Below are 55130 nucleotides of genomic sequence, written 5' to 3' on the forward strand. Positions count from 1 at the left end.
GAGCGCCCGCAGCATCCCCTGGTCGAAGAACGCCAACGACGACGGCACGTTCAAGTCCGACGACGAGCTCAAGGCCCTCTACGAGAACGAGCAGGTCGACCTCGCCAAGGACACCATCGCCTACTGCCGCATCGGTGAGCGTTCGGCCCTGACCTGGTTCGTCCTGCACGAGCTGCTCGGCCAGACCAACGTCAAGAACTACGACGGCTCCTGGACCGAGTACGGCTCCCTCGTCGGCGTGCCGATCGAGCTCGGCGCCAACAAGTAACCCCGCCCGACCCTCCTTCCCCTCAGCCCTTCAGGAGTACCCATGTGTGGAGCAAAGGCCGGCGGCCCCGACGCTTCGACGATCAAGCCCGGTGAGACGACGATCCAGGGCCAGGTGACCCGCGACGGCGAGCCCGTCACCGGTTACGTGCGCCTGCTCGACTCGACCGGCGAGTTCACCGCCGAGGTCCCGACCTCGGCCACCGGCCAGTTCCGCTTCTACGCCGCCGAGGGCACGTGGACCCTCCGGGCCCTGATCCCCGGCGGCACGGCGGACCGCACGGTCGTCGCGCAGACGGGCGGCCTGGCGGAGGTCGCGATCGCGGTCTGAATCGCGGTCCGCATCACACAGCGCGGTCCGCACACCGCGTCGAGAACGGCTGCAGGGCCGCACCCCAGGGGGTTGGACGCCACTGGAACGGGGTGCGGCCCTTCGGCTACCCCTGGCGCCTGCGTTTGCCGTCCAGCTCGTCCCACCACTCGTCGGACTTCCGGTCGCCGCTGGGGTCGTCCCACCAGCGGTCGTCGGGGCCCCGGCGGTTCGCCGTCATCGCGGCCAGGGGCGGGATCACCATCGCCACCACGCACATTCCGACGGCCACGGGGATCGACCAGAGCCGGACGACACCCCAGGCCAGGACGAAGAGACCGATGCAGGTCCCCATCATGGCGAAGTACAGGCGGCGCCTTCGCGCGTACATACACCCAGCGTACGACGCGGGGGACCTCACAGAGAGGGACGGGCGCCGCACGACTACAGTGGGACCCGCTCTGACTACCTGCCCCACCGCTCATCGAGGAGCCCCCCGTGCTTGAGGCCTTCTTCTCCGCCCTGCTGGTTCTGGTCTGTGTCGGCGTTCTCGCCTTCATGGGCCTGACCGTGAAGAAGCTGTACCAGGGCCAGCGCTGACCACCGCCACCTCCACAGATCGACTGAGCTTCCCATGATCGAGATTCCGTCCGACCTGAACCCCGACCTCGTCCCCCTCGCCTTCCTCCTCGGCAACTGGGCGGGCGCGGGCGTCACCGACTTCCCCGGCGCCGAGAAGGCGAATTTCGGCCAGGAGGTCTCCTTCACGCATGACGGGCGGGACTTCATCGAGTACCGCTCGTACACCTGGGTGCTCGACGCCGAGGGCAACAAGGTCAAGCCCCTGGAGTCCGAGTCCGGCTTCTGGCGGATCGACAAGGACCGCAAGGTCGAGGTCGTCATGGTCCGCGACGACGGTGTGGTCGAGGTCTGGTACGGCGAGCTGGCCGACAAGAAGCCGCAGATCGACCTGGCCACGGACGCCGTCGCCCGCACCGCCGCCGCAGGCCCCTACACCGGTGGCAAGCGCCTCTACGGCTACGTGAAGGGCGACCTGATGTGGGTCGGCGAGAAGCAGACCCCCGAGGTCCCGCTGCGCCCCTACATGTCGGCGCAGCTGAAGAAGGTCGTCACGCCCGAGGAGGTCGCGGACATGGCACGGAACCTCGGCGATCTCCCCGACGACGGCATCGCCTTCTTCAAGTAGGCCCCGGGGCCTTTCGCATAGTCCCAGGGCCTTTCGCCTGGAGCGGGCACGGGCTCGCTCCAGGCGAAAGGCCCTAGACTTCACGGTGTGGCGAGTACCGATTCCAACTCCGACTCCGGCGACTGGAAGAGCGACCTGCGTCAGCGCGGCTACCGGCTGACGCCGCAGCGTCAGCTCGTCCTCGAAGCCGTCGACGCCCTGGAACACGCCACCCCCGACGACATCCTCTGCCAAGTGCGGAAGACCGCGTCGGGGGTCAACATCTCCACGGTCTACCGCACCCTGGAGCTCCTGGAGGAGCTGGGCCTGGTCAGCCACGCCCACCTCGGGCACGGCGCGCCGACGTACCACCTGGCCGACCGCCACCACCACATCCACCTCGTCTGCCGCGACTGCACGGACGTCATCGAGGCCGACACGTCGATCGCCGCCGAGTTCACCGCCAAACTGCGCGACACCTTCGGCTTCGACACCGATCTGAAGCACTTCGCGATCTTCGGGCAGTGCGAGAAGTGCCGCCAGAAATAAAAGCCGCGGCCCACTGGTCGTACTCTTTGTGAACATGAAGAGCCCCCTGTTGTCCCTGCCCGGCGCCGTCCCCGCCGAGGGCGTGGACGAAGGCGTCGCCGCCCACTACGGAGAACTGTTCCGTGAGCAGCGCGCCCTCGCCGACGGCACCGGCTTCGTCGACCTCTCGCACCGCGGCGTACTCACCGTCACCGGCGACGACCGGCTGAGCTGGCTGCACCTGCTGATCACGCAGCACGTCAGCGAGCTGCCGGCCGGCGAGGCCACCGAGGCGCTGATCCTCTCCGCCAACGGCCACATCGAACACGCCCTGTACCTCGTCGACGACGGCGAGACCACGTGGGCGCACGTCGAGCCCGGCACGCAGGAAGCGCTCCTCGCGTACCTGGAGAGCATGAAGTTCTTCTACCGCGTCGAGGTCGCCGACCGCACGGACGAGTTCGCCGTCGTCCACCTGCCCGCCGGTTCCATCGCCGCGGTCCCGGACGGCGTCGCCGTACGCGAGACCGCGCACGGCCGCGACCTGTTCCTGCCCCGCATGGACCTCGCGTCGTACGCCGCCGAGAACGGCCCCGCGGCCGGTCTCCTCGCGTACGAGGCGCTGCGGGTGGAGTCGCACCGGCCGCGCCTCGGCTTCGAGACCGACCACCGCACCATCCCGCACGAGCTGGGCTGGATCGGCACCGCCGTGCACCTGCAGAAGGGCTGCTACCGCGGCCAGGAGACGGTCGCCCGCGTCCACAACCTGGGCAAGCCGCCGCGCCGCCTCGTCTTCCTGCACCTGGACGGCAGCGAGGTGCACCTGCCGACGGCCGGTACGCCGCTGCACCTCGCGAGCGAGGGCGCCGAGGGGCGCAAGCTCGGGTTCATCACGACGGCCGTACGCCACCACGAGCTCGGGCCGATCGCGCTTGGCCTGGTCAAGCGCAACGTCCCGCTGGACGCGAAGCTGGTCGCCGGTGACACGGCCGCCGCGCAGGAGGTCGTGGTCGAGCCCTGACCCCCGCCCCCTGTCTCAGGCGCTCAGGGAGCGGTCACATCTCCAGGAGCACCGTGAACGGGCCGTCGTTCGTCAGGCCCACCCGCATCTGAGCCCCGAAGCGGCCCGTCGCCACCGTCGCCCCCAGGGCGCGCAGCCGTGCGACGACCTCGTCGACCAGGGGCTCGGCCACATCGCCGGGGGCCGCCGCGTTCCACGTGGGGCGGCGGCCCTTACGGGCGTCCCCGTAGAGCGTGAACTGGCTGATGACCAGCAGCGGCGCGTCGATGTCGCTGCACGACCGCTCGTCGGACAGCATGCGCAACGACCAGAGCTTGCGTGCCAGTTGGGCCGCCTTCTCCTCGGTGTCGTCATGGGTGACGCCCACCAGGACGCACAGCCCCTCGCCGTCGATCTCGCCGACCGTCTCGCCGTCCACGACGACGCTCGCGCCGTCGACCCTCTGCACCACTGCTCGCATACGGCCATCATGCCGTGGCGCGTGGGGCGCCCGGGACAGGGTTCCGCTCCCCCCATCCGGGGCCCATTCCGGGCACTCGCTCACATAGCGGCCACTGGGAGTGGCACGATGCTTCCACGCGGTGCACCCGCGTCGGCCGGTCGAGGGGACGGGTAGAGCCACATGAGCACACCAAGTACGGGGCAGTCGCCCGGCCGCGTCTCTCTGCTGCGTACGCAGGTTCCGCGGCCACCCGCGCAGCGCACGAGCGGCCCGCTCCTGCCCGACGTGCCCGAACACGACCTCACCGCGCTCCGCCTGCCCGAGCTCCGCGAGCTGCGCAGGGCGGCACAGCAGGACGAGGCAGACCTCAGCTATGTGCGGCGGCTGCTGCAGGGGCGTATCGACATCCTGCGGGCCGAACTGGCGCGCCGCGGTGACCAGCGGCAGCAGGCGCCCCGCCCGGCGGGCACGGTCGTGAGCCGGCTCCCCGAGATCCTCACGGACGCCCCGGCCCGCCACCGCTCCTCCGCCCGGCACGTCACGCTCGGCACCCCGCACAGCGAGGAGTACCGCCTCCTGGCCGCCGAGATGCTCGCCGAGGTCCAGCTCTCCGATCTGGCGGCGCGGACGGACGACGAACTCCACACGGCGATGGGCCGCCTCGTCCGCTACGAACAGCAGGTGTCGCGCCGCAGGCAGCTGTTGCAGCGGACGACGGACGACTGCAGCGGGGAGATCGCGCGCCGGTATCGGGTGGGCGAGGCGCAGGTGGACGACCTGCTGGGCTGAGCGGGGCGGAAATCCGGTGCGGCTGAGCCGGGCGGAAATCCGGTGCGCGCCCGGTGGTCCGTTGCCTAGCGTGGCCGTATGAGCGATGTTGATGTGAGAGCGGTCACCGATTCCGAGTTGCCCGAGTGGCTGAGGGCCGTGCACGCCGGGTTCCTGAAACCTTTCGCCACGCTGTCGGACGACACCGTCGCCCATCTGCGGGCGCGCACCGCCCCGGCCCGCACCCTGGGCGCCTACGACGGCGACCGCTGCGTCGGCACTTACCGGTCGTTCCGGCAGGAGGTCACCGCGGTGGGCGGCGCGCCCGTGGTGGCCAACGCGGTCTCGGGGGTGACCGTGGCGCCCACGCACCGCCGCCGGGGCATACTCAGCCGGATGATGGACGGCGATCTCGCGGAGGCGAAGGAGCGCGGCGATGTCCTGGCCACCCTGAACTCCGCCGAGTACCCGATCTACGGCCGGTTCGGCTTCGGCCCCGCGACCTGGGTCACCGAGTGGACCGTCGACGTGCCGCGCTCCGGCCTCGATCCGCGCTGGTCGGGACCGGACGAGCCCGGCGCCCGCATCGACCTGGTCGGCGGCGACGACATACGCAAGCACGGTCCGGAGCTGTACGAGCGGTTCCGCGCCCTGCGGCACGGCGCGGTCAACCGCGACGAGGAGTGGTGGCTGCGCAACACCGGCCTCCAGGCCAGCCCCGAATTTCCCTGGCAGGAGCCGTTCTACGCCCTCTACCGCGCCCCCTCGGGCCGGGTCGACGGACTGATCGCGTACCGCACGACGACCAACCAGTGGGGGGAGTCCCGGCTGCCGCGGAACACGGCGACGGTGCTCGGCATGACTGCCGTCACGCCCGCCGCCGAGCGCGCCCTGTGGCACTTCGTCTGCGCCATCGACAAGGTCACCGAGGTCGAGACGGGCTGGCTGGCCCCCGACGACCTGCTTCCGCAGCTGCTGCCCAATCCCCGCGCGGCCAGGGTGACCGCTCACGCGGACTGGCTCTGGGTGCGGATCCTGGATGTCGTACGGGCCCTGGAGGCGCGCACGTATGACGTGCCGGGTTCGTTCGTCGTGGAGGTCGTCGACGCGGCCGGGTTCGCCGGTGGGCGCTACCGCCTGGAGGCGGCGCCGGGGGACGGGGCGGGGGTGGGCGGCGCGGCGGTCTGCTCGCCGACCACGGAGGAGCCTGATCTCACGCTCGGCGTGGGGGAGTTGGCCCAGCTCTGGCTCGGGGACGCGTCCGTCATGCGGCTCGTGGCGCTCGGGCAGGTGGTGGAGGAACGGGCGGGCGCGGCCGCGGTGGCCGACGCCGTCTTCCGTACGTCGAGGCGGCCGTGGTGCCCGGACATCTTCTGAGGGCCTGCCGTTTCGGGGCGGCTGCCCTTTCGTGACGGCTGCCGTTTCGGGACGGGGCGAGCCCCGGCTCCCCCGTAGCCGGGAGCCGGGGCTCTGTCTCGCTACGACTGACCGGACTCCCGGCTCCCCTCCGGATGGGAGCCCGGCCAGCCGGGTACGTGGAGCCGGGCGGTTCAGCCCGACTGGGCGAGGAGCAGGACGAGGAGGCCTGCGCCCACGCCGCTGAGCTTGACGTTCTGGGCCTTGATGCCAATGGTCAGCAGGATGAAGGCGACGATGCCGAGCGGGCCGTATTTCCACTGGATGAGCTGCTCGAATCCGATGGCGAGGGCGGCGACGGCGATGGCGATGAGTGGCATGGCGTTCCCTCCTTCGGGATCGGGGCGGCGGACCCCGTTCAGCTGATGACCAACTGGCTGCCACCGCATGCTGCTCCGTGGTGACGGCCGACGGCTGGTGGCCAACCCCGGGAGGGTCTGACCATGTCGCCGAAGTTGGCTACCAACTTCAACTGACTTATCTCCGCTGGGAGACGACTCATAACCACCTTTCCTACAACTCCCCTAAGATGGCGCGAAGTTGTACTGTTTGGTTGTGAGCACCGAACACGCCGCCGTCAACGGGCGCAAGCAGACGCAGCGCTCCCACCGGGAGGTGGCCGACGCGCTGCGCGACCGGATCAGGTCCGGCTCGCTCCGGCCCGGGCAGCGCATGCCCACGCAGGCCGAGCTCGCCGACGAGTTCGCCGTGGAGCGTGGGACGGTGCGTGAGGCGCTGCGCATCCTGCAGCGTGAGCATCTGCTGTCCAATGTGTCCAAGGGCAGCCCCGCCACGGTCGCGGACGCCGCCGAGCGCGGTCCCTCCGGTCCGGGCGAGGTGCGCCCGCAGCCGACGATGGTCGGCCTCGCCCCGCGTATCGCAGCCGCCTTCGAGGCCCCGCACGTGGAGATAGACGCCCTGTGTCTGACGTCCATCTCCCTCACCATGGCCATCGGCGAACCACTGCGGCAGATCCACGCCGGGCGGTTGAAACCGGCCAAGGTCGACGTCCGGGTGCTGCTGCCGAGCCGCGACATCGACCTCGCCTTCCCCGCGCCGGTCGACAGCGGGGTGGCCGAGGGCGGCCAGGTGCACCGGCGCTGGCTGGACCAGCGCAACGCGCAGGGACAGGTGCTGCGGCACAATCTGCTCGCGCTGCGCTCCTCGCACGGCATCGACGTGTCCGTGCAGTTCCGCGCGCTGCCGTTCACGCCGCCGGTGAAGTTGTACCTGATCAACGGCGTGGAGGCGCTCTTCGCCTACTACACGCTCATCAAGCGGGACGAGGAGATCGGCGAGGAGTCCCTGGAGATGTACGACGCGCAGGGCACGCAGTCGATGCTCTTCCCGTTCCATCAGGGGGACGGGCTGCGGGACACGACGTTCGTCGAGCAGTCCCACCTGTGGTTCAACGCGCTCTGGAACACGATCAGCCGGGACCTGGAGCTGGCGGCGGCCTGAGGCGACCGCCGCCGGTGGGTCCGGCCGGCTGCCGTTACGGTCCGGTCAGCCGGCCGGACCCGTCACCATCAGGGCGAGGACGACGGCGCCGATGGAGCTGCAGGTGGGGTTCTTCGCCTTCACTCCCACGGTCAGCAGGAGGAGGCCCACGATGCCCATCGGACCGTACTTCCACTGCACGAGCTGTTCGAGGGTGACGGCGACCACGGCTGCGAGGAGGGCTATGGCGGGCATGGTGGTTCCTCCTTCTGCCATCTTGAGTCAGTTGGCAACCAACTCTGTTGTGGTTGTCCCCACTTGGTCGGAGTAGATAAACAACTTCTCTTCAACTGCCCGAAGATGGCGGTCAGTTGTATCGTCTGGTTGTGACCCAGGAGAACGTGGCAGTGAACGGCAGCAGGAAACTCTCACCCCAGGACATCGCCGACACCCTCCGCGACCGCATCCGGGCGGGCGAGCTCAGAGCGGGAGAGCGCCTGCCGACCCAGGCCGAGCTGGCCGAGGAGTTCGGCGTCGAGCGCGGAGCCGTACGGCAGGCGATGAAGAAGCTCCAGAGCGAAGGGCTCCTGTCCAACGTCAGCAAGGGCAGCCCGCCCCGGGTCGCCGAGGCGGGGCCCGCCCCCGTGAGCAAGGTCCCCCAGCCCTCCATGGTCGCCCTGGCCCCCCGCCTCGCGGCGGCGTTCGCGGTGCCGCAGGTGCGGATCGACGTGGTCTCGTACACCGCGGAGACCCTGATGATCGCGCTCGGCGAGCCGGTGCGGCTGATCCACGAGGGGCGGATCCGGCCGGATTCGATCAAGGTACGCATCCTGCTGCCGAGCAGCGACATCCGCCTTGCGTTCCCGGTGCCGATGGAGGGCGGCGAGTCGGAGAGGGCCCGACTGCACGACCGGTGGCTCACCCAGCGCAACGCGCAGGGCCAGGTGCTGCGGCACAACCTGCGCGCCCTGCGCTCGTCGCACGGCATCGACGTCGACGTCACATTCCGCGCGCTGCCGTTCACCACGCCGGTCAAGCTGTACCTCCTGAACGGGCGTGAGGCGCTGCTCGCGTACTACACGCTGACCGAGAACTCCGTGGAGGTGAGCGAGAACGGCAGCGACCCCGAGGTCATGGACATCTGGGACGCCGGGGGCATCAAGGCGCCGCTCTTCTCCTTCGGGAAGAGCGAGCCCACCGCGCGGGACTCCATGTTCGTCGACGAGTCGCAGAACTGGTTCGACGCCCTCTGGGAAACCATTACGTCTGACCTGACACTCTCTTAAATGACCCCTGACTCGACGCATTCCGACACCGCGAGTGCCAAGCAAGCGGCGAATCTGACCGATTACGTGCGCGAGACGATCGAAGGTGCACGATTCGCGCTGCTCGACTTCGACGGTCCCATCTGCCGTCTCTTCGCGGGACACTCGGCCGCGAAGATCGCGGACGAGCAGATCCGCTGGCTCGCGGACCAGGGCCTGCACGGTCTGCTCACCGACGGCGTACGGGAGGAGACGGACCCGTTCGCCGTGCTGCGCGCCGTCGCGGACCGCCACCCCCACAGCGACCTGGTCGCGGAGCTGGAGGAACGGCTCACGCGGCAGGAGCTCGCCGCGGTCCCGAGCGCGTGGCCCACCCCGTACGCCGACGCGGTCATCCGCACCTGGACGGCCGTCGGAGTACGGCTCGCCATCACCACCAACAACTCGGCCCGCACCGCCGCCCGCTACCTCACCACCCGCGGCCTGACGGCCTGCTTCGCCCCCCACATCTACGGCCGCACCCAGGCCCTCCACCTCCTGAAGCCGGACCCGCACTGTGTGACCAGGGCACTCAGCGCGATGGGCGCGGCCCCGTCCGACGCGGTCATGATCGGCGACACCCCCTCCGACTTCCACGCGGCGCGGGCGGCGAAGGTGGACTTCATCGGCTTCGCGCGGAATGAACGCAAGGCGAGGCTGTTGCGGGAGGCGGGGGCGGCGGATGAGTTTCTGGTGCCGTCGTGGGAGCAGGTCCTACGGCTCCTGCGGGGCGACGTGACGCCCGCGAAAACGTAACTTCGTCCACTCCGTGGCATCCGCGCGGAGGAAGGTCGCTCATCGGATACCCTCTGCGCTCATGCCGTCACCTCCGCCTCGCAACCCCCACGAGGCGCCGAAGAGCGGTCGCCGCGAGACGTGGATCAGACACCTCGCCGACACGCACCGGAAGCACCCGGACCGCCAGGTCGTGGCCGGGCACCACAACATCAACTACGTCGTGCCGCTCGGCTGGTCCCTCGCCCTGCTGCTGCGCACGATGCCCTTCCGGGCCCGGGTGAAGTGCCGGATGCCGCGCGACGTGGTCGAGGTGGTGCCCCGCATCTGGCCGAGCGAGACCGAACTGCTCGCGGTGGTGAGCCGGCACCTCAAGGAGGTCCCGCGCTGCTTCCGGGACTTCGGTGACTGGTCGCTGCACTCCTACCGGGCCGGCCAGGCGCTCTCCGAGGTCAAGCCCCACGGGCCCGTCGGCGAGCCGATGATGCGCTCGTTCGCGGAGTTCTTCGCCAGGGCCGCGGGCGTACCGGAAGCGGAGCTGCCGCCCAGGCCCGCCGGCTGGCCGGAGTCCGGGCGGAGCCAGGAATTCCTGCACTGGCTGATCGACTACACCGAGGACCGCGTACACGGCCCCAACCGCTGGCGGTTCGACGATCTCTTCGCGGCCGTGGGGATCCGCCCCGACGCCATAAGCTCATTCCGGGACGCCCCCGACCGACCGCCCCTGACACCGCGGCCCTTCTGCCTCCTCCACACCGACGTGCACCGCGCCAACGTGATCGTCGGCCGCAGGAAGCTGGCCGTGATCGACTGGGAGTCGGCCATGTACGGCGACCCCCTGCACGACCTCGCCACCCATGTCGTACGCATGGATTACGAGAAGGAGGAGCAGGTCCGGATGGAGCGGCTGTGGGCCGAGGCGATGCGGCGCACGGGCCACGCCGACATGACGGCGGGGATGGCCGCCGACCTGCGCGTCTACCTGGACTTCGAGTACGCCCAGTCCGTCTTCCCCGACATCATGCGCGCGGCGCTCGGCCTGACGGAACTGCCGGGTGAGCCGGACGCCGCCGACTACGCGGGCGCTGCCGTGCGGGTCTGCCGGGCCTTGCGACGCGCGGCCGAACCCTTGAGGCTGGCCGAGGTACCGGACGAGGGCCGGGCCGAACGCGCCCTGCGGGACTGGTATCGCGGGCCGTTCGGCCGGGCGCAGGAGGAGGGGGTGGGGGACGGGATGACCGCCGGAACCGGAACCGGAATGGACACCCGAACCGGAGGCGGTGGCGGGATCGCGGCCAGTACCGGCGCGGGGAGGGGAGTCGTCGCCCGCGAGCTGCGCGCGGCGTTGGATGCGCGGCCGGCGGCACCGGCCGAGATCTGCTTCCTCTTCGACTTCGACGGCCCCGTCTGCCGGCTTTTCCCGGACGGCTCGTCCAAGAAGGTCGCCGACGCCCTCAGGGAGCACCTGCGGCGCCGCGGTGTCGACGGTGACGTCCTCACGCCGGAGGAGCAGCGGTCCATCGACCCTCATGACGTGCTGCGCGCCATGGACCGCGCGTTCCCGGGCAGTGAGCTGATCGCCGAGATCGAGGAGCTGCTGACCGCGGGCGAGGTGACGGCGACGCACACGGCCCCGGCCACCCCGGGCGCCCACGAGCTCATCCGTGGCCTGCGGGCGCGGGGCGTACGGCTGGCCGTCGTCACCAACAACTCGCCGCGCGCCGTCGCCGCCTACCTCCACCGCCACCGCCTGACCGACGCCTTCGGCCCGCACATCTACGGCCGTACGGACCGTCCGAGTCTGCTCAAGCCGCACCCCGACAGCCTGGAACGGGCCCTGCGCGCCCTGGGTGCCGAACCCGCCGACGCGCTCATGATCGGCGACACGGCGACCGACCTGGCGGCAGCGCGCGACGCGAAGGTCCTCTTCGTCGGCTACGCCCCCGACGCGGCGGCGGCAGGGCCGCTGCGTGAGGCGGGCGCCGAGCTGATCATCCCGACCCTGCGCCCGCTCCTCGGCCTCCTCGACCGCCACGAACTCCGCGACCCTTGCGAACTCCGTGAGTCCCCGGGGCGCCCTCCTTCCTGAGCCGTCGGGCCGCTCGGCCTGTCCGGGCTCTTCCTGCCGGTCGGCGTGCGGGGGACCATGTCCTTCCTGTCGACGCATCCGCTCAACAGGGCGGGAACCAGGGGGCTTTGGTGACGCGGAGGAACGGTCGTACGGCACGGCAGCGGGCCGCGGAGCGCTGGGCGGACGCGGAGAGCGCTGTGACCAAGGCGCTGCTGCTCGGCGTGTTCGGGCTGGGCCTTGTCGCGCAGTTCGTGCGGCCGGTCGGTGACGCCCTGGAGGGCAAGACCTATCTGGGCGGCGCCATCCTCAGCCTCGTCGGTTTCGTGCTCTACACCGAGGTGCGGAGGCTGAACGACGCCCTGCGGCCCGAGGTCAAGGCCGAGGTGCAGACCGCCGAGCTGGGGCAGTACTTCGACCGGGCGCTGGAGGCGAAGAAGAGCAGGACCATACGCATCGACGCCATCGGCTTCACCGGCGAGACCGTGCTGTATCCGATCAGCCGCAGCCTGGAGGCCCTCGACGACGGCGCCAGGCGCCAGGTGACCCTGCGCATCCTCGTACCGGACTTCACCGCGCCGATGGCGATACCCGGCATGCTGGACGATCGCGGCCGGGCCGTCGACGACCCGGACTTCCGTGCGGATCTGCTGCGCAAGGTGCAGGACTACGGGTACGACATGAGGGCCCTCACCCGGCGGCTGCGGCAGGGCGAACGGGCCGAGCTCGACGCGCGGTTCCGGGTGCTGCGCATCACGCCGCTGCTGAAGTTCTGCCTGATCAACGGCGAGGAGCTGTTCGACGGGATCTACGACAAGGTAGAGCAGCGTCCGGCCAGGACGCCGCCGGAGCGGCAGGTGCTCGACCTCATGGGCTACCACGCGGTCCTTACCCGCTGGCGTGCCGAATCGGGCGCCGCGGCCGGTGCCAAGGTCGCCCAGCGCCAGGACCTCTTCGACACGCTGTGGCGTGTGGCGTCACCGCTCGACGGCGAGCCCTCAGGAGGCGCCGACTAGCCCGCACGCCTCCCGACTAGCCCGCACGTCTCCCGGCCAGCACCCGAACAGCGCCCCCGAGAGCGCCACCGACACCCCATGGAGCGCTGCCCACCGGCTGGTTCAGGACGCTGGGCCAGGGCGGTGTGGGCGTCGCGCGCGTGGTGCGGCGTGCGCGGCTCTCACGCGTAGCGCCGCAACCCCCTGCTCAGCTGGGCGAATGCCGCGTCCGCGGCCGTGATCGCCTCCGGGGTGACTTCCTCCGCGCGCTCGCCCGCCGCGATGCGGCGCCAGTTCTCCTCGGCGAGGATGCGCTGGACGGCCACGATCTGGCCGGCCGCCAGGCGGGCTTCGAGGGGGGTGCCGCCGTGTGCCGGGGTCAGGGCGGCGGCCAGGGCCTGTTCGGAGCGGTCCTGGTAGCCGTACAGGCGGGCGACCAGTGACGGGGTGCCGTAGAGGAGGCGGTGGAAGGCGAGGACGGCGGGGGCGTCGCAGAGGCCCGTCACGGGGTCCTGGCGCGCCAGCCCGTCGAGGAAGTGGCGGTGCAGGGCGTCGAGCGCGGCGGCGCCGGGCGGGCGCGCGGCGACCACCCGGGCCGCCTCGTCCTCGTGGTCGGCGAAACGGTGGAGGACCAGGTCCTCCTTCGACGCGAAGTAGCGGAACAGGGTCGGCTTGGAGACCTCCGCCGCCTCCGCCACCTCCGCGACGGAGACCTTCTCGAAGCCCCTCTCCAGGAAGAGGGCGATCGCGGTCTCGGAGATCTCCTCGTATCTGCGCAGCCTCTTGCGTTCGCGCAGCCCACCGGGTTCGGGTGCGGACCGGGGTGCGGCCTCGGAGTGCGGAGAGTGCGGGTGGGCGTGGGTGTCCGGGCCGGCGCTGCTCATGACGGCGAGTCTAGCCGAGGCGCGATACTCGGTTACGTACATAACCTGGTTACGTACATGACTCGGTTACGAACTTAACTCGGTTACATTATCGTGGTCGCATGACGACGACTCCCTCCACCTCCACGGCCTCCGACGCCCTCGCCCAGGAACGCAGCTACCACGACGCCTGCCGCGCCGCCCTCGCCGCCATGGTCGAAGGAGCCGAGGATCTGGTCGTCGGAGGAGCGGACGTGTCCGCGTCGGGAGCCGACGCCGAAGTCCTTGGCTACCAGTTCCGCAGCCACGCCAAAGCCATGCGCGAACTCCCCGCCGCCCCCCTCTTCTTCGGCCGCCTCGACTTCGCCGACGACGGCACCGAGGGCGACCGGGCCGGTGATCACCGCGGGCAGCGCTACCACATCGGACGCCTGCGCATCACCGAGCACCCCTCGGCCCCGCCCCTCGTCGTCGACTGGCGCGCCCCCGTCTCCCGCGCCTTCTACCAGGCAGGACCGCGGGACCCGCAGGGCGTCGCCGTCCGCCGCAGGTTCGGCTGGGCGCCCGGCAGCAAGGGCGACTCCACCGACCTCACCGGCATGGAGGACGAACCCCTGGGCGCACAGAACCTACGGGCGGAGGGGCAGGGCGCGCCGGACGGCCAAGGCGCACCGGCCGCACCCGTGAGCCGGATCCTCGCCGGCGAGATCGAGCGCCCCCGCGTCGGCCCGATGCGCGACATCGCCGCCACCATCCAGCCCGAGCAGGACGACCTCGTACGCGCCGACCTCACCGCCTCCGTCTGTGTGCAGGGCGCCCCCGGCACCGGCAAGACCGCCGTCGGCCTGCACCGCGCCGCGTACCTCCTCTACACGCACCCCCAGCGGATGCGGCGCTCCGGCCTCCTCATCCTCGGGCCCAACCGCGTCTTCCTGCGCTACATCGCCGAGGTGCTGCCCTCCCTCGGCGAGACCGGGGTGCGGCAGTCCACCGTCCAGGACGAGATCGCGCGGCATGCCGTGCGCGCCGTCGACGACGAGGCCGCCGCCGTCGTCAAGCACGACGTCCGGATGGCGGCGGTGCTGCGCCGGGCGCTGTACGCGCGGATCGCGCCGCCCGCCGACGCCCTCGCGGTGCCGGACGGTTCGTACCACTGGCGGGTCCCGATCGGGGAACTGGAACGGATCGTCGAGGACGTGCGGGGCGAGGAGCCGCCGTACGCCGTCGGGCGCGAGCGGGTGCGCAGCCGGGCCGTCCGGGCGGTCCAGGAACGGGCCGAGCGCAGGGCCGGGCCGCAGAACAACACCTGGCTGCAGAAGATCGCGCGGTCCCGGCCCGTCGGCGCCTTCACCGACGCCACCTGGCCCAGGGTCCGGTCCGACGAGGTGCTCGCCGCCCTCCTCGCCGACGCGGACGCGCTCGCCGCCGCTGCCGACGGTGTCCTCGACGGCGCCGAGCAGCGGGCCATCCTGTGGGCCAGGCCGCCCCGCTCCTACAAGTCCGCGAAGTGGAGCGCCGCCGATCTCGTCCTGCTCGACGAGGTGGAGGGGCTTCTGGAGCGTCCCGCCGGGTACGGCCACATCGTCGTCGACGAGGCGCAGGACCTCTCGCCCATGGAGTGCAGGGCCATCGCCCGCCGCGCCGATTTCGGCTCCCTGACCGTCCTGGGCGACCTCGCGCAGGCCACCACCCCGTGGGCGGCCCGCAGTTGGCCGGAGCTTCTGGTCCACCTGGGCAAGCCGGACGCCCTGATGGCCCCGCTGACCACCGGTTTCCGGGTGCCGCGGGCCGTCGTCGGGCTGGCCAACCGGCTGCTCGGGCGGCTCGACGTGGACGTACCGCCCGCGCGGTCGCTGCGCGCCGACGGGGAGTTGCGGGTGCGGAGGGTCGCGGAGGCGGGTGACATGGGCGCTGCCGTCGTCGGCGCGGTACGGGACGGGCTCGGGCGGGAGGGCTCCATCGGTGTCATCGCGGCCGACCGTGACGTCGAGCGGCTGCGCGCCGCCCTGGCGGCCGCCGGCATCGAGGCCGCGGGCCCCGAACGGCTGGGCGCCCGGGTGACCCTGCTGCCCGCGTCGGTCGCCAAGGGACTGGAGTACGACCATGTCGTCGCCGTCGAGCCGGCGGCCGTCGCGGAGGCGGAGCGGCGCGGGCTGCACCGCCTGTACGTCGTCCTGACGCGCGCCGTCACCCGCCTCGACGTACTGCACAGCAGACCGCTGCCGTGGGAGGACGCGTAACCCTCACGGCCCTCACGGCCCTCACGGCCCTCACGGCCCTCGCAGTCCTTACGGCACTCACCGCTCCAGGACCGCCTCCATGACCGCCTTCGCGATCGGCGCCCCCAGCTTGCCGCCCGCGATCTCCGAGCGCGCGATGTTCATGTTGGAGGGGTCGACGAAGACGGCCACCGCGACCGGCGACTCGCCCTTGTCGTTCTTGGCGTAGGAGACGAACCAGGCGTACGGACGCTCGTCGTTGACGTTCGCGCCGTGCTGGGCCGTGCCGGTCTTGCCGCCGACCGTGACGCCGTCGATCCTCGCCTTGTTCGCCGTGCCGTTCTCGACGGTGTTCTCCATCATCTCCTGCACCGTCTTCGCGGTCTTCTCGGAGACGGCCCGGTCGAGCTCGTGCGGCCCGCCCTTCTCGATCGTCGAGAGGTCGGGGCCGCGCAACTCCTCGACCAGGTACGGCTTCATGACCCGGCCGTCGTTGGCGAGGCCCGCGGTGACCATCGCCATCTGCAACGGGGTGCTGGTCAGGCTGCCCTGGCCCATGCCGGTCAGCGCGGTCTGCGGCTTGTCGAGCTTCTCCGGATAGGTGCTGGCGACCGCGCGTACGGGAATGAACTGCTCGTCGTTGAAGCCGAACTTCTCCGCCGTCTCCCGCATCCTGTCCTTGCCGACCTTGAGCGCGATGTCGAGGAAGACGTTGTTGCAGGACCACTGCATGCCGGTCTTCATCGACACCTTGTCGCAGTTCGCCGCGGGCACGTCGTTGCCGATGCGGGTGGAGCTGAGGGGGAGTTTGTACGGGGTCTCGGCGCCGGTCGGCTTGTTGATGTCCGTCACGACGCCGTGCTCCAGGGCGGCGGCAGCGGTGACGATCTTGAACGTGGAGCCCGGCGGGTAGATCTCGCGCAGCGCGCGGTTGCTGAGCGGCTTGTCCTTGCGCTTGGCGAGCCGCTCGAAGATCCGCCCCTCCTCCTGCGAGATGCCCGCGAACGTCGAGGGGTCGTACGAGGGGGTGCTGGCCAGCGCGAGCACCTTGCCCGAGCGGGGGTCGAGGGCCACCACGGCGCCCTTGGCATCAAGGTCGACCAGGCCCTGGTAGGCGGCCTTCTGCGCCTTGGGGTCGATGGTCGTGACGACGTCGCCGCCCTGCTGCTTCTTGCCGGTCAGCATGTCCAGGGTGCGCTTGATGAAGAGCCGGTCGTCGTTGCCGCTGAGCACGCCGTTGTGGACGCCCTCCAGGAAGGTCGCGCCCTGGGCCTGCGAGAAGTAGCCCGTCACCGGCGCGTACATCGGGCCCTCCTTGAAGGTCCGCTTGAACTGGAAGTCGGAGTCCGGGGTCTCCTTCGAGCCGGTGATGGACTTGCCGCCGACGATGATGTCGCCGCGGGGGTGGGAGAAGGCCTCGATCTGCACGCGGCGGTTGTGCTTGTCGTTCGCCAGCTCGTCGTTCTCCGCGAACTGCACCCAGGTCGCCCGCAGGAGGAGGGCGAGCGTGAGGATCCCGCAGAAGACGGCTATGTGCCGCAGCGGACGGTTCATGGAGGCTCCCCCCGGTACCGACGGACGGACGAACGTTCCTCTTCCATCCTGACCGCTCACGCGCCCGACCGGGGCGGAATGCCGGGGACCGGTGTCTATGGGTGGACCGGTGTGGCAGGAGAGGTACGGCCGGGACGTACCGTCAGCGGACCATCAGGACTCCCGAAGCGCCCCGGCGCACAGTCGTCCCTGTCAGCAACGCCACGGCAGCGCACGGCAAAGCCACCGCGCAACTACCACGCAGCCGCCGGACACGAGCAGAACCGCCAGGGAGCAGACCATGACCGCCGCCACCGCCACCGCCACCGCCACGATCACGACCGCCGCCGCCACCGCCACGATCACGACCGCCGCCGCTACCGCCACGATCACGACCGCCGCTGCCGCCGATGCCGCCGTGACCCTCGGCACCCCCGGAGCGCCCGGTGCCCCCGAAACCCCCTCCCCCCCTTCCTGAGCCCCGCCCGCCTCGGCCCCCTCACCCTCCCCAACCGCCTCGTCATGGCGCCCATGACGCGGAACCGCGCCTCCGCCGACGGCGTCCCGCAGCCGGTCATGGCCACGTACTACGCCCAGCGCGCCACCGCAGGACTGATCGTCGCCGAGGCGGCCACGCCCAACGCCGTCGGGCAGACCTACGCCAACATCACCGCCATTCACAACGACGCCCACGTGGCGGGCTGGCGGCGGGTGACCGACGCGGTGCGTGACGCGGGCGGCCGGATGTTCCTGCAGTTGCAGCACGGCGGCCGGATCGGGCACCCGGACAACAGCGGTCTGACGCCGGTCGCGCCCTCCCCCGTACCGTTCCCGGACACCATCCACACGCCAAGCGGCCACCAACCGGCGGTCACACCCCGGGAGATGACCGTCGAGGACATCGACGCCACGGTCGCCGACTTCGCGGCCGCCGCCCGCCGCGCGATCGACGCGGGGTTCGCGGGCGTCGAGGTGCACGCGGCCAACGGCTACCTGCTCCAGCAGTTCCTGGCCCGCAACACCAACCGCCGCACCGACGCCTACGGCGGCCCGGTCGCGCACCGCATCCGCTTCGTGGTCGAGGTGGCCCGCGCCGTCGCCGACGCGATCGGCGCCGAGCGGGTCGGCGTGCGCATCGCACCCGGCATCACCGTCAACGGCATCGAGGAGGGCGACACCGACGCCATCTACCCGGCGCTGACCGACGCGCTCAAGGGCGTCGGAGACCTCGCCTACCTCCACGTCGTCTTCGCCGACCCCGACAACGCCCTCTTCCGGCGGATCCGCCGCGACTGGCCCGGCACGCTGATCGCCAACCCGGTCCTGGGCTGGGGCCGTCCGCTCCCCGCCGACGGCGGCAGGCACGCCGGTGAGCGGCTGCTCGCCGCCGGGGCCGACCTGGTCTCCCTGGGCCGCGCGTTCCTGGCCAACCCGGACCTGGTCGAGCGGATGCGCGTCGGGGCACCGCTCAACCCCCTTCAGGACAAGGGCCTGATGTACGTCGGAGGGGCGGCCGGCTACACCGACTACCCGACCCTCCGTGACGCGCGGGGATGAGGAAGGGGGCGAGCGGGGGTGTCGGCGCTGAGGTTCACGACGGTCCTGCCCTTGAGGGCCCGGGTGACGGCCGGATCGCGCAGGATCGCGTCGTAGTTCGGCCTCGGGGAACATCGGTACAGCCGTTGGCGCTGAGAACGATCATGGTTGGTTAGCGGGCCGGAGGGCCACGTTGATCATGGTCCGCAACGAGGGAACCCCATCCCTTGTGCGCGTGTAGAAATCCCAGGGGAGCGGAACCCGTCGCATGTGACTGATGGGCAGGCGCTACGGCCACAGCAGCTGGTTCTGATACTCCGTGCGGGTGTCTCCGGCGCTCAACGGCTCAGCTATGTGACCTGCGGGGGTAGGGCATCAGGGCCCGACTGTGCCACCTCCTCGCAGGGGGGCACGTGCCAAAATGATGAAAGGAACACTTGTGACCGAAAATTTCGGAGGCGCTGGCTCCGGCTCTGTCGGAAGCTTCAGCGACGCCGCTACCAGCACGGCCAACACCTTGGGTGGCGTGACCGACTCCGTGGGCAGCCTTGTCGGCAGCATTATCAAGGTCGGCCCGGGCGGGACGATCACGCAAGACATGGTTGACCACGCGAACAAGATCAAGCCCGCCGTGGACAAGGCCAACGGCTGACCTTACAGCCCCCGTGTCCGGCCTAGGGAAACATCGGTATAGCGGTTACCGGTGAGAACGATCATGGTCCGGTCGGCGCGAGGGTGCTGACCCGGTTCTCGTACTCGCGGCGGGCCTTGCGCTGAGCCGGGAATGCCGGGGCGCCCTCGCCGCCGTCGAGCGGTTGGCAGCGGTCGAGAAGTCGGTGGTGCACGGCCGGGACGGCGGTGACGCGCAGGGTGTAGCCCTGGCCGCGCCGTACGGTCACTCCCTGGTCGAGCGCCGACCGCTCGGCGGGCTCCAGCTCGGCGGTGTGGAGGAAGTCAGCGACCTTGCCGGGCATGTCGAGCGTGACCGGCAGCTCTGGGGCGGGCGCGTCCTCCCCGAAGGGGATGTGGTTGGGCAGGAGGTCGGCAACGGCGGTGCGGATGGCGCCGCGGCTGACGCCGTGGTCGCGGGCGAGGGCGGCGATGGAGCGGCCTTCCAGGTAAGCGGTGCGCACAGCCTCGGTTTTCGCGGCCGCCACGGCGGGGCGGCGCCCGCCCTTGTTGCCCTTGGCCTCGGCGGCGCGCAGTCCGTCGTAGGTCAGCTCGCGTTGGAGGTCGCGCTGGAGTTCGCCGGCGGCGGCGAGGGTCTGCACCATGAACTTCACGGTGGACAGCAGTTCTCCTGTGCGCGGGTGGCGGGCGGTGAGGTCCATCGCGGAGAACGCGCCGTCGTGGATACGTAGCGCCACCTGCTCGCGATGCAGGACGTCGAGCACGTCAAGGATGTGCCCGGTGCCGCGCACGAGACGGAACATCTCGGAGATGTGCACGGTGTCGCCCGGCCGTGCGTACGTCAGCAGCTCGCGGAACTTCGGGCGCTGGAGGGGGTGGAGGCGGCTGGAGGTTCCCGGGTCCTCCTCGAAGACGACCGGGTCGTCGATCCCGGCCTCGGCCAGGACGAGGTTCTGCCGGGCGGTGGACTGCTGGTCGGTGGAGACCCGCTTGTAGACCAGGTTCGCCACTGAAGGGTCCCTTCCGTACGGAGGATCGGACCCTACCTGTCGTCAAACCCTGTCAGCAATCACCATCGGATCTGATTGGATTCGCGCCGCCGTGAACCCCCGGATTGCACGGGTTCATTGGACGCTCCGGCCGCCTGTCGTCAAACGATCGTTTGACGACAGGTTGGGACGGCGGTGAACCCAGACGTCGATGTCCGGCCGGCCGGGCTGTGCCGTTCCAGGCACGGCCCGGCCTCCGTGCAGGTCTTAGTAGCTGTTTCCGGGATCGGAAACAGCTACTTACAGGAGGACCACTACGAGGCCGAGGCCCAGAACCGCCGTCGCCAGGCCGCCGACCTGAGCACATCACCACGGACTACGCGTTGGTACCGCCTGACGGCTCGCCTCACTCGATGTCGGTGTCGGTGTCGTCGTCCAGCTCGGGCGCGTCCGGGTCGCGCAGTGGGCGCAGGGCGCCGGCGGCCGGGGTGGATGAGGTGAAGCTGTAGCGGCCGAGCAGGTTCAGGTTGCGGTGCTTGAGAGGGGAGAGCCGGGCGATGTCCTCGTCCCGCAGTTCGTGTCCCTCGGCGCGGAGCTGGGCGACGGCGGCGTCGATGTACTTCGTGGTCCACAGCACGATGGCGTTGAGGACCAGGCCGAGCGCGCCGAGCTGGTCCTCCATGCCGTCGCGGTACGCCTGGTGGATGGTGCCGCGCTTGCCGTGGCACACGTCCCTCGCGAGCTTGTGGCGGGACTCCTGCACGGTGAGCTGCCGGTTCATCTGCCGACGATAGGTGTCGTCCACCGGGTCGACCACCCGCAGCAGATGCTCGGTCTTCGCGATCCGCCCGTACTCCGCGAACGCCGCCCCCAGCGGGGTCGGGCGGCCGTCGCGGCCGAACATGCGCAGCAGGTCGTAGGCACGGACCTGGTTGGTGACCAGGGACCCGGCGACCTTCAGCATGTCGGGCCAGTGCGTGATCACCTTGTTCAGGTTGACCCGGTTTCGGGCCAGGTCCTCCACCGCGCCGTACGTGCCGGTCTCGACGCCGGGCATCGTGGCCCGCCAGAACCGCTGGTCGTCCAGGTCGCGGAAGCGGGGGCTGAAGTTGTAGCCGAGGATCTTGAACAGGCCGAACACCATGTCCGAGTACGAGGCGTTGTCGGTCGCCACCATCTCCGGCTTCACCCCGCCGTCCAGGTTCAGCAGCGCGTCCAGGATGTGCAGGGAGTCGCGCGGCGTGCCGGGCACGACCATCTGCCCGATGCCCGCGACCTGGTCGTTGACGGCGTTGAGCCAGGTGATGCCCCGCTTGAACCCGAAGTACTTCGGCGACGGGGCGGCGTTGATGGTGCGCACCGGCACCTGGAAGCGCAGCCCGTCCACGGAGGCGAGCAGCCCGTCGCCCCAGAACTGGACGATCGGGATGTCAGCCTGGGCGGCGATGAGTGCGGCGTTCGCCGCGGCGATGGTGTCGGCGCGCAGGTAGTACTGGTCGACGTGCACGAGCCGGGCCCGGGTCAGGGCTTCGTGGGCGGGGTTGACCACCGGGGTCAGGCCGATGTTGCACGCCTCGGAGACCAGCAGCGCGACCATGGAGGTGGGCAGGTCCTTCATCCGGGTCGTGCCGTCGCCCAGGTGCACGAAGGCGTCGAGGAAACCGGTCCAGGCGTTCACCTCGAACAGCAGGTCCGGCAGGTCGATCTTCGGGAGCATCTTCTCGACCCGCCGGCGCAGCCACGCCAGGGACTTCGGCTCGCCGAGTGCGCCGAGCTTGTCGACGTTCAGCTTCACCCGCCCGTCGTCCTGCACCTCGATGGACACCTTCGCCTCCGGCCCGGCTTCTTCCAGGCGGGCCGCGAGCTGCTTCCATCCGGCGTCCAGGCCGCGCACCAGCTCCGCCAGGTGCTTGGTGACGGGCATGTCCAGGCTCAGGGCCGCCAGCACGTCCTACTCGACGGCGTCCCAGTCCGGGCCGTCCAGGAGGCGGGCGCGCGGGTTGCACCAGCGGTGCGAGGGCGAGGCGAAGACATCGCGGTTGTTCAGCGCCCGGTGCAGCTGCTCCAGCACGCACACCACGTACGCGTCCCGGTCCACCGATCCCTGCGGCAGCTCCGGGTTGGCGTACACCGCCTTGCGCCACACCGGCGGCACCAGCTTGTCATCCACCTCACGCGGCAGCAGCGGCTTCACCCCCACCTTGCGCCGGGCCAGCGCCGGAAGACCCCGCACCCCGGCCAGGACCCGCTTGCCCGCGCTCGCCGCGTCCAGCGCCTTCGACTCGCCCAGCAGCGCGAGGAACGGGCGGACCGTGGCGTACCGGGTCGCCAGCGCGGCCCGCATCGCGACGTCGGCGGTGTTCTCGTCCTCGGGCACCAGCGTCACCACCGTCGCCGCGGCCGTGGTCACTGCCGCCCGCGGACCGACTTCCTCCAACGCCGCCCACAACGCGCCCACGTCCAGGTCCGCGCCGTGCTCCTCGATCAGCTCCAGCTCCTCGACCAGCACCGCCCACGCACGGGCGACGAGCCGGGACGCCTTCTCCAACTGCGGCAGCGTCGACAGTCGCTCCTTCTCCGTCTTGCGCTTCGCGGTGTTCAGCAGTCGGGCGGCCATCAGGACCTGGAACAGGTCCAGGGCCTCGTCGATCGCCTTCGCCTCCAGGTGCCGCATCACCGCGGTCAGCATCGCCGTGCGCTTCGGCTCCGAGACCCGCTCCAGCAGCGGCGCCTTCGACCCCAGCGCGTACCGGGCCAGCGCGGCCATCCGGTTCGGCGGGATCTGCGACAACCGCAACCGGCCCAGCCGGTACGCGCTGATCTCGTCCACCCGCTCCAGCGCGCGGGCGAACGCCGTGCCCGTCGTCCGCGTCGGCGGCCGACGCAGCCGCTCCAGCTCCGAGAACCGCGCCCCCTCCGGCCCTCCGGCATCTTCAACGTCGCCACCAACTCGCCCGGCAGCGCCGGATCGGCGCGACGGGCGGCGCCCGCGACCGTGGCGTGCAGCCGCTTCTCCGCGACCTTCCGGGCCTCCGACACCTGCCGCGCCAGCACACTCACCCCGGGCAGCAGCACCCGGCGCCGGCGCAGCCAGCCCACCGCCTGGTTGAACAGCGCCACCGGCCCCTCGGCGTGCGTCCACGCCCGCCCGTGCAGGAACGTGCGGAACCGCCGCGACCACTCCGCATCCTCGTACTCGCGGTACTCGTAGGCGTCCCGGATCTCCCACGCGTGCTCGTACGCCGTCTTGGGCCGCTCGGTGTACCGCTTCACCACCGAAGCGTCCTCGATGCCGAGCTGCGCGGCCAGATGCTCGACCACCGGCCACGGCGCATCGAGCGGATCGTCCGGGAGGAACCGGCCGATGTACCGCACCGTGCACATCTGAAGGGCGAAGCCGAGCTGGTGGTGCATCGAGCGGCGCCGCGCGATCAGATCGCGGTCGACGTCGTCCAGGAAGAAGAACCGCTCCAGTTCGGGGCGGGTCGGCTCCTCGGCGAACTTCCCGTACGCCTCGGCCTGCTCATCAGTCAGAAACTCCACCGACACGAGCGGACCGTAGCCAGCACCGATGCCCGTCCGGCGGCCTTTCCGGGAAGCCCAGCGGTGTCCCCGACCGGTGTGCTAGCCGACCATGATCGTTCTCAGCGCCAACCGCTGTACCGATGTTCCCCGAGGCCGTAGAGGCCCGCGGGTTCACGGGAACTGAAGGACTTTTCGCGGGAACCCGAGGATGGAGGGTCGTGTTCTGGTGGATTCGTGCCCCGGGTTCAGGCGAACACGCGGGGTGGGTGCCGAGGGGCCCGCCCCTGGGTGCCTTCCCTGGGAACGGTGCTGGCACCGTAGGAGTCATGAGAGCAGAAGGAACGACACCGGAACCGGAAACCTCTGTGCAGAGTGGGCTCACATCTCTGGGTGAGGTGGCGTGTCGTTATCAGGCGGATGAGATACGTCCGGAGGATCTGCCGATGATCGCTGCTGAGGCGCTCGCAGCCGGACTGGACACCCCGACATTGTGCGAGCTCGCCGGTTGGCCGCGCAACGCGGATGCCCGCGATATTCGCGACGCGTTCGAGCAAGCACTCGCCGAGTCCGGGATCGGGTTGCCGGATCGCGGCCTGGCACGGCGCCACGCTCTGCGCCGGATGGCGGCGAGGCTCATCGATGGAGAGATAACTCCCGCTGAGCTGGCGACGGACGACTGGTGGGAGACGGAGGTCGAGACCGAGGCGGAGCAATCGTTCGTGGCGCTGATCCCGCAATGCGATTGCTGCATCGAGTACACCTTGGGGCTTGACCAGCAGACGTGGGCGGCCCAGCTGCGGAACGCTGCCCTCGCCCTGACGTCGTCTCCGCCGATCGGCCCCGGATGCTGACTCTGCCTCGCGTGCTCATCCTCAGCTAAGGCGTGGACCGGTCAAGCAGACTCACTGAAGTGGCTGTTCAGCGGCCTGGTGCAGCAGCGCCCGTGCGGAGTCCGCGTAGCGCATCGCGGTCTTCTCGTCGAGCCCGAACACCTCGGCGAGGTGGAGCGGGTCGGGCCCGTGGGTCAGGGCCTCTTCGAGTTGGCGGTCGACGCGGAGCCGTTCCAGCGTCGCGTCCTGCCCACGCATCGAAGCGCTGATCCAGTGGTTGCTGGCGCGGCTGGACTTGGTGGCGGTCTGGTTGTTGATCAGCAGGTGGAGGTTCGCGGTGTTCGGCCACCGGTTTCGCCGGTGCTCCAGCCAGTCCAGCAGCAGCTTCAGGGTGAGGTCGTCGAGCGGGCGGACACGTCCGGCGATGGTCAGCCGCCGGTTGCCGAGGTCGAGGTCGTCGAGCATGAGGTTGGCGATCTGGGCGACCCGGGCGGCGTGGACCGCTGCGAGGGCGAGGATGAGCCGCGTCGCCGGGGTGGTGGCCGCCGCGACGGAGCCGTCGACCTGCTCGGGGACGAGCGGTTGCAGCACGGCGTACTCGTATTGCCCGACCTTGATCCGGCTGGTGGGGTTGCGGAAGATCAGCCCGCTCCGCTTGGCCCATGTGAACAGCGAGCGCAGGGCGACGAGCTGGTCATGACGCTGGTGGCCGTGCAGTGTCTTGATGTAGGTGAGAACGTCGTCGCGTGTCACTTCGCGCATGTGGTCGTAGGGGTTCGACCATTCCAGCAGGGCCGGGCGGACTCTGTTGAGGTAGAGCCAGACCGTGCCTTCCCGTCGCGGGAGGCTGCGGGGGCCGCCGTCGCGCAGGACATGGGTCCAGCGCTCGGCCTCCGAGCGGATGCCGGGTGCGAGACCCTCCAGCCTCTCGGCGAGCCAGCGTTCGAAGGAGGGGTCGCTGTCGTCCTCGAAGATCCCCATCTCGTCCAGGACCGTGATGGTGTGGCCGACCGGCAGGTCGAGGGCCCGCAGCGGGGCGAAGATCTCCGTGTGCCGGATGACGTCGCCCTCGACGTAGCCGGTGAGGACGAGGGCCAGGCCGCGGTTGACGGCGAAGCGGATGTTGCGTCCCCAGCCGCGGGTCTCGGCGAGCCGGTGGGCGAGGTACTTTGCCCAGGCCAGCCAAGGGCTGGCCAGGTCGGCGTCGGCCAGAGCGAGCCGGCTGCAGTCACGGGGGATCTGTGCGAACAGCGGTAGCTGTCGCCAGCCGGGATCCGGGCGACAGGCCGGTGCAGGAGGCGGTTTGCGCGGGGCTCCCCGCCGTCCTCCGCGCGTCCGAACCGCGGGGGTCGGTCTCCTGCGGTACTGCATCCCGACGAAGAACAGTTGGTGATGCCGGACGGCGGCGAGCCGGTCCCGCACATCCGTCTCGTCCGTGGGCTTGCCGACGACGTCCTTCGCGCTGAGGCGGGCCTGGCACCAGCACAGGCGGCAGTAGTTCCACTTCAGCGGCTGGACGCGGCTGCAGCCGGTGCATGCGGCCGCGTCGTGACCGCGGCCGAACATGTAGCAGGTGGGGCAGAGGCGGCCGCTGAAGTGTCCCCAGGCCAGGCAGCTGTCGCAGGAGTCGGTGGGCTTGACGTAGCCCTTCGGGAACCGTGCCATCGGCTCACTCCGGCGGCAGCGACCGGCCGTCCCGGCGCTTGGGGATCACCTTCGGTGCGGCGGATTCCGCACCGACCGCGGCCCGTTCCGTCCCCTCTGCCTGGCCAGGGCGGCGGACCTTCTCCGGTTCGGGGATCAGCAAGTCTCCGATCTCGCAGCCGAGGACCACGCAGATGACGTCCAGGTCCTCCAGCTTGAGCGAGACCGGCTGGCCGGACCATAGCCCGGACATCTTGCCGGCCGAGATCACCAGGCCGTGCTCGGCCAGGCTCCGCTGGAGCTCGGACGCCTTCCAGATGCCCTTGTTCGCGGCGGTCAGCCGCAGGTTCCACCTCATCGGGCCAGTCCTTCCAGCCGCTTCGCGGCCCGTTCCATCCCGGCGACCCAGGCGTCCTCGACCCGGGTCTGCTGCACGTGGATATACCGCATGGTGGTAGCGACCCAGGAATGTCCGAGAACTTCCTGGATGGCGAGCAAGCCCAGCCCGTTTCCGTAGAGTTGGGACGCGCAGAAATGCCTCAGGACGTGCGGTGTCAAGCTGCCCGTCCAGCTAGGCAGATGAGCCTGGACCGCGTTGTCGAGCCCGTTGCGCAGGGCGTCGTCGCCGACCCGGCGGGCGGAGCCGTCGGTGTTCTTGCGCTCGGAGGGAAACAGCGGGGCACCGGGGCGAGTGTGATCGTCGTCGAACTGGCCCCACACGTCTTCGATGAACCACCGCAGTGTCCGGTCGGCACCGTTGATCAGCGGAACCATCCGCTCGCGCGGTCCTGAGCCGCGGGCCCCCTTGCCGTGGCGGACGTGGAGTTTGCCGAAGCGGCCCAGGTCCCACTTGATGTCGTCCAGGTCGACTCCACACGCCTCGCTCACCCGCAGGCCGACCTGGGACATCAGCTTCGAGGCGGTGTAGTTTCGGGCGGTGGGGGCGAACTTCCGGCAGGTGGCCAGCTCGCCGCCCCAGTCGGTGAACAACGTCCCGATTTCCGGCTCACTCGGCGGAATTCGTAGCTGGGCGTCCTTGGCTCCGCGCGGCCGGTTCATCTCGTCGATCGGGCACTCGACCACCCGGCCGGTCATCCGGTGGATCTCGACCTTGTGCCGCAGCTCCAGGAACATGAAATACGTGCTCAACGCCTGCGACCGGCCCAACCGGGTGCCACTGGGCGAGTGCCGCAAAACCTTCCCAAAGTACATGTCCGCGTCAGCGGGCTCCATGTCCCACAGGGGCCGGCCGAACCAGGTCCTGATCTGATCCAGGTGACCGACGTCCCCGCGGATGGTGTCGTCCGCCAGCCCTGCTGAGGCCCGTGCGAGGACGAACCCGGACAGCACATCGGTCTCGAACCGCTCCAGCTCCTCAGCCGACGCGGGCGCCCAGTGCTCACGCAGGTCCCGTACGACTGCCAGCGCCGCCAACCCAAGCCTCCTCACCTTCGACCCGACTGCGAAACAGTCGGACGAGATGAGAACGCTTCAAGAATCCCGAAGTTTCGTCACAAGTCGGCAGAGCACACGAAGGAGGAAGAACGCCCTGGTCATGGGCCCAGGGAATCAGCGGGGCTCAGGGGAACTCGCAGGATGTCGCACAGTTGACGACGCAGACCACGGTCAACGGGCTCGCGCCGACCGGCTCCTCCGCCGTGGCGGCGCTCACCGCACCCTGCCGGACCGGCTCGTCCTCCCTCCCCGGCGTCCGGTTCCACACGGTGGTCCGCACTCCGGCGGCGGCTCTGTACGTGCGGGCCGCCGTCTTCGCCGGGGCCGCCGCTGCCCCATCAGCCTCGCGGCTGGGCCGCGGGCCGCCAAGTACCCACTTAAAAGTGGCTGTCCCCGGGCCCGTCCACGGCTCAGGCCTGCTGCTCCAGTACGTCGGCGACGACGCAACTGATGTTGTCGGGGCCGCCCATGCCGTTGGCCAGCGCGACGAGTTCGCGTACGGCCGTCTCGGGGTCGTCGACCGTGTCGAGCACGCGCCGCACGTCCTCGGGCGGGACGACCGTGGACAGGCCGTCGGAGCAGAGGAGGTAGCGGTCCCCGGGGCGGACGTCGTGCAGGCGTACGTCGGGGGTGGCGTCGCCGCCCTGCGTGAAGGCCCGCAGCAGCATCGACCGCTGGGGGTGGAAGAACGCCTCCTCCGGCGTGATGCGGCCCTCGTCGAGCATGGACTGCACCAGCGTGTGGTCGTGCGTGATCGGGAAGAACTCCCCGTCGCGCAGGAGGCAGGCGCGGGAGTCGCCGATGTGTACGAGGGCGAGCTGCGAGCCGGTCCAGAGCATCGCGGTGAGCGTGGTGCCGGTCTCGTCGGACGGGGCGGACAGGGCGGACGGGGCAGACGCGTCCGAGGTGTCCGGTGCGGGCACGGTCGTCGTCGCGCCGCGCACGGCCCGCCCGACCTCCGCGACCGCTTCTTCGAGGACGTTGAGGAGACTGCCCGCAGGAAGCCCCTCGGTCGCGGCCCTGGTCTCGACGCGCTTGAGCGTGTCGACGGCCGCGGCGCTCGCGGGAGCGCCCGCACGGCCGAAGCCGTCGGCGACGGCGAGCAGCCCGGCACCGGCGTACGCGGTGTCCTGATTGCTCTCGCGGACGAGTCCGGCGTCGGACAGCGCGGCGTACCGGATGGTCAGGGGCATGGTGTTCGAAGACAAGGCGGGGTCCTTCCACGACAGGTGGTCGATGAGGAAGGTGGCCAGGTCCCGCCGGGCGGCGGTGTCGGCCTCGACCTGCGCCCAGTAGGCCCGTACCTCCTGGGCCGCCGCGCCCGTATCCGCGTCGTCCAGCGCGCAGACCTGCCGGATGCGGGCGAGCGGCATGCCGAGACGGCGGAGCCAGGCGACGAGCCGGGCCCGGTCGAGCTGGTCCGGGGCGTACAGGCGGTAGCCGGTCACCGGGTCGACGCGGGCCGGGGGCAGCAGACCGAGTTCGTCGTAGAGGCGCAGTGCCTTCGGCGACAGCCGGGACGCCTTCGCGAACGCCCCGATGGTCAGCATCCCCATGACCCGTCCCTCCCTCATACCGGGCGCGTCGCCCGGCACCACCGATGCTGCGGCTTCCCCCAAGGTGAAGGTCAACAGCCGCTTCACCAGCCCGCTTGCTGCTTCTCGCTACTCTCCGCGCGGCTGGACGAAGCGCAGCATGTTCCCCGCCGGGTCACGGAACGCGCAGTCTCGCACGCCGTACGGCTGGTCCACCGGCTCCTGCAGCACCTCACCGCCCGCGGCGCGGATCCGCTCGAACGTGGCGTCGCAGTCACCGGTCCGGAAGTTGACGCCGCGGAGCATGCCCTTGGCCATCAATTCGGCCGCCGCCTGCCGGTCGGCGGCCGGGGCGTTCGGGTCCGCGAGCGGCGGTTCGAGGACGATCTCCACGCCGGTCTTGGCGGGCAGCCCGACGGTCACCCAGCGCATGCCCTCGAAACCCACGTCGTTGCGCACCTCGAAGCCGAGTACGTCCCGGTAGAAGGCGAGGGCCTTGTCGTGGTCGTCGACGGCGATGAAGCACTGCGCGATCTCGATGTCGGTGCCGGTGCCGGTGCCGGTGCCGGTGCCGGTGCCCGTGCCCGTGCTGGTGTCTGTGCCTGTGTTCATGTCCATGTGCACCACGCTAGGCACCCGGGTCGGTCTTCGCTTCTCCGTTCCTGACCGGTCGGGTGCGGAGCTTGGCGACGCAGGCGGGGACGGCGGCCCCGTCGGCGTGGTCGCGGGCCCGGTAGGCGCTCGGGCTCTCGCCGACGAGCTCGGTGAAGCGGGAGCTGAACGAGCCCAGCGACGTACATCCCACCTCGAAGCAGACCTCGGTGACGCTGAGGTCGCCGCGGCGCAGCAGCGCCTTCGCGCGCTCGATCCTGCGGGTCATGAGGTAGCTGTACGGGGTCTCGCCGTAGGCGGCGCGGAAACTGCGCGAGAAGTGGCCCGCGGACATGAGGGCGCCCCGGGCCAGCGCGGGGACGTCGAGTGGCTCCGCGTAGTCGCGGTCCATCCGGTCGCGCGCCTGGCGCAGCCGGACGAGGTCGGGGAGAGACACACGGGGCACGTGTGACACGTTACAGAGGGGGCGGCGGAACGTCCTGGCGGCGACCGGGGGGCCGGGGGGAGGGTCCGGGGGGACCGACCGGCACGACGGCCCCCCCCCGGACGACCGCATCAAGCTCCGACGTACTGCGCGAGATGCTCCCCCGTCAGCGTGGAGCGCGCCGCGACGAGCTCGGCCGGTGTGCCCTCGAAGACGATCTTCCCGCCGTCGTGCCCCGCGCCGGGCCCGAGGTCGATGATCCAGTCGGCGTGCGCCATGACCGCCTGGTGGTGCTCGACGACGATGACCGACTTGCCGGAGTCGACGAGCCGGTCGAGGAGGCCGAGCAGTTGCTCGACGTCGGCGAGGTGGAGGCCGGTGGTCGGCTCGTCGAGGACGTACACGCCGCCCTTGTCCGCCATGTGGGTCGCCAGCTTCAACCGCTGCCGCTCGCCGCCGGAGAGCGTGGTGAGCGGCTGGCCGAGGCTGAGGTAGCCGAGCCCGACGTCCGAGAGGCGCCGTAGGATCCGGTGGGCCGCCGGGGTCTGCGCCTCGCCCGCGCCGAAGAACTCCTCGGCCTCGTCCACCGGCATCGCGAGGACCTCGCTGATGTCGCGGCCACCGAGGCGGTACTCCAGGACCGACGCCTGGTACCGCCTGCCCTCGCACTCCTCGCACGGGGTGGCCACGCCGGCCATCACCGCCAGGTCGGTGTAGATGACGCCGGCGCCGTTGCAGGTCGGGCAGGCGCCCTCGGAGTTGGCGCTGAACAGGGCCGGTTTCACCCCGTTGGCCTTCGCGAACGCCTTGCGGATGGGGTCGAGCAGGCCGGTGTACGTCGCCGGGTTGCTGCGCCGGGAGCCGCGGATCGGCGTCTGGTCGACGCTCACCACGTCCGCGTCCACGGGCATCGACTTGTGCACGAGCGAGCTCTTGCCGGAACCGGCGACGCCGGTGACGACGGTGAGCACCCCGAGCGGGATGTCGACGTCGACGCCGCGCAGGTTGTGCGCGCTCGCACCGCGGATCTCCAGCGCCCCGGTGGGCTCGCGCACCGTGTCCTTCAGCGCGGCACGGTCGTCGAAGTGGCGTCCCGTGACGGTGCCGGAGGCGCGCAGGCCGTCGACGGTCCCTTCGAAGCAGACCGTGCCGCCCGCCGTACCGGCGCCGGGGCCGAGGTCGACGACGTGGTCGGCGATCACGATGGTCTCCGGCTTGTGCTCCACGACGAGCACGGTGTTGCCCTTGTCGCGCAGCCGCAGGAGCAGGCCGTTCATCCGCTGGATGTCGTGAGGGTGCAGGCCGACGGTGGGCTCGTCGAAGACGTACGTGACGTCGGTGAGGGAGGAGCCGAGGTGGCGGATCATCTTGACGCGCTGGGCCTCGCCGCCCGACAGCGTGCCGGCGGGCCGGTCGAGCGCGAGGTAGCCGAGGCCGATCTCCACGAACGAGTCGAGGGTCTGCCGCACCGCGGTGAGCAGGGGCGCGACCTTCTCGTACGCGTCGTACGCGTCGTCGGGCGAGCCTGACTGCCCCGACGAGCCCGACGAGCCCGACGAGCCCGACGTGCCCGACGAGGCGTCGCTCAGCCCTCGGACCCACTCGGCGAGGTCCCTGATCTCCATCGCGCAGAGGTCCGCGATGCTCTTGCCCTTGATCTTCGATGAGCGGGCCCCCTCACTGAGCCGGGTGCCGTCGCACTCGGGGCAGGTGGTGAAGGTGACGGCCCGCTCCACGAAGGCCCGGATGTGCGGTTGCAGCGACTCCTTGTCCTTGGCGAGGAACGACTTCTGGATCTTGGGGATGAGCCCTTCGTAGGTGAGGTTCACGCCGTTGACCTTCACCTTGACCGGCTCGCCGTAGAGGAAGGCCTGCAGTTCCTTCTTGGTGTACGCGCGGATCGGCTTGTCCGGGTCGACGAAGCCCGACTGGGCGTACACCTGCACGGTCCACTGGCTGTCCGACTTCCAGCCCGGAATGGTGAACGCGCCCTCGGAGAGCGACTTGGAGTCGTCGTAGAGCTGGCTCAGGTCGATGTCGGAGACCGTGCCGCGGCCCTCGCAGCGCGTGCACATGCCGCCGGTGCGGTGGAAGGTCGCTTTCTGCGCCTTGGTCTTGGCGCCGCGTTCGACGGTGATCGCGCCGCTGGCCCGTACGGAGGCGGTGTTGAAGGAGTACGCGCTGGGCGGACCGATGTGCGGCTCGCCGAGCCGGCTGAAGAGGATGCGGAGCATCGCGTTGGCGTCGGTGGCGGTGCCGACCGTGGAGCGCGGGTCGCCGCCCATCCGCTGCTGTCCGACGGTGATCGCGGTGGTCAGCCCGTCGAGGACGTCGACCTCGGGCCGTGCCTGCGTCGGCATGAAGCCCTGCACGAACGCGCTGTACGTCTCGTTGATCAGCCGCTGCGACTCCGCCGCGATCGTGTCGAACACCAGCGAGCTCTTGCCGGACCCCGAGACGCCGGTGAACACCGTCAGACGGCGTTTCGGGATCTCGATGCTGACGTCCTTGAGGTTGTTCTCGCGGGCGCCGTGCACACGGATCAGGTCGTGCAGGTCGGCGGCGTGTGCGGAAGCGTCCGACGCGGGGGTCTTTCCGGCTGCCTTGCTCATGGTGATCTCCGTGTCTCCGTAGCTCGGGCCTCGGACGGCTGTGCGTCACGCTAGCGGCGGTGGGGAGCGGGCGCTTCTCGATTCCTGATCGTGCTCCGTGCGCCGTGCTCAGTGCCCCGTGCTCCGGGCGCCGTGCGCCGTGCGCCGTGCTCCGGGCCGGGAGAGCGCCATAGGAATCCCCTATACCGCGTACTGCAATTCAGTCTTTGCCTACCGCTGTTTTCCGTACGTACGGTAATGGCATCTGGTTAGGGCGAATTGCCCGCACAATGATGCGACGTAGAGGATGGGATGACATGACCGCAACGGAAATCCTTACCGGAACCGGAACCGGAACCGAAACCGGAAGCGTTTCGAAAAGGGAATTGGAAGGAAAGCGGGCACTCGTGACAGGTGGTTCCCGCGGAATCGGAGCGGCTGTCGTACGCAGGCTCCTGGACGCCGGCGCCGACGTGGTCACGACCGCCAGGTCGGCGACGAGCACGGTGCCAGAAGGGGCCACCTTCGTGGAGGCCGACGTACGGACACGGGCCGGCGCGGAGGCGCTCGCCGCGACCGTGCGGGAGGTGCTCGGCGGGGTGGACATCCTGGTCCACAACGCGGGCGGGGCGCGACCGCACCCGGGCGCTTCGGCCATCCCCGACGAGGAGTGGCAGGACGCGCTGGACCTGAACTACCTGGCGTCGGTACGGCTCGACTCGCTGCTGGTACCGGCGATGCGGGAACGGCGGTCGGGGGCGATCGTGCACATCTCCTCGGCGGCGGTGGGCACGCCGTTGGGCCCGTTCCTGCACTACACCACGGCGAAGGCGGCCCTGGAGAACTACAGCCGCGGAATGGCGGCGGAACTCGCCCCGTTCGGAATCCGGGTCAACACCGTGAGCCCCGGCAGGGTCGCCACTCCCGGCGGCGAGGCGACGCGGGAGGAGTGGGCGCGCCTGGCCGCGGCACCGGCCCAGACCAACGCCGACGACACCACCCCACTGGGCCGCGACGGCCACCCCGACGACATCGCCCACGCGGTGCTGTTCCTCGTCTCGGACCGGGCGGAGTGGGTGACCGGAAGCAACCTCTTCGTGGACGGCGGCGAATTCTCCAGGGGCTGACGGGACTATTGCGGAATCGGCGCGGCCGACGGCGGCGTAACGGAAAAGGAAACGGACTCGGAAACGGACCCATAAACGGACTCGGAATGGGGCTCGGAAACGATCGCGGAAACGGGTTGGGCGTCGGAAATCGGCTGGGTCCAGATCTCCTTGCGCAGGAGTTCGAGCAGTACCGTCTCCGCCGGGCCCGCGCCGCTCCGGAGCACGGCGATGACGGGCTGGGAAACAGCCGGGGACACCGGGCGGACGAGGTGCCCGTAGCCGTGGGGCACCGCGGAGGCGGGGACGAGCGTCACGCCGAGGCCGTGGGCGGCCCAGCGCACGGCTGTCGCCGTCTGGGAGACGCGGGCGGCCGTGGTCAGGGAAAGGCCGTTCTCCCGCGCCACGTTCAGGAGTACGCCGTCGAGCGCGCTGTCACGGTCGAACCGCACCCACGGCTCACCCTCCAGGGCGCGCAACTCAACGCACTCGGCGGCCAGTTGCCGGTGCCCGGCGCCCAGCACCACGACGAACTCCTCGTCGCCGAGGTGGTGCGCGTCGGCGGGACTCCGCTCGCACGCCGCCATCAGGGCGAGGTTCACCACGCCCCGGCGGCACAACCGCTCCAGCTCGGCGGAGCTGGGCTCCTCGAAGACGGTGACCTCAAGGCGGGGGTAGCGGCGCCGCAACGCGCTCAGCGCGCCCGGCAACTGCCGCGTACCGAAGCCCATTTGGACCGAGACGACCAGCTCGCCCACCAGATCGTCCGCACCGGCCCGTGCCGTAGCCCTCGCCCGCCGTGACGCGCTCACCGCGACCTCCGCCTCCCGCAGGAACGCGCGGCCGACCGCGGTGGGCACGAGTCCGGTGGGCGTGCGGTCGAACAGCTCGACGCCGAGTTCCCGTTCCAGGCCGCGGATCTGCTGCGACACGGAGGGCTGAGCGACGCGCAGCGACTCCGCCGCCGCCGTCACCGAGCCCTCCTCGGCCACGGCCAACGCGTACTCGAACTGCCGAAGACTCATGGGCTCCTGCCCCTCCCAAGGGTGGACCTGCAACAGTGGTGGCCCCGCAACAACAACCAACCTGGTTCCGTCGGGGTCGATTCCCGTGGACGTCTGTGACGGCAGTCGGGGGCACAACGAAACGCGGGTACGGATATCGGTCGGATGTCACTGGAACTCCACGGCGAGGAAGGCCCGGACATCGGCCGCGAGGGAAGCCATCTGCTCGCCGGCCTCCAGCCAGGTGGTCACCGAGGCGCCCCAGCCGCCAGCGGCCTGCGGCCACGGCCGCAAGACCCAAGTCACCCCGACGTGGCCGCCGGACCGGAAGACCGCTGACGCCGTCAGGTCTCGGTCGTCGGTCTGCCAGCTCCGTTCGCCGTCCCATCCCCGGTAGTCGGCGGCAAGCTCTGCCAGGAACGCGGAGAGCCCCCTGTCCGAGACCCGGGCGACGACCTCGTCGACACGAGCGGTCAGACCGGGAGCCCACAGCTCAACGGCATAGTGAACGGAGTCTGCGTCGAGGCTGAACCGGTCGCGGAACGTCACGCCGACGGACGCGTTGTCCTGGCAGCGGATGGTCACACCGGCCCCAGCGCCAGTGCCGACGTCTGGTGTGGGCATGGGCGGAACGCTAGGTCAGCATCCCGCTCGACGTCACTTGGATTCGCTGCCGGTGGGGTGGGACGTCGACTCGTGCGGGCGCCAACCCCGTGGGCAGCAGCAAAAATTGATTGGGCCGGCAACCCAACTTGCCCATACGTTCGCCCGCATGACTGACGAGTGCTTCGGACATCCACGGCTCGCCGCGATCTACGACCCGCTCGATCCTGATCGCAGCGATCTCGACGCGTACGTCCAGATGACGGAGGAGTTCGGGGCCCGCCAGGTGCTGGACATCGGCTGTGGGACAGGGGTGTTCGCGCTTCTGCTGGCTGAACGCGGGATCGGGGTCGTCGGCGTCGACCCCGCCCAGGCGTCCATCGACGTGGCCCGAGCCAAGCCGGGCAGCGAGCGAGTGCGCTGGATCTGTGGCGACGCCACGACGCTCCCGCCGATGCGGGTCGACCTGGCAACCATGACCGCGAACGCCGCCCAGCAGATCCTCGATCCGCAGGCATGGCGCGAGACTCTGCGCGGCGCGTACGAAGCGCTACAGCCTGGCGGCCGGCTGGTGTTCGAGACCCGCGATCCGGCCAGACGCGCCTGGGAGGAGTGGAACCGCGAAGCCTCGTATCGCGTGACGGAGATCCCGGATGCCGGCGCCGTGGAAAGCTGGGTCCAGGTGATCGAGGTGAGCGAGCCGCTGGTGACGTTCCGCTGGACCTATGCCTTCGCTTCCGACGGACAGGTGCTGACGTCAGACTCCACCTTGCGCTTCCGTGAGCGGCAAGAGGTCGAGACGGAGCTGATCGCGCAGGGCTATGAGGTGGAGGATGTCCGCGACGCACCCGACAGGCCAGGCAAGGAGTTCGTCTTCGTCGCGCGACGCCCGTAGGTCGGGTCAGTCACCGCGAGAAGTGGTCTCATGGGCCACCGCCCGCAGTGGCGTGGCGCACTTTTGCAAGCGGGCGCTTGCAAAAGTTAGCAAGGGTGCTGCACCATCGACGGCATGGCATCACTCAACGTCGGCAATCTCGGTGAGTACCTGCGCGAGCAGCGGCGCAACGCGCAGCTGTCGTTGCGGCAGCTCGCCGACGCCGCCGGGGTGTCCAATCCGTATCTGAGCCAGATCGAGCGCGGGCTGCGCAAGCCGAGCGCCGAGGTCCTGCAACAGGTCGCCAAGGCCCTGCGGATCTCCGCGGAGACGCTGTACGTGCGGGCCGGGATCCTCGACGAGAAGGAGCGGGACGAGCTGGAGACGCGCGCCGTCATCCTCGCCGACCCCTCCATCAACGAGCGCCAGAAGCAGGTGCTGCTCCAGATCTACGAGTCGTTCCGCAAGGAGAACGGCTTCGAGACCTCGTCGTACGCGGACTCCTCGCCGGACGGCGACGTATCGCCGTTCGCGGGGCAGGACGCCACCGACGAAGGCCCCCGCGCGGCCGACGGCACGTGATGCCTGCCCGAAGCACCATCCGAAGCACCACCCCTCGCACCATCACCCTCAAGTGACACGCTGACGCGAATCCGGGAGGACCATCGTCATGGCCATCACCGATGACCTGCGCAAGACCCTCAGCAACCCCACGCCCGCGTACTTCGTCGCCGGGTCCGCGGACCTCGCGTTCCAGCAGGCGAAGAAGGTGCCCGGCCTCGTCGAGCAGCTGATCGCCGAGGCGCCGTCCCGGTTCGACGCGGTGCGCAACACCGACCCCAAGGCCGTGCAGGACAAGGCCGCCGCCCGCGCCAAGGAGGCGCAGGAGACCTTGCAGGCCAAGGTCACCGAGGTGCTCGGCTCGTTCGACACCGACCTGAAGAAGCTCGGTGAGACCGCTCAGGACCTCGCGCTGCGCGGTGTCGGTGTGGCCGCGGAGCTGGCGGTCAAGGCGCGCGAGAAGTACGACGAGGTCGCCGAGCACGGCGAGCAGGCCGTCAAGTCCTGGCGCGGCGAGGCCGCCGAGGAGATCCTCGACCTGGCCGAGACGGTCGAGCCCGACGAGGCCCCGAAGGTCGGCGACAGTGCCGAGAGCGCTCCGGCCGTCAAGGTCGTCCAGCAGCCGGCCCCGGCCGACGAGCCGCGGACCGTGGCCGCCGCCCCCGCCAAGAAGCCGGTCGCGAAGAAGAGCACGGCGACCACCACTCGTAAGACGGCGGCCCCTGCGGCGAAGAAGACCCCGCCGCCCGTCAAGTAGCGAGCAGGTCGTGAGCAAGTAGCGAGCAAGCGGCGAGCAAGTGGTAGGCGGCAGCTCTTAGGGCCGCGTGGACGGGGCGGGCACTCACGGAGTGTCCGCCCCGTTGACGGGGTAGCGGGTACCGTGGCCGCGTAATGATGAGCCGAGACTGGTGGTGGACGTTGTGCTGATGCAAGGGTTCGCGAACTTCATGTGGCTGCTGTCGCTGGCCCTGATCGTCTTCAGCGGATTCGCGCTCATCGACGCCGCCGTCCGGCGAGAGGATGCCTATCGCGCGGCGGACAAGAAGACCAAGCCGTTCTGGCTGATCATCCTCGGTCTCGCCTTCGTAGTGAACCTGATCTTCAACATCCTGTCGTTCCTGCCGATCATCGGGCTCGTCGCCACCATCGTGTACATGGTGGACGTGCGCCCGGCGATCCAGCAGATCACCGGCGGTGGCCGCGGTGGCCGCCGCGGCGGCTCCAGCAGCGACGGGCCGTACGGGCCCTACAACGGCGGCCGCTGACCCGACCGCCGACCACCGAGTTCACCGACCGCCGCGCTTACCGACCGCCGCGCTTACCGACCGCCGCGCTCACCGACCGCCGGGCGTCCGGTCCAGGAGCAGTACCGCCACGTCGTCCGTCAGGTCCCCGCCGTTGAGATCCCGCGCCTCGTTCACGGCGGCCTCGAGCAGCTCGTCGCCGCGCAGCCCCGAGGCGATCTGGCGGCGGAGCATCTCCACCATGCCGTCCTGTCCGAGGCGCTGGTTGCCCTGGCCGATACGGCCCTCGATCAGGCCATCCGTGTAGAGCATCAGGCTCCACGCGCCGCCGAGCTCCACCTGGCGGCGGGGCCAGCGGGCGCGCGGCAGGAGTCCGAGTGCCGGGCCGCCGTCCTCGTACGGAAGCAGCTCGGCGAGCCTGCCCTCGCGTGCGATCAGCGGCGACGGGTGCCCGGCGAGGCAGAGTCCGGCCCGGCGGCCGTCGGGTGCGATGTCGACCGTGCAGAGCGTCGCGAAGATCTCGTCGTCCGGGCGCTCGTGCTCCAGGACCTTCTGCAGCGTGGACAGCAGCTCGTCGCCGCACAGGCCGGCGAAGGTCAGCGCGCGCCAGGCGATCCGCAGCTCCACGCCGAGCGCGGCCTCGTCGGGGCCGTGGCCGCAGACGTCGCCGATCATGACGTGCACGGAGCCGTCGGGAGTGCGCACGGTGTCGTAGAAGTCGCCGCCGAGCAGTGCGCGGGAGCGGCCGGGCCGGTAACGGGCGGCGAAGCGCAGCGGCGAACCGTCCAGGAGCGGCGTGGGCAGCAGGCCGCGCTCCAGGCGCGCGTTCTCCTGTGCCCGCAGCCGTGACTCGGTCAGCTGGCGCTGGGCGACGTCGGCGCGCTTGCGCTCCACCGCGTACCGGATCGCGCGGCTCAGCAGCCGCCCGTCCAGCTCGTCCCGGAAGAGATAGTCCTGGGCGCCGACCCGCACGGCTTCGGCGCCGCGTTCGGAGTCGTCGTTCGCGGTGAGCGCGAGGACGGCGTGCCGGGGCGCGAGGCGCAGCACGTGCTTGAGGGCGACGAGCTCGTCCTCGTCCTCGTCCGACTCCGACCCCGTCGCCGCGCCCGGTCCGGCAAGGGCCAGGTCGAGCAGGATGCAGTGCACGTCGTCGGTGAGCAGCCGCTCGGCCTCGGTGAGGTTGCGGGCGGTGCGGATGCGGATGGGCTTGCCGGCGGAGTCGAGGAGTTCGGGGACGCTCAGGGAGCCTGCCGGGTCGTCCTCGATCACGAGCAGGGTGAGTCCGGTGCCGGTGCCGGTGCCGGTGCCGTTGCCGGTTGTGGTGCCGGTGTCCGTCGCCGTGGCACGGATGGACGCCGCCGGTCCGTGGGCGGGCGCCGCGGCGCCGTTGCGGGCGGGTGCGGCCGGGTCGTACGGGGGCGTCGGATGAGCCTGACCGTCTTCCGCGGCCGGGATCGCTCTCTGCTGCGGTATGGGTACGGGCATCGCTGGCTTCCTTCCCTCCCCCCGAGGGTGTGGTGCCGCGCAGGTCGACGCGGCACCGACGGGGACCATAGCGGTAGCCGTGCCTCCAGTGGAATGCCGCGCGGCAAACCGCCACCGTCATATGCCGCATCCCGGAACGCACTTGGGCACGGGAGGCTCCCGCCGGGAATGACGAACATCACGCCGCGGGGGTTGAGCGGGACGGCGCGGGGTGTGGTGGGTCACAGGGGGATGCGCCTGGGGCGTGCGGGCACGCTGCGCCTGCCCGAGGTCTCCGCTCTGCCGCCCCGCTCTGCTGCCCGCGCCGCCCACAGGCGAGGCTTGGCCGCCCCGCCCACAAAGCGCGGCTTGCCCGCGCCGCCCACAAAGCGCGGCTTGCCCGCGCTGCCGTGCAGCGGTGCCTGCCTGCGCCGTCCTCCAACGGTGTCTGCCCGCGTCGTCCTCCAGCGGTGCCTGCCCGCGCCGCCCGCCCCCGTTACTTGTCCGGGCGTACGACCCCGAGGATCTGCATCGAGCCCGCGCCCGCGATCGTCACGTTCCGGCCGGGGCGCGGTGCGTGCACGATCGCGCCGTCGCCCAGATACATCCCGACGTGGCTCGCGTCCGAGTGGTAGATGATCAGGTCACCGGGGCGCATGTTCTTGACGTCGACGTGCGGCAGCTGCTTCCACTGCTCCTGCGACGTCCGCGGAATGCCGCGCCCCGCGGCGGCCCAGGCCTTCGAGGTGAGCCCCGAGCAGTCGTACGAACCAGGGCCCTCGGCGCCCCACACGTACGGCTTGCCGATCTGGGCGGTGGCGAACTCCACGGCTTTCTCGCCCCGGGCGGTCGCCTTGCCGCCGATGTCCTTCAGGACCCCCGAACTCACCCACGCCGACTGCTTCTTGAGGGCGGCTGCCTCCTCCAGCTTGCGCAGCCGCTCCCGCTCCTTCTTCTCCAGCGTCGACTCGAGCTTCTCGGCGTCCGCGATCTTCTTCTTGATCTTCTTCTTCGACGCGGCCTTCGCCTTGCGGTTGGCTTCCAGCTTCTTCCAGCGGGCGGTGGCGTCCTTGGCGTAGATCCGCAGGTCGTCCTGGGTCCTCTCCAGGTCGGTCAGCATGCCCTTGGTGGCCTTCTCGCCCTGCCGCATGCGTCCGGCGCCGTCCAGAAACTGCCCCGGGCTGTCGCTGAGCATCAGCTGGGCCTCGGCCGGCATGCCGCCGCCGCGGTACTGCGCGCGGGCCGCGGCGCCGGCGCGGGCCTGCAGCTTCTTGAGCTTCGCCTGCCCCTCGGCGATGTTCTTGGCCAGCTTCACGATCTGCTCGGACTGCTTGTCGGCCTTCTCCTCCGCTGCGTTGTACGCGTCCGTCGCCACACCCGCGTCGTGGTAGAGCTTGTCGATCTCCTTGCGGACCTGCTCAAGTGACGTATCGGATCTGGGAGTCGGCTCCGGGGATCTTGGCGGAAGGGAGGGGCTCGCATACGCCGCTCCCGGCGCGGCCACCACCACGGCCGCGCAGATCAGTGCCACAGTCGCCGCCGCCGAGTATCGCTTGCCGGTCACGCCCTGCCACCCCCAAAGCTGATTTACCGTCAGTAACTTACGTTCGCCACCGGGATGGTGCCATGCCGGCGCCCGATCCGACAGAGCCCGACAGCAACTCCGATCCCCCACACGCCCCATGTGACGTGCGGCACGCGGAGATCGTTCCCGCCGCTCACGGGTACCGGACCATCTCCGGGTGACGTCCGGGTGGCCCCAGGGTGGCCTCGGGGTACACCCCGAGCGCGACCGGACTCGCCGGGGTTCACCCGGACCGCTCACCTGGACTACTCACGAGGACCGCTCACGAGGACCGCTCACGAGGACCGCGGAGCCAACGCCTCCCACCGCACCGTCACTTCGCCCTGCCGCCACCGCGCGGCCCCGTCGAGCACCGGCCAGTCGGCACGCAGATCGCGGACCGCCCTGATCCACCGCTGCCGGGCCCCGTACGAGGCGTACGGCGCCGCCGCCGCCCAGGCCCGGTCGAAGTCGTCCAGGAACGCGTGCACCGGCTCGCCCGGCACGTTCCGGTGGATCAGCGCCTTCGGCAGCCGCTCGGCCAGGTCGGAGGGCCGGTCGAGGGAGCCGAGCCGGGCCGCGAACGTCACCGTGCGCGGCCCCCCGGGCCCGAGCGCCACCCACACGTGCCGCCGTCCGATCTCGTCGCAGGTGCCCTCGACGAGCAGGCCGCCGGGGGAGAGCCGGGCGCACAGGCGCTCCCAGACGGCGGCGACCTGCTCCTCGTCGTACTGCCGCAGGACGTTCGCGGCCCGGATCAGTACGGGGCGGGAGCCAGGGCCGGAACCGGAACCCGAGCCGCCACCGGTACCTGGGCCGCCACCGGTACCTGGGCCGCCACCGGTACCTGGGCCGCCACCGGTACCGGTGCCGCCACCGGTACCGGTGCCGCCACCGGTACCTGGGCCGCCGCCCGGCAGCGGCACCTCGAAGCCGCCGTGCCGGAAGGCGAGCCCCTCGCGCTCGTACGGCTTCGCAGCCGCGACCCGCGCCGGATCGATCTCGATGCCGACCACGCGCGCGCGTGGCGCGACGGTACGCAGCCTCTGGAGCAGCTCGACGGCGGTCCAGGGAGAGGCGCCGTAGCCGAGGTCGACGGCGACGGGGTCGGCGGCACGGCGCAGCGCGGCGCCGTGGACGGCGGCGATCCAGCGGTCCATGCGGCGCAGCCGGTTCGGATTCGTGGTCCCGCGCGTCACCGTTCCCACGGGGCGGGAAGGGGTGCGTGGGGCCATGGGAGAAGGGTATGCGGGGCAGCGGCCGGGGGCCGTCACGTAACGCTTTGGCAAAAAGAGGCTGGGCGGAAATGGAGCGGCGAGGTCCGGTGTTCTCCCTGCGGAGGACCGTACGCCCTCCGTGTAGTCATGCCCGTACGCAAGGAGGACCGCCACGTGAGCCAGTACGTGTCCAGGCTCGGGCGTCGCTCCCCGGCGGCACCCTCTCGGCTCCGCATCCCCGGCTCCCAGCGGCGGCCACGCCGCGTGGCCATGCTCAGCGTGCACACCTCGCCGCTGCACCAGCCCGGCACGGGCGACGCGGGCGGCATGAACGTCTACATCGTCGAGCTCGCCAAGCGCCTCGCCGCGATCAACATCGAGGTCGAGATCTTCACGCGCGCCACCACCGGCGGCCTCCCGCCCACCGTCGAGATGGCGCCCGGCGTCGTCGTGCGGCACGTCGACGCGGGCCCCTACGAAGGGCTCGCCAAGGAAGAGCTGCCGGCCCAGCTCTGTGCCTTCACCCACGGCGTGATGCAGGCCTGGGCGGGCCACCGCCCCGGCTACTACGACCTGGTCCACTCCCACTACTGGCTCTCCGGCCACGTCGGCTGGCTCGCCGCCGAACGCTGGGGCGCGCCGCTCGTCCACGCCATGCACACCATGGCCAAGGTCAAGAACGCGGCGCTCGCCGAGGGCGACACCCCCGAACCCGCCGCCCGCGTCATCGGCGAGACGCAGATAGTCCGGGCCGCCGACCGCCTCATCGCCAACACCTCCGAAGAGGCCGACGAACTCGTACGCCACTACGAGGCCGATCCCGGCAAGGTCGCCGTCGTCCACCCCGGCGTGAACCTCGAACGGTTCCGCCCCGCCGACGGGCGCGCCGCGGCCCGGCACCGCCTGGGCCTGCCGCAGAACGCCCTCGTACCGCTCTTCGCGGGCCGCATCCAGCCCCTGAAGGCCCCGGACCTGCTGCTCCGTGCGGTCGCCGTGCTCCTGGACGAGCGGCCCGCGCTGCGTTCGAACATCGTCGTCCCCATCGTTGGCGGCCCGAGCGGCAGCGGCCTCGCCAAGCCCGAGGGACTGCAGAAACTGGCCGCGAGGCTGGGCATCGCGGACGTCGTCCGCTTCCAGCCGCCCGTGGGCCAGGAGCAGTTGGCGGACTGGTTCCGGGCGGCGTCGGTCCTGGTGATGCCCTCCTACAGCGAATCCTTCGGTCTCGTCGCCATCGAGGCGCAGGCGGCGGGCACGCCGGTCCTCGCGGCCTCGGTGGGCGGGCTGCCCGTCGCCGTACGCGACGGGGTGACCGGGTTCCTGATCCGCGGCCACGAACCGGCCCACTACGCGCGCGTGCTGCGCGATTTCGCCGATCATCCACACCTTGTGGACGGGATGGGCGAAGCGGCGGCCCGGCACGCGCAGTCCTTCGGCTGGGACACGGCGGCGTCCGCCACGGCGGACGTCTACACCGCCGCGATGCACGACTTCCGCGGTTCGCACCGTCACGTACGCTCGCACCATGGCTGAGCAGGCAGACACCGCGACGATCATCGAGCGGACCCTCGACGACGCCGAGCTCGAGTGGGAGGCGCCCGAACCCGGCTCGTACGTGGTGAAGCTGCCCGGCACGCGGAAGCTCTCCACCACGCTCTCGCTGCGGGTCGGCAACCACTCCCTCTCCCTGAACGCGTTCGTGATCCGGCACCCGGACGAGAACCACGAGGCGGTCCACCGCTGGCTCCTCGAGCGGAACCTCCGCCTGTACGGGGTCAGTTACGCGATCGACTCGCTCGGCGACATCTACCTCGCCGGCAAGCTGCCGCTCTCCGCGGTCACGCCCACGGAACTCGACCGGCTCCTCGGCTCGGTCCTCTCCGCCTCCGACGACTCCTTCAACACGCTCCTCGAGCTGGGCTTCGCTTCGGCGATTCGGAAGGAGTACGAGTGGAGGGTGGCGCGGGGGGAGTCGACGCGGAATCTGGATGCGTTCACGCATCTGACTCAGCGGGACGGGTGAGGTTTCTCCGCCGCTCCGCGGCGGGGGCCTGCGGCGGTGGCCCCTGCGGGTGAGGGTGACTGTTCTTCGCCGCTCCACGGCGTTTCCCCACCCACCCGCCCGTTTGCCCCGCACCGCACGGTGACCCTTCAACCCCGCCGCTCACGGCGCCTGCCCGCGCCGGTCGTGTACGGAACTACGGACGCGGTGCGCCCACGGAATCTGTACGAGGCGCAACGGTGTCTGTAGAGCCCACAGACACAACGGGAGCCGACACAGCGGGAGCCGACACAACGGGAGCCGACACAGCCGGAGCCGACACGCCCGGATCCGGCTCCGCCACGCCCGACTCGGACTCGCCCAGCCCCGACTTCTCCAGCCCCGACGCCTCCGCCCCCGACTCCTCCGGAAGCCCCCGCATCAACCCCCGGTACCCCAGCGCCGCCCCCGTCCCCAGCACCGCGCACGCACCCCACAGCCACTCCGCCCCGAACCGGTCGATCATGAAGCCGGACATCAGCGGAGCGACCAGCGCGGCCACCGACCAGGACATCGTGTACATGCCCTGGTAGCGCCCGCGGCCGTGGGTGGGCGAGAGGCGTACGACCAGGCCCGTCTGGGTCGGCGCGTTGACGATCTCGGCGAGCGTCCACACGCACACCGTCACCGCGAAGACGCCGACCGACCCGGCGAAGGCGGTGAGCCCGAAGCCGTACCCGGCGAGGACCGAGGAGATGACCAACAGTCGCCGCGCGTCCCGGTGTTCGATGAAACGGGTGACGGGGATCTGCAGGGCGACGATCAGCACGCCGTTCACGGCGATCACGACACCGTAGTCGGCGGGTGTGAACCCGGCCTCGCCCATGGCGACCGGCAGGCCCACGGACCCCTGCTGGAAGATGAGCGCGACGACGAAGGACAGCCCCACGACCCCCATGAACCGCCTGTCCCGCAGCACGGCCCCGAGGCCGACCTCCGGCTCAGCCGCCTTCTGCAGCGCCGTGCGCACGGGCCGCGACTCCGGCAGCTTCGCGAAGACGACGATCGCGCAGACCATCGTCATGGCGGCCTCGATGAGGAAACCGGCACGGTAGCTGTACGAGGCGATGAAGCCGGCGCCCGCCGACGAGACGGCGAAGCCGAGGTTGATGGCCCAGTAGTTGAGCGAGAAGGCCCGCACCCGGTCCTCGGGCCGCACGATGTCGGCCATCATCGCCTGCACGGCGGGCCGGGAGGCGTTGCTGGCCATGCCCACGAGGAAGGCGACGCCCGCGATGGCGAGCGGGTGCTCCATGAAGCCGAGCACCGCCACGGACACGGCGGTCGAGGCCTGCGCGATCAGCAGCGTGGGCCGCCGCCCGAGCCGGTCGGTCATCACGCCCGCGCCCAGCGAGGAGACGACACCGCCGAGCCCGTGGAGGGCGGCGACGAGTCCGGCGTACGAGGCCGAGTAGCCCCGTTCGAGGGTGAGGTAGAGGGCCATGAAGGTGGCGACGAAGGCGCCGAGCCGGTTGACCAGGGTGCTCGTCCACAGCCACCAGAAGGCGCGGGGGAGCCCCGACACGCTCTCACTGACGGCACGTCTGACGGCGGTGAACGACATGAAGATCCCCCGAACTCTGCAAGCGACTGTGCGACCGACTCCGCAAGCGCCGCTGTGAGTGCACTCTGTAAGTGGCCCCTGCGGCAAGCGCACATTACGATCCCGCGGCCCCGGGACGCCACTCAATTGACGGGAGCCGTCAACTGTCACACCCGCGCCCGCGCGCGCGAGGCCCCCCGCGGTTCGATTACGCTCAGAGGCATGGCCGACGCACCGTACAAGCTGATCCTCCTCCGCCACGGCGAGAGCGAATGGAACGCGAAGAACCTGTTCACCGGCTGGGTGGACGTCAACCTCAACGAGAAGGGCGAGAAGGAGGCGGTCCGCGGCGGTGAGCTGCTCAAAGACGCCGGCCTGCTCCCCGACGTGGTCCACACGTCGCTCCAGAAGCGCGCCATCCGCACCGCGCAGCTGGCCCTGGAGTCCGCCGACCGCCACTGGATCCCGGTCCACCGCAGCTGGCGCCTGAACGAGCGCCACTACGGCGCCCTCCAGGGCAAGGACAAGGCCCAGACGCTCGCCGAGTTCGGCGAGGAGCAGTTCATGCTGTGGCGCCGCTCGTACGACACCCCGCCGCCGGCCCTCGACCGCGACGCGGAGTACTCGCAGTTCTCCGACCCTCGCTACGCCACGCTCCCCCCGGAGCTGCGCCCGCAGACGGAGTGCCTCAAGGACGTCGTCGTCCGCATGCTCCCGTACTGGTTCGACGGCATCGTCCCCGACCTCCTGACGGGCCGGACGGTCCTGGTGGCGGCCCACGGCAACAGCCTCCGCGCCCTGGTCAAGCACCTCGACGGCATCTCCGACGCCGACATCGCGGGCCTGAACATCCCGACGGGCATCCCGCTTTCCTACGAGCTGGACGCCGACTTCAAGCCCCTGAACCCGGGCGGCACCTACCTCGACCCGGAGGCCGCGAAGGCGGCGATCGAGGCGGTCAAGAACCAGGGCAAGAAGAAGTAACTCTGCGGCTGCGACTGCACGCCCCCTGCCTGCGGGTTCCCCGTCGGTAGGGGGCTGCTCTCAGGGGCTGCCGGAGTCCGTGACGCCCTTCGCGAGACTGCCGACCACGTCGAGGATCCACTGGCCGAAGGCCGTCGGGGCGATCAGTACGCCGAAGACGAGCACGATGACCACCGTCAGCTGCTCGTCATTGCGGCTGCGGGCCTGGGTTCGCCTCCGCAGGCGCAGCACGATGATGACGGCCAGAAGCACCGCCACGTTGATCGTCAGTACCACGACCAGACCCCCTCACGTGTGCGAACGTCCCGGCTTTCCTGTGTAACCCGGACCACCTTCCGTGGCCCCGCGGCCACCCTTAGTTGGCAGCAAACCGTTCATCGAAGGCCGGATCGGCACGTGCACGACGTGTATGCCGTGGTCACGGCGGGGGGATTCCGGCGCGGTCGGCCTGCCCGCCACGCGCGCGTGCGCCGTTGATGCGCCCCGCCCCCCTGGGCATGCAATGGGAAACAGGCAGTACGTCGTACGCCTTCGAGGAGGAGACCATGGCCGAGTCCCCCGTGCGCGAATCCGTCCCCGAGCCGCCCGTCGACACGCCTGGGCTGCCCACCCTCGTACTCCTGGGAGCCTGCGGCTGCGGCTCGGGGTGCGGTTGCGGGTGTCAGTCCGGTGGGCCCTGCTCGTGCGGCGGCGGCTGCGGCTGACCCACGGCCGGAGCGCACACGCGCACACGAACCGTGCCCCGCACGACACCTGATGTCGAGCGGGGCACATGGGTACAGAGGGCTACGCGCCGCCGCCCTCCACCGGCGCCGGAGCCGCCGCCGGGCCCGCCGCAGGACCCGTCGCCTGGATCTCGTCCGCGTGTTCGCCCGTGACCAGGTACACGACCCGCTTCGCCACCGACACCGCGTGGTCCGCGAAGCGCTCGTAGTAGCGGCCGAGCAGCGTCACGTCGACGGCCGTCTCGATGCCGTGCTTCCAGCGGTCGTCCATCAGGTGCTGGAAGAGCGTGCGGTGCAGCTGGTCCATCTCGTCGTCGTCCTGCTCCAGTTGGAGCGCCAGGTCGACGTCCTTGGTGATGATGACCTCCGCCGCCTTCGCCATCAGGCGCTGCGCGAGCTGGCCCATCTCCAGGATCGTGGCGTGCAGGTCCCGCGGCACCGCCGAGTCCGGGAAGCGCAGCCGCGCCAGCTTCGCGACGTGCTGGGCGAGGTCGCCCGAGCGTTCCAGGTCGGCGCTCATGCGCAGCGAGGTGACGACGATGCGCAGATCCGTGGCGACCGGCTGCTGGCGCGCGAGCAGGGCTATCGCGCGGGCCTCCAGGTCGTGCTGCAGATCGTCGACCTTCTGGTCGGCGGCGATCACGCTCTCCGCCATCTTCAGGTCGGCGTCGAGCATGGCCGTCGTGGCGCGCCCGATCGCGGACCCGACGAGGCGGGCCATCTCGACCAGGCTCTCGCCGATCGAGTCAAGTTCCTCGTGGTACGCGTCCCGCATGTGGCTGTCCCTCTCTAGGTACGTCTCAGGGGGCTGGCCCCGAATACTCCAGTACGTCTCAGGGGGCTGGCCCCTACGCTCCAGTACGTCTCAGGGGGCTGGCCTCTACGCTCCCACGGTGCGGGCCCGACGCGTCCGTTTCCGGCACCCCAAATGAATCACCCCCGTCATCAAGGTGAACTGTGGGCGACGGAGGGCGACGACCCCGCCCGCACCCGCCCCCGCCCGGCCGGGGGAAGTGAACCGGCACCGTCCCCACGGTGAACTCTGGGCGACGAGTGTTCGAGGCGGCACCCGTTTGGCTGTGGGCCACGCTGACCAGGCGCATAACCTTGGACCCATGGACGTGAACGCGGCGGTCGCCGCAGCGGCAGCGATCGCCGGGGTGTGCACCGGTGTCATCGCCATGCTGGCGTTCCGATGGAGCGAGCGCGACCAGAAACGCCCCACCCGGACCTCCCTGCACACCGACCCCGTACTCCCGCCGGGGGTGGACACGGTGCTCTCCGTGCTGCGCTCCTCCGCGGTCGTCCTCGACGAGGCCGACAGCGTGGTCAAGGCCAGCTCGGCGGCGTACGCGCTCGGTCTCGTACGCGGCGGGAAACTCGCCGTCGAACCGATGCTGCAGATGGCCCGCGACACCCGCCGCGACGGGGAGATACGCCAGGTCGAACTGGACCTGCCGCGGCGCGGCACCGGCCGCGGCGAGGCCCTCGCGGTCTCGGCGCGCGTCGCCCCGCTCGGCTCCCGGCTCGTCCTGCTCCTCGTGGAGGACCTCACCGAGGCCCGCCGCATCGAGGCCGTACGGCGCGACTTCGTCGCGAACGTCAGCCACGAGCTCAAGACCCCGGTCGGCGCCCTCTCCCTCCTCTCCGAAGCCGTCATGGACGCCTCCGACGACCCTGAGGCCGTCGAGCGCTTCGCGGGCCGCATGCAGATCGAGGCGACCCGCCTGACCAGCCTCGTCCAGGAGCTCATCGACCTCTCCCGGGTACAGAACGACGACCCCTTGGAGGACGCCGAACCGGTCCGTGTCGACGAACTGGTGGCGGAGGCGATCGACCGCAGCCGCCACCAGGCCTCGCACAAGCAGATCACCATGGCGGCGGGCGGCACCGCGGAGCTCCAGATCTGGGGCAACCGCGGCCAGCTCGCCGCGGCCCTCGGCAACCTCGTCGAGAACGCCGTCAACTACAGCCCCGCCCGCACCCGCGTGGGCATAGCCGCCCGCCGGGTCGCCGCACCCGGCGGCGACCTCATCGAGGTCGCCGTCACCGACCAGGGCATCGGCATCTCCGACAAGGACAAGGAGCGCATCTTCGAGCGCTTCTACCGCGTCGACCCGGCCCGCTCCCGGGCCACCGGCGGCACGGGCCTCGGCCTCGCCATCGTCAAACACGTGGCCGCCTCGCACGGCGGGGAGGTCACCGTGTGGAGCTCCGAGGGACAGGGCTCCACCTTCACCCTGCGGCTGCCCGAGGCGGCCGCGCACCGCGACCGCGGAACCGGTCGCGGCGGCGGCCTCGACGAGGAGACCGCCGCGGGCGACGAATCCGCCGCGAACACCGCGTACGAACCCATTCCTGCCCCGGAGGTCCTTCCGTGACCCGAGTGCTCGTCGTCGAGGACGAGGAATCCTTCAGCGACGCCCTGTCCTACATGCTCCGCAAGGAGGGCTTCGAAGTCGCCATCGCGGCGACCGGCCCGGACGGACTCGACGAATTCGAGCGCAACGGCGCCGACCTCGTCCTGCTCGACCTGATGCTGCCCGGCCTGCCCGGTACCGAGGTCTGCCGCCAGCTGCGCAGCCGCTCCAACGTCCCGGTGATCATGGTCACCGCCAAGGACAGCGAGATCGACAAGGTGGTCGGCCTGGAGATAGGAGCCGACGACTACGTCACCAAGCCGTTCTCCTCGCGGGAGCTGGTGGCCCGCATCCGGGCCGTCCTGCGCCGCCGCGGCGAGCCCGAGGAGGTCGCCCCGCAGGCCCTGGAGGCGGGCCCGGTCCGCATGGACGTGGACCGGCACGTGGTCACGGTCTCCGGCTCCAAGGTCGACCTGCCCCTGAAGGAGTTCGACCTCCTGGAGATGCTCCTGCGCAACGCGGGCCGCGTCCTGACCCGCATGCAGCTCATCGACCGCGTCTGGGGCGCCGACTACGTGGGGGACACCAAGACCCTCGACGTCCACGTCAAGCGCCTGCGCGCCAAGATCGAGCCGGACCCGGGGGCGCCGCGCTACCTGGTGACTGTCCGCGGTCTCGGCTACAAGTTCGAGCCGTAGGCCGTAGAAACGCAGGCGGCAGCCAGCAGGCCGTAGGCAGTGATGAAGGGCGGGACCCCGACCGGGGTCCCGCCCTTCATCACTGCCGTGCTGCGTTACGTACGCCGATCAGTGCTCGGCGCCGGTGTCGGTACCGGTGTTGGCACCGGCATCGGTACCCGCGTCGGTGCCCGTACCGGCGTCGGTACCCGCACCGTCGGCCTTGTCCGAAGGCTTCGTGCTTCCGCCGTCCGACGGCTTGTGGGAGCCCTTGCCGGAGTCGCCGGGCGCCGGCTCACCGGACTTCACGGGCTTGCCCGGCTTCCCCTCCGGCGACTGCGGGGCCTGGCTCGGGCCCCACTTGCTGAAGTAGCTGCCGGCGGGCACGACGAACGCCTTCATCTTCACGTCGCCGGTCTTGCCGAACGAGAAGGTGACCGGCTGCGCGTTGCCGTCCTTGATCGACTCGCGGCCGGCGGTCAGGACCGCGGAGGCGTTGTTCTTGCCGCCGATGACGATGGAGCCGCCCGCCGGGATGGTCAGCGGACCGTTCGGCTTGGAGGCCTTGTCGTCCTTGCCCGCGGTGAGCTTGGCCTTCTTGGACGAGCCTTCGACCGAGATGGCGTTCAGGGTCTCGGGCTTGTCGCCGGCGTTGAAGATCGTCGCGGAGACCGCGGCCGGGCCCTCGGTCTCCTTGTCCGGCTGCGTGATGACCATGGCGTTCTGGATCTTGATGTCGCCGACGGAGGTCGCGGCGTTGTCCGGCTTGACCTCCATCGTCTGAGCGTTGTTGCCTGCGGCGCACGCGGAGAGCGACGCGAGCGAGAACGCGAGGGCGGTGGCGGCGAGGGCGCCGCGTCGAAGGCTGCGGCTCACGGCGGCGGCAACTCCTTGAACGTGGGCGGTACAGGACAGGACGGGCGACAGTAAAGCCGCCCTAAGGGTGTGTCAGCGCGCTTAGGTTACCGAGCCGTTCCCGCACCATCGCACCCGACCCGCCCCTTAGGGCACCCGGGCCACATCCGGACCGCACCCACGCCGCATCCGGACCGCACCCGGACCGCGTCCGAGCCGCATACCGCGCCGCGTCCGAGCCACATACCGCGCCACATCCGCGTCACATCCGCGCCGCCTCCCGGTCCGCGCGCCCCCTTGCCTACTCCTCCGCCACCCTCCGCCTCACCGGCCCCACCGCCACCATTCGCATAAGCGCCGTCAAGTGCTCCGGCGGGCCGTCCTGGGGATTTCCGGTAAGGAATGCATGGTGGTCCGGAGAATTGATCACACGACTGCTTGATCAATTCCGGAATCGCCGGGAAACGCTTCGGGTGGCGCTCAGCAGACCTCTTCGGCCCCCGAACGGAGTATCGAAAGTTCACCGCTTGGAACCGCGCAAACCGGGACGTTCGGCCGTCCTGGGCGCTCTTGAGGGGCGCGCGGCAGGCGCGTTTCCGGCTCCCCGAAGAGCCGCTCCGACCTGCGAATACCCCGTTCCGGGAGCCCTCCGCAGCACGTTCCTGTTGCTGTTGTCAAGCCCCGAGATATGCCCTGACCTGCGAAAACGCCATTCAGAAGAGGCGATTCTCGTGTTAGGATGGATAGCCACGGAAGGGGTACCTGTCACATGACGTTCAAGGTTGGCGACACCGTGGTCTATCCCCATCACGGGGCCGCGCTGATCGAGGCTATCGAAACTCGCCAGATCAAAGGCGTGGACAAGACCTACTTGGTGCTGAAGGTCGCTCAGGGCGACCTGACGGTGCGTGTGCCAGCGGACAATGCGGAGTTCGTCGGTGTGCGTGATGTGGTCGGGCAGGACGGCCTCGACCGGGTCTTCGAAGTACTGCGCGCGCCGTACGCCGAAGAGCCCACGAACTGGTCGCGTCGCTACAAGGCAAATCTCGAGAAGCTCGCCTCCGGCGATGTCATCAAGGTCGCGGAAGTCGTGCGTGACCTGTGGCGTCGTGAGCGGGAGCGGGGCCTGTCGGCCGGCGAGAAGCGCATGCTCGCCAAGGCCCGCCAGATCCTGGTGAGCGAGCTCGCCCTCGCGGAGAACACGAACGAGGACAAGGCCGAGGCCCTGCTTGACGAGGTCCTCGCGTCCTGACGCGGACGGTCCGAGGCGCCTGCCTCGGCGGTCTCGCGCCGCATCGGCGCAGCGCTGCCCGGTGCGGTAATGATCGGCGCAAAAATGCCGCGGTGCCCGCTGACCCTTATGGGAGTCGCCGGGCGCTGCGGCATGTTCGTACCCAGCCGTGTGCGGCCCCATGGGAGCCGTGTTGGGCGTGCCGGGCTCCGGCAGCCGTCTCGACCAGATGTCACGGAAGGGGTCCGGTCGAGGCTCGTGCCCGGCACTCCCCTGGCTCCGCACTGCGCTCGAGCCGGGGGCACGCCCAGGCCATACCCACGTCGGTCGAGCACACAAACCTGAACGGAACCGATGTCTAGCGAATCCCGTACCGCGGTGGTCATTCCCGCGGCTGGGCGGGGCGTGCGCCTCGGCCCTGGCGCCCCCAAAGCGCTTCGCGCGCTGAACGGCACCCCGATGCTCATCCACGCCGTGCGCGCCATGGCGGAATCCCGGGCCGTCTCCCTCGTCGTCGTGGTCGCACCGCCCGACGGCGCCCCCGAGGTCAAGACCCTCCTCGACGACCACGCGCTGCCCGAGCGCACCGACTTCGTCGTCGTACCCGGAGGTCAGAGCCGCCAGGAGTCCGTGCGCGCCGGTCTCGACGCCCTGCCGCCCGGCTTCGACATCGTCCTCGTGCACGACGCGGCCCGCCCCCTGGTGCCCGTCGACACGGTCGACGGCGTCATCGAGGCCGTACGCGAGGGAGCGCCCGCCGTGGTCCCCGCGCTGCCCCTGGCCGACACCGTCAAGCAGGTCGAACCGGCCACGGAGCCCGGCGGCCCCGAAGCCGTCGTGGCCACCCCCGAGCGGGCCCGGCTGCGCGCCGTGCAGACCCCGCAGGGCTTCGACCGCGCCACGCTCGTCCGCGCCCACGAGAGCGTCACCGGCCAGGTGACCGACGATGCCGGAATGGTCGAGCAGCTCGGCCTGCCCGTCGTCTGCGTGCCGGGCCACGAGGAGGCCTTCAAGGTGACGCGGCCCCTCGACCTGGTGCTCGCCGAGGCCGTCCTCGCCCGCAGGAGGGCCAACGATGGCTTCTGACACCCACCAGGTGCCGCTGCTGCCGCAGGTCGGCATCGGCACCGACATCCACGCCTTCGAAGAGGGCCGCGAACTGTGGTGCGCGGGCCTGAAGTGGGAGGACGAGGGCCCCGGACTCGCCGGCCACTCCGACGCCGACGTCGTCGCGCACGCCGCCTGCAACGCGCTCTTCTCCGCGGCGGGCCTCGGCGACCTCGGCGCGCACTTCGGCACCGGACGCCCCGAGTGGTCCGGCGCCTCCGGTCTCACCCTGCTCACCGAGGCCGCCCGCATCGTCAGGGCCGCCGGCTTCACCGTCGGCAACGTCGCCGTGCAGGTCATCGGCGACCGCCCGAAGATCGGCAAGCGCAGGGAAGAGGCGCAGAAGGTGCTCTCCGAAGCGGCCGGAGCCCCCGTCAGCGTCTCCGGCGCCACCACCGACGGCCTCGGCTTTCCCGGCCGCGGCGACGGGCTCGCGGCGATCGCGACAGCCCTGGTCGTCCGTACACCGGCGTAAGAGCCGCAGGACGCGGCGACGTCACAGTTCGGTGCCCTGTGGCCCAACGGGGCACAGGGCACTGCCCGGCGCCCACTACCCTGGAGTGGTGACGATTCGCCTGTACGACACCAGCGCCCGGCAGATCCGTGACTTCAGCCCCCTCAACGACGGCTGTGTCTCGATCTACCTCTGTGGTGCCACGGTGCAGGCGGCCCCGCACATCGGGCACATCAGGTCCGGCCTGAACTTCGACATCATGCGCCGCTGGTTCACCTACCGCGGGTACGACGTGACGTTCATCCGGAACGTGACCGACATCGACGACAAGATCATCAAGAAGTCGGCCGACCAGGACCGTCCCTGGTGGTCGATCGGGTACGAGAACGAGCGCGCCTTCAACAGCGGATACGACGCGCTCGGCTGCCTCCCGCCCACCTACGAGCCGCGCGCCACCGGGCACGTGACCGAGATGGTCGAGATGATGCGCGGCCTCATCGAGCGCGGCCACGCCTACGAGGCCGACGGCAGCGTCTACTTCGACGTGCGCTCCTGGCCCCAGTACCTGGAGCTCTCCAACCAGGACATCGACGACCTGCGCCAGCCCGACGAGGGCGTCGCGGGCAAGCGCGACTCGCGCGACTTCGCCATGT

At 70.6% G+C, this 55130-nt stretch carries 54 protein-coding genes and 2 pseudogenes (2 of these 56 cut by a window edge); 31 read left to right on the plus strand and 25 right to left on the minus strand.

Translation table 11 applies throughout. From position 1 onward, the window contains the following. Together ACFVYR_RS28270 and ACFVYR_RS28275 are read left to right on the plus strand one after the other, a co-directional pair. A protein-coding gene (locus ACFVYR_RS28270; protein ID WP_384261528.1) for a sulfurtransferase crosses the window boundary here: on the plus strand, positions 1–268 show its end. 578 nt of this gene lie to the left of the window's left edge; the window shows 268 of its 846 coding nt (coding positions 579–846); its start codon lies beyond the left edge, outside the window; its stop codon occupies positions 266–268. 42 nt (positions 269–310) lie between these two features. Continuing rightward, positions 311–598 (plus strand): DUF1416 domain-containing protein, encoded by a 288-nt coding sequence (locus ACFVYR_RS28275; RefSeq protein ID WP_356266819.1) that lies wholly within the window; start codon positions 311–313, stop codon positions 596–598. Between the two features lie 106 nt (positions 599–704). On the opposite strand, the gene ACFVYR_RS28280 is transcribed toward ACFVYR_RS28275, so the two are convergent. Then, entirely contained in the window at positions 705–968 is a 264-nt protein-coding gene (locus ACFVYR_RS28280) for a DUF3099 domain-containing protein (protein ID WP_384261531.1), read from the minus strand. 243 nt (positions 969–1211) lie between these two features. On the opposite strand from ACFVYR_RS28280, the gene ACFVYR_RS28285 reads away from it, so the two are divergent. The 3 genes from ACFVYR_RS28285 to ACFVYR_RS28295 all read left to right on the plus strand — a co-directional run bounded on the left by ACFVYR_RS28285 (position 1212) and on the right by ACFVYR_RS28295 (position 3312). After that, a complete protein-coding gene (locus ACFVYR_RS28285; RefSeq protein WP_384261534.1) occupies positions 1212–1784 on the plus strand; it encodes an FABP family protein in 573 nt (190 codons plus the stop codon). Positions 1785–1871: 87 nt separating this feature from the next. Further along, on the plus strand, positions 1872–2312 hold the full coding sequence (locus tag ACFVYR_RS28290) for a Fur family transcriptional regulator (protein WP_384261294.1): 441 nt from the start codon (positions 1872–1874) through the stop codon (positions 2310–2312). A gap of 34 nt (positions 2313–2346) precedes the next feature. Further along, positions 2347–3312 (plus strand): YgfZ/GcvT domain-containing protein, encoded by a 966-nt coding sequence (locus tag ACFVYR_RS28295; protein ID WP_384261291.1) that lies wholly within the window; start codon positions 2347–2349, stop codon positions 3310–3312. A gap of 34 nt (positions 3313–3346) precedes the next feature. Here the strand turns inward: ACFVYR_RS28295 and dtd are convergent, their stop codons facing one another. Further along, complete coding sequence (dtd, locus tag ACFVYR_RS28300) at positions 3347–3772, minus strand: D-aminoacyl-tRNA deacylase (protein WP_384261288.1); 426 nt, start codon at positions 3770–3772, stop codon at positions 3347–3349. A 162-nt stretch (positions 3773–3934) separates the two neighbouring features. Here dtd and ACFVYR_RS28305 point away from each other — a divergent pair, with 162 nt between their 5' ends. Both ACFVYR_RS28305 and ACFVYR_RS28310 read left to right on the plus strand, forming a co-directional pair. Continuing rightward, positions 3935–4543 (plus strand): ABC transporter substrate-binding protein, encoded by a 609-nt coding sequence (locus ACFVYR_RS28305; RefSeq protein ID WP_384261285.1) that lies wholly within the window; start codon positions 3935–3937, stop codon positions 4541–4543. Positions 4544–4621: 78 nt separating this feature from the next. Beyond that, a complete protein-coding gene (locus ACFVYR_RS28310; protein WP_384261282.1) occupies positions 4622–5899 on the plus strand; it encodes a GNAT family N-acetyltransferase in 1278 nt (425 codons plus the stop codon). 173 nt (positions 5900–6072) lie between these two features. Here the strand turns inward: ACFVYR_RS28310 and ACFVYR_RS28315 are convergent, their stop codons facing one another. Further along, the gene (locus ACFVYR_RS28315) at positions 6073–6258 is read right to left on the minus strand and encodes a hypothetical protein (protein ID WP_384261279.1); all 186 of its coding nucleotides are present in this window, start codon (positions 6256–6258) and stop codon (positions 6073–6075) included. Positions 6259–6487: 229 nt separating this feature from the next. On the opposite strand from ACFVYR_RS28315, the gene ACFVYR_RS28320 reads away from it, so the two are divergent. After that, positions 6488–7399 (plus strand): winged helix-turn-helix domain-containing protein, encoded by a 912-nt coding sequence (locus ACFVYR_RS28320; protein ID WP_384261276.1) that lies wholly within the window; start codon positions 6488–6490, stop codon positions 7397–7399. A gap of 45 nt (positions 7400–7444) precedes the next feature. On the opposite strand, the gene ACFVYR_RS28325 is transcribed toward ACFVYR_RS28320, so the two are convergent. Beyond that, entirely contained in the window at positions 7445–7633 is a 189-nt protein-coding gene (locus tag ACFVYR_RS28325) for a hypothetical protein (RefSeq protein WP_384261273.1), read from the minus strand. A gap of 125 nt (positions 7634–7758) precedes the next feature. Between ACFVYR_RS28325 and ACFVYR_RS28330 the strand changes: the two genes are divergently transcribed. The 4 genes from ACFVYR_RS28330 to ACFVYR_RS28345 all read left to right on the plus strand — a co-directional run bounded on the left by ACFVYR_RS28330 (position 7759) and on the right by ACFVYR_RS28345 (position 12501). Continuing rightward, on the plus strand, positions 7759–8664 hold the full coding sequence (locus ACFVYR_RS28330) for a FadR/GntR family transcriptional regulator (RefSeq protein ID WP_384261303.1): 906 nt from the start codon (positions 7759–7761) through the stop codon (positions 8662–8664). Next, positions 8665–9438: an HAD family hydrolase gene (locus tag ACFVYR_RS28335; RefSeq protein WP_384261270.1), complete on the plus strand. Its 774-nt coding sequence runs from the start codon at positions 8665–8667 to the stop codon at positions 9436–9438. A 61-nt stretch (positions 9439–9499) separates the two neighbouring features. Continuing rightward, entirely contained in the window at positions 9500–11506 is a 2007-nt protein-coding gene (locus tag ACFVYR_RS28340) for an HAD-IA family hydrolase (protein WP_384261268.1), read from the plus strand. 110 nt (positions 11507–11616) lie between these two features. Continuing rightward, a complete protein-coding gene (locus ACFVYR_RS28345) occupies positions 11617–12501 on the plus strand; it encodes an ATP/GTP-binding protein (protein ID WP_384261265.1) in 885 nt (294 codons plus the stop codon). A 161-nt stretch (positions 12502–12662) separates the two neighbouring features. On the opposite strand, the gene ACFVYR_RS28350 is transcribed toward ACFVYR_RS28345, so the two are convergent. Next, positions 12663–13364, minus strand: a complete 702-nt coding sequence (locus tag ACFVYR_RS28350; protein WP_384261262.1) for a TetR/AcrR family transcriptional regulator — start codon at positions 13362–13364, stop codon at positions 12663–12665. Positions 13365–13465: 101 nt separating this feature from the next. Between ACFVYR_RS28350 and ACFVYR_RS28355 the strand changes: the two genes are divergently transcribed. Beyond that, complete coding sequence (locus ACFVYR_RS28355) at positions 13466–15583, plus strand: HelD family protein (RefSeq protein WP_384261259.1); 2118 nt, start codon at positions 13466–13468, stop codon at positions 15581–15583. 57 nt (positions 15584–15640) lie between these two features. On the opposite strand, the gene ACFVYR_RS28360 is transcribed toward ACFVYR_RS28355, so the two are convergent. Beyond that, positions 15641–17116 carry a peptidoglycan D,D-transpeptidase FtsI family protein gene (locus ACFVYR_RS28360; RefSeq protein WP_384261256.1) on the minus strand — a complete coding sequence of 492 codons (1476 nt, stop codon included), beginning with the start codon at positions 17114–17116 and terminating at the stop codon, positions 15641–15643. A gap of 280 nt (positions 17117–17396) precedes the next feature. On the opposite strand from ACFVYR_RS28360, the gene ACFVYR_RS28365 reads away from it, so the two are divergent. The 3 genes from ACFVYR_RS28365 (at position 17397) to ACFVYR_RS28375 (ending at position 19283) form a co-directional block, all read left to right on the plus strand. Continuing rightward, positions 17397–17573, plus strand: a complete 177-nt coding sequence (locus tag ACFVYR_RS28365) for a hypothetical protein (RefSeq protein ID WP_384261307.1) — start codon at positions 17397–17399, stop codon at positions 17571–17573. Continuing rightward, positions 17570–18652 (plus strand): alkene reductase, encoded by a 1083-nt coding sequence (locus ACFVYR_RS28370; RefSeq protein ID WP_384261300.1) that lies wholly within the window; start codon positions 17570–17572, stop codon positions 18650–18652. The genes ACFVYR_RS28365 and ACFVYR_RS28370 overlap by 4 nt, the downstream gene beginning before the upstream one ends. A gap of 418 nt (positions 18653–19070) precedes the next feature. Further along, positions 19071–19283, plus strand: a complete 213-nt coding sequence (locus ACFVYR_RS28375) for a hypothetical protein (RefSeq protein ID WP_384261253.1) — start codon at positions 19071–19073, stop codon at positions 19281–19283. A gap of 61 nt (positions 19284–19344) precedes the next feature. Here the strand turns inward: ACFVYR_RS28375 and ACFVYR_RS28380 are convergent, their stop codons facing one another. Together ACFVYR_RS28380 and ACFVYR_RS28385 are read right to left on the minus strand one after the other, a co-directional pair. Further along, the gene (locus tag ACFVYR_RS28380; protein ID WP_384261250.1) at positions 19345–20271 is read right to left on the minus strand and encodes a recombinase family protein; all 927 of its coding nucleotides are present in this window, start codon (positions 20269–20271) and stop codon (positions 19345–19347) included. A 385-nt stretch (positions 20272–20656) separates the two neighbouring features. Next, positions 20657–23799: pseudogene (locus tag ACFVYR_RS28385) on the minus strand (Tn3 family transposase). A 419-nt stretch (positions 23800–24218) separates the two neighbouring features. Here ACFVYR_RS28385 and ACFVYR_RS28390 point away from each other — a divergent pair. Further along, positions 24219–24626 (plus strand): hypothetical protein, encoded by a 408-nt coding sequence (locus ACFVYR_RS28390; protein WP_364959563.1) that lies wholly within the window; start codon positions 24219–24221, stop codon positions 24624–24626. Between the two features lie 51 nt (positions 24627–24677). On the opposite strand, the gene ACFVYR_RS28395 is transcribed toward ACFVYR_RS28390, so the two are convergent. The 8 genes and pseudogenes from ACFVYR_RS28395 to ACFVYR_RS28430 all read right to left on the minus strand — a co-directional run bounded on the left by ACFVYR_RS28395 (position 24678) and on the right by ACFVYR_RS28430 (position 32887). Then, entirely contained in the window at positions 24678–26270 is a 1593-nt protein-coding gene (locus tag ACFVYR_RS28395) for a hypothetical protein (RefSeq protein WP_384261248.1), read from the minus strand. 4 nt (positions 26271–26274) lie between these two features. Further along, the gene (locus tag ACFVYR_RS28400; protein WP_384261246.1) at positions 26275–26607 is read right to left on the minus strand and encodes a helix-turn-helix domain-containing protein; all 333 of its coding nucleotides are present in this window, start codon (positions 26605–26607) and stop codon (positions 26275–26277) included. Beyond that, positions 26604–27683: a tyrosine-type recombinase/integrase gene (locus tag ACFVYR_RS28405; protein ID WP_384261243.1), complete on the minus strand. Its 1080-nt coding sequence runs from the start codon at positions 27681–27683 to the stop codon at positions 26604–26606. The genes ACFVYR_RS28400 and ACFVYR_RS28405 overlap by 4 nt, the downstream gene beginning before the upstream one ends. A 172-nt stretch (positions 27684–27855) precedes the next feature. After that, positions 27856–27984: pseudogene (locus tag ACFVYR_RS28410) on the minus strand (NAD(P)-dependent oxidoreductase); the annotation flags it as partial. A gap of 130 nt (positions 27985–28114) precedes the next feature. Continuing rightward, complete coding sequence (locus tag ACFVYR_RS28415; protein ID WP_384261241.1) at positions 28115–29260, minus strand: MerR family transcriptional regulator; 1146 nt, start codon at positions 29258–29260, stop codon at positions 28115–28117. 108 nt (positions 29261–29368) lie between these two features. Next, positions 29369–29857, minus strand: a complete 489-nt coding sequence (locus ACFVYR_RS28420) for a VOC family protein (RefSeq protein WP_384261238.1) — start codon at positions 29855–29857, stop codon at positions 29369–29371. 10 nt (positions 29858–29867) lie between these two features. Beyond that, positions 29868–30287 carry a helix-turn-helix transcriptional regulator gene (locus ACFVYR_RS28425; RefSeq protein WP_384261297.1) on the minus strand — a complete coding sequence of 140 codons (420 nt, stop codon included), beginning with the start codon at positions 30285–30287 and terminating at the stop codon, positions 29868–29870. A gap of 119 nt (positions 30288–30406) precedes the next feature. After that, a complete protein-coding gene (locus ACFVYR_RS28430) occupies positions 30407–32887 on the minus strand; it encodes an ATP-binding cassette domain-containing protein (protein WP_384261236.1) in 2481 nt (826 codons plus the stop codon). Between the two features lie 296 nt (positions 32888–33183). Between ACFVYR_RS28430 and ACFVYR_RS28435 the strand changes: the two genes are divergently transcribed. Next, positions 33184–33993: an SDR family oxidoreductase gene (locus tag ACFVYR_RS28435; protein WP_384261233.1), complete on the plus strand. Its 810-nt coding sequence runs from the start codon at positions 33184–33186 to the stop codon at positions 33991–33993. A 5-nt stretch (positions 33994–33998) separates the two neighbouring features. Here ACFVYR_RS28435 and ACFVYR_RS28440 read toward each other — a convergent pair whose 3' ends face one another. Together ACFVYR_RS28440 and ACFVYR_RS28445 are read right to left on the minus strand one after the other, a co-directional pair. Continuing rightward, complete coding sequence (locus tag ACFVYR_RS28440; RefSeq protein WP_384261231.1) at positions 33999–34997, minus strand: LysR family transcriptional regulator; 999 nt, start codon at positions 34995–34997, stop codon at positions 33999–34001. A 147-nt stretch (positions 34998–35144) separates the two neighbouring features. After that, positions 35145–35600, minus strand: a complete 456-nt coding sequence (locus ACFVYR_RS28445) for a DUF6228 family protein (protein WP_384261228.1) — start codon at positions 35598–35600, stop codon at positions 35145–35147. Positions 35601–35748: 148 nt separating this feature from the next. Here ACFVYR_RS28445 and ACFVYR_RS28450 point away from each other — a divergent pair, with 148 nt between their 5' ends. The 4 genes from ACFVYR_RS28450 to ACFVYR_RS28465 all read left to right on the plus strand — a co-directional run bounded on the left by ACFVYR_RS28450 (position 35749) and on the right by ACFVYR_RS28465 (position 38279). Continuing rightward, a complete protein-coding gene (locus tag ACFVYR_RS28450) occupies positions 35749–36474 on the plus strand; it encodes a class I SAM-dependent methyltransferase (protein ID WP_384261226.1) in 726 nt (241 codons plus the stop codon). Positions 36475–36588: 114 nt separating this feature from the next. Beyond that, positions 36589–37035 carry a helix-turn-helix domain-containing protein gene (locus ACFVYR_RS28455; RefSeq protein ID WP_384261224.1) on the plus strand — a complete coding sequence of 149 codons (447 nt, stop codon included), beginning with the start codon at positions 36589–36591 and terminating at the stop codon, positions 37033–37035. 88 nt (positions 37036–37123) lie between these two features. Next, positions 37124–37771, plus strand: coding sequence for a hypothetical protein (locus ACFVYR_RS28460; RefSeq protein WP_384261221.1), 648 nt, complete (start codon positions 37124–37126; stop codon positions 37769–37771). Positions 37772–37940: 169 nt separating this feature from the next. Further along, complete coding sequence (locus tag ACFVYR_RS28465; protein ID WP_384261218.1) at positions 37941–38279, plus strand: DUF2516 family protein; 339 nt, start codon at positions 37941–37943, stop codon at positions 38277–38279. Positions 38280–38348: 69 nt separating this feature from the next. Here ACFVYR_RS28465 and ACFVYR_RS28470 read toward each other — a convergent pair whose 3' ends face one another. The 3 genes from ACFVYR_RS28470 to ACFVYR_RS28480 form a co-directional block, all read right to left on the minus strand. Then, positions 38349–39743: a PP2C family protein-serine/threonine phosphatase gene (locus ACFVYR_RS28470; RefSeq protein WP_384261216.1), complete on the minus strand. Its 1395-nt coding sequence runs from the start codon at positions 39741–39743 to the stop codon at positions 38349–38351. A gap of 475 nt (positions 39744–40218) precedes the next feature. Continuing rightward, positions 40219–41286 carry a C40 family peptidase gene (locus tag ACFVYR_RS28475; RefSeq protein WP_384261213.1) on the minus strand — a complete coding sequence of 356 codons (1068 nt, stop codon included), beginning with the start codon at positions 41284–41286 and terminating at the stop codon, positions 40219–40221. A 296-nt stretch (positions 41287–41582) separates the two neighbouring features. Next, the gene (locus ACFVYR_RS28480; RefSeq protein ID WP_384261211.1) at positions 41583–42521 is read right to left on the minus strand and encodes a class I SAM-dependent methyltransferase; all 939 of its coding nucleotides are present in this window, start codon (positions 42519–42521) and stop codon (positions 41583–41585) included. 156 nt (positions 42522–42677) lie between these two features. On the opposite strand from ACFVYR_RS28480, the gene mshA reads away from it, so the two are divergent. Next, entirely contained in the window at positions 42678–44033 is a 1356-nt protein-coding gene (gene mshA, locus ACFVYR_RS28485) for a D-inositol-3-phosphate glycosyltransferase (RefSeq protein WP_384261208.1), read from the plus strand. Continuing rightward, a complete protein-coding gene (locus tag ACFVYR_RS28490; RefSeq protein WP_384261206.1) occupies positions 44026–44523 on the plus strand; it encodes a YbjN domain-containing protein in 498 nt (165 codons plus the stop codon). Before mshA ends, ACFVYR_RS28490 begins: the two co-directional genes overlap by 8 nt. A 175-nt stretch (positions 44524–44698) precedes the next feature. Here the strand turns inward: ACFVYR_RS28490 and ACFVYR_RS28495 are convergent, their stop codons facing one another. Further along, entirely contained in the window at positions 44699–46105 is a 1407-nt protein-coding gene (locus ACFVYR_RS28495) for an MDR family MFS transporter (protein ID WP_384261203.1), read from the minus strand. A gap of 201 nt (positions 46106–46306) precedes the next feature. On the opposite strand from ACFVYR_RS28495, the gene ACFVYR_RS28500 reads away from it, so the two are divergent. Further along, entirely contained in the window at positions 46307–47068 is a 762-nt protein-coding gene (locus ACFVYR_RS28500; protein WP_062773105.1) for a phosphoglyceromutase, read from the plus strand. Positions 47069–47128: 60 nt separating this feature from the next. Here ACFVYR_RS28500 and ACFVYR_RS28505 read toward each other — a convergent pair whose 3' ends face one another. After that, positions 47129–47344 (minus strand): hypothetical protein, encoded by a 216-nt coding sequence (locus ACFVYR_RS28505; protein ID WP_384261200.1) that lies wholly within the window; start codon positions 47342–47344, stop codon positions 47129–47131. Positions 47345–47854: 510 nt separating this feature from the next. Continuing rightward, complete coding sequence (gene phoU, locus ACFVYR_RS28510; protein ID WP_384261197.1) at positions 47855–48568, minus strand: phosphate signaling complex protein PhoU; 714 nt, start codon at positions 48566–48568, stop codon at positions 47855–47857. A 340-nt stretch (positions 48569–48908) separates the two neighbouring features. Between phoU and ACFVYR_RS28515 the strand changes: the two genes are divergently transcribed. Beyond that, positions 48909–50174 (plus strand): sensor histidine kinase, encoded by a 1266-nt coding sequence (locus ACFVYR_RS28515; RefSeq protein WP_384261195.1) that lies wholly within the window; start codon positions 48909–48911, stop codon positions 50172–50174. Then, entirely contained in the window at positions 50171–50851 is a 681-nt protein-coding gene (locus ACFVYR_RS28520) for a response regulator transcription factor (protein WP_030362171.1), read from the plus strand. Before ACFVYR_RS28515 ends, ACFVYR_RS28520 begins: the two co-directional genes overlap by 4 nt. 108 nt (positions 50852–50959) lie before the next feature. Here ACFVYR_RS28520 and ACFVYR_RS28525 read toward each other — a convergent pair whose 3' ends face one another. Beyond that, on the minus strand, positions 50960–51706 hold the full coding sequence (locus ACFVYR_RS28525; protein ID WP_384261193.1) for a copper chaperone PCu(A)C: 747 nt from the start codon (positions 51704–51706) through the stop codon (positions 50960–50962). 748 nt (positions 51707–52454) lie between these two features. On the opposite strand from ACFVYR_RS28525, the gene ACFVYR_RS28530 reads away from it, so the two are divergent. The 4 genes from ACFVYR_RS28530 to cysS all read left to right on the plus strand — a co-directional run. Continuing rightward, positions 52455–52937: a CarD family transcriptional regulator gene (locus ACFVYR_RS28530; protein ID WP_003953493.1), complete on the plus strand. Its 483-nt coding sequence runs from the start codon at positions 52455–52457 to the stop codon at positions 52935–52937. A 333-nt stretch (positions 52938–53270) separates the two neighbouring features. Beyond that, positions 53271–54002: a 2-C-methyl-D-erythritol 4-phosphate cytidylyltransferase gene (ispD, locus tag ACFVYR_RS28535; protein WP_384261191.1), complete on the plus strand. Its 732-nt coding sequence runs from the start codon at positions 53271–53273 to the stop codon at positions 54000–54002. Further along, the gene (ispF, locus tag ACFVYR_RS28540; RefSeq protein ID WP_384261188.1) at positions 53992–54498 is read left to right on the plus strand and encodes a 2-C-methyl-D-erythritol 2,4-cyclodiphosphate synthase; all 507 of its coding nucleotides are present in this window, start codon (positions 53992–53994) and stop codon (positions 54496–54498) included. Before ispD ends, ispF begins: the two co-directional genes overlap by 11 nt. A gap of 88 nt (positions 54499–54586) precedes the next feature. Next, positions 54587–55130: the 5' portion of a cysteine--tRNA ligase gene (gene cysS, locus ACFVYR_RS28545; RefSeq protein ID WP_384261186.1), read on the plus strand. Its footprint extends 857 nt past the window's final position; the window shows 544 of its 1401 coding nt (coding positions 1–544); it begins with the start codon at positions 54587–54589; its stop codon lies off the right edge, out of view.

The organism is Streptomyces sp. NPDC058284 (genome assembly GCF_042881135.1).
Classification (GTDB): Bacteria; Actinomycetota; Actinomycetes; order Streptomycetales; family Streptomycetaceae; genus Streptomyces.

Bases quoted from the DNA above. Each gene is read 5' to 3' on its own strand.
- ACFVYR_RS28275 (WP_356266819.1), top strand. From the start codon at position 311: ATGTGTGGAGCAAAGGCCGGCGGCCCCGACGCTTCGACGATCAAGCCC.
- ACFVYR_RS28280 (WP_384261531.1), bottom strand. From the start codon at position 968: ATGTACGCGCGAAGGCGCCGCCTGTACTTCGCCATGATGGGGACCTGC.
- ACFVYR_RS28285 (WP_384261534.1), top strand. From the start codon at position 1,212: ATGATCGAGATTCCGTCCGACCTGAACCCCGACCTCGTCCCCCTCGCC.
- ACFVYR_RS28295 (WP_384261291.1), top strand. From the start codon at position 2,347: ATGAAGAGCCCCCTGTTGTCCCTGCCCGGCGCCGTCCCCGCCGAGGGC.
- dtd (WP_384261288.1), bottom strand. From the start codon at position 3,772: ATGCGAGCAGTGGTGCAGAGGGTCGACGGCGCGAGCGTCGTCGTGGAC.
- ACFVYR_RS28305 (WP_384261285.1), top strand. From the start codon at position 3,935: ATGAGCACACCAAGTACGGGGCAGTCGCCCGGCCGCGTCTCTCTGCTG.
- ACFVYR_RS28310 (WP_384261282.1), top strand. From the start codon at position 4,622: ATGAGCGATGTTGATGTGAGAGCGGTCACCGATTCCGAGTTGCCCGAG.
- ACFVYR_RS28315 (WP_384261279.1), bottom strand. From the start codon at position 6,258: ATGCCACTCATCGCCATCGCCGTCGCCGCCCTCGCCATCGGATTCGAG.
- ACFVYR_RS28325 (WP_384261273.1), bottom strand. From the start codon at position 7,633: ATGCCCGCCATAGCCCTCCTCGCAGCCGTGGTCGCCGTCACCCTCGAA.
- ACFVYR_RS28335 (WP_384261270.1), top strand. From the start codon at position 8,665: ATGACCCCTGACTCGACGCATTCCGACACCGCGAGTGCCAAGCAAGCG.
- ACFVYR_RS28340 (WP_384261268.1), top strand. From the start codon at position 9,500: ATGCCGTCACCTCCGCCTCGCAACCCCCACGAGGCGCCGAAGAGCGGT.
- ACFVYR_RS28350 (WP_384261262.1), bottom strand. From the start codon at position 13,364: ATGAGCAGCGCCGGCCCGGACACCCACGCCCACCCGCACTCTCCGCAC.
- ACFVYR_RS28355 (WP_384261259.1), top strand. From the start codon at position 13,466: ATGACGACGACTCCCTCCACCTCCACGGCCTCCGACGCCCTCGCCCAG.
- ACFVYR_RS28360 (WP_384261256.1), bottom strand. From the start codon at position 17,116: ATGAACCGTCCGCTGCGGCACATAGCCGTCTTCTGCGGGATCCTCACG.
- ACFVYR_RS28365 (WP_384261307.1), top strand. From the start codon at position 17,397: ATGACCGCCGCCACCGCCACCGCCACCGCCACGATCACGACCGCCGCC.
- ACFVYR_RS28390 (WP_364959563.1), top strand. From the start codon at position 24,219: ATGATCGCTGCTGAGGCGCTCGCAGCCGGACTGGACACCCCGACATTG.
- ACFVYR_RS28395 (WP_384261248.1), bottom strand. From the start codon at position 26,270: ATGGCACGGTTCCCGAAGGGCTACGTCAAGCCCACCGACTCCTGCGAC.
- ACFVYR_RS28400 (WP_384261246.1), bottom strand. From the start codon at position 26,607: ATGAGGTGGAACCTGCGGCTGACCGCCGCGAACAAGGGCATCTGGAAG.
- ACFVYR_RS28415 (WP_384261241.1), bottom strand. From the start codon at position 29,260: ATGGGGATGCTGACCATCGGGGCGTTCGCGAAGGCGTCCCGGCTGTCG.
- ACFVYR_RS28420 (WP_384261238.1), bottom strand. From the start codon at position 29,857: ATGGACATGAACACAGGCACAGACACCAGCACGGGCACGGGCACCGGC.
- ACFVYR_RS28430 (WP_384261236.1), bottom strand. From the start codon at position 32,887: ATGAGCAAGGCAGCCGGAAAGACCCCCGCGTCGGACGCTTCCGCACAC.
- ACFVYR_RS28435 (WP_384261233.1), top strand. From the start codon at position 33,184: ATGACCGCAACGGAAATCCTTACCGGAACCGGAACCGGAACCGAAACC.
- ACFVYR_RS28440 (WP_384261231.1), bottom strand. From the start codon at position 34,997: ATGAGTCTTCGGCAGTTCGAGTACGCGTTGGCCGTGGCCGAGGAGGGC.
- ACFVYR_RS28445 (WP_384261228.1), bottom strand. From the start codon at position 35,600: ATGCCCACACCAGACGTCGGCACTGGCGCTGGGGCCGGTGTGACCATC.
- ACFVYR_RS28450 (WP_384261226.1), top strand. From the start codon at position 35,749: ATGACTGACGAGTGCTTCGGACATCCACGGCTCGCCGCGATCTACGAC.
- ACFVYR_RS28455 (WP_384261224.1), top strand. From the start codon at position 36,589: ATGGCATCACTCAACGTCGGCAATCTCGGTGAGTACCTGCGCGAGCAG.
- ACFVYR_RS28460 (WP_384261221.1), top strand. From the start codon at position 37,124: ATGGCCATCACCGATGACCTGCGCAAGACCCTCAGCAACCCCACGCCC.
- ACFVYR_RS28465 (WP_384261218.1), top strand. From the start codon at position 37,941: ATGCAAGGGTTCGCGAACTTCATGTGGCTGCTGTCGCTGGCCCTGATC.
- ACFVYR_RS28470 (WP_384261216.1), bottom strand. From the start codon at position 39,743: ATGCCCGTACCCATACCGCAGCAGAGAGCGATCCCGGCCGCGGAAGAC.
- ACFVYR_RS28480 (WP_384261211.1), bottom strand. From the start codon at position 42,521: ATGGCCCCACGCACCCCTTCCCGCCCCGTGGGAACGGTGACGCGCGGG.
- ACFVYR_RS28490 (WP_384261206.1), top strand. From the start codon at position 44,026: ATGGCTGAGCAGGCAGACACCGCGACGATCATCGAGCGGACCCTCGAC.
- ACFVYR_RS28495 (WP_384261203.1), bottom strand. From the start codon at position 46,105: ATGTCGTTCACCGCCGTCAGACGTGCCGTCAGTGAGAGCGTGTCGGGG.
- ACFVYR_RS28500 (WP_062773105.1), top strand. From the start codon at position 46,307: ATGGCCGACGCACCGTACAAGCTGATCCTCCTCCGCCACGGCGAGAGC.
- phoU (WP_384261197.1), bottom strand. From the start codon at position 48,568: ATGCGGGACGCGTACCACGAGGAACTTGACTCGATCGGCGAGAGCCTG.
- ACFVYR_RS28515 (WP_384261195.1), top strand. From the start codon at position 48,909: ATGGACGTGAACGCGGCGGTCGCCGCAGCGGCAGCGATCGCCGGGGTG.
- ACFVYR_RS28530 (WP_003953493.1), top strand. From the start codon at position 52,455: ATGACGTTCAAGGTTGGCGACACCGTGGTCTATCCCCATCACGGGGCC.
- ispD (WP_384261191.1), top strand. From the start codon at position 53,271: ATGTCTAGCGAATCCCGTACCGCGGTGGTCATTCCCGCGGCTGGGCGG.
- ispF (WP_384261188.1), top strand. From the start codon at position 53,992: ATGGCTTCTGACACCCACCAGGTGCCGCTGCTGCCGCAGGTCGGCATC.